We start from the raw sequence: 55,714 nt of genomic DNA, 5'->3' as shown, positions 1-55,714 counted from the left end.
GGCCGGTGGCGCTGGTCGGCTTCGACGACTTCGAGCTGGCCGACCTGCTGCGCCCGGGCGTCACGGTGGTGGCGCAGGACGCGGCGGCCCTGGGGCGGGTGGCCACGGACCGCCTCTTCCAGCGCCTGGCCGGCGCCGCCCTCCCCCCGTCCCGCATCGAGCTCCCCACCCGCCTCGTCCCCCGCGGCTCCGGTGAACTCCCGCCGGTCAGCGGATGAGCGACCGCAGCACGGGCACGGCCCCGCCGGCCGCCGTCAACCCGGCCAGCAGCGCCAGCGCGGGCGGCACGCCGCCGAGGTAGCCCAGCCCGGCGGCGACGAAGCCGGCGAACAGAGCGCCGAGCAGCACGACGGCGGCGTGCAGGGTCAGCAGGGGCGGATCGGCATCCGGGGGTGTGGTCATGCCCCGATTCCAGCGCGCCGCGCATCGGGGGCCGGTCTCCGCCGGACGAACCCGGAACCGGCACCGGACACGGCTGTGTTCGGCACTGTCCGGGATTGTCCGGCGGACCCGTCCGTACCCTCATAGCCTGGCCCGTAATGAAAAGCGTGCCTACGTTCAATGAAGAACTCGCCTCGCTCGCGGCCGACTTGCGGCAGCTGCGGATCGAGCGCGGCAAGCCTTCGTACCGTGACCTCGCTGCGCGCGCGGCGAGGTCCGCGACCGGGATCCGTCTGCCGGTGGCCACCCAGAGCGAGGCGTTCCGGGGCGAACGGCTGCTGGGTCTGGACCGGCTGATGGGCCTGGTCCGCATCCTTTACGCATACGACGCGTTCGGAGCGGAGCGGCCCGTGCCGCCCCACAACTCCCCCGAGCTGGAGCCCTGGCGGCGCCGCTGGCGGGAACTGGCCGCCCTGGAGCCGGCCCGGCGCTCCCCGGCGGCCGCACCCCCCGTTCCCGGCGGCGGGACCGGCTTCGCCGTGGCCCACGTACTCAGCAGATGGGTGGACAACAACTACTGCGCGGCTTTCTCCCCCGACGGCCGGATCCTCGCCGTGTCCGGTGTGAGGGAGGACAACGAAGGAGTGGTGCACCTGTGGGACCCGGTCCGCGGAGCCTCGCTCGGCACGATCGAGGGAGAGGTCGCCGCCCTTTCGCTGGCGTTCTCCCCGAGCAGCGGGGTGCTGGCCGTCGGGGACATGCACGGCACGGTGCACCTGTGGGACACCGCCACCCTCGAGCCGGCGCGGCCGCCCCTGCTCGGCCACGACGGCTCCGTCGACGCCGTCGCCTTCACGCCGGACGGCCGGATACTGGCCGCGGCCGACGACGTCAACGTGATCATCCGCTGGGACGTGGCCACCGGAGAACCGGTCGGCCGGCCACTGACCGGGCACAGCGGTGAGATCAAAGCCTTGTCCTGCCTCCCCGACGGCCGGGTCCGGGCCGCGTTCCGCGACGGGCAGGCGCTGTCGCTCTGGGAATTCAGGGCCGGTTCGAGTGTCGGTACGCACCTCACCGAGAACCCTCGTCTCCCTCTCGGAGCCGCGTTCTCCGCCGACGGAGCCCTGCTGGCCATGACCGGCCACGAGGAGACGTCGCTGTGGGACACCGCCACCCACGCCCTCGTGCGCAGTCTTCCGGCGACCGGCGAAGGGGGTAGCGAGGTGGCCTTCTCCGCGGACGGCCGACGGCTGGCCACCGTGGACAGCGGTGGCACCGTACGCCTGTGGGACCCTTCGACCGGTGACCTCCTGGGCAGGCCGCTGACCACGCACAAGGGTCCGTTCAGCTCGGCGGCGCTGTCCCCCGACGGCCGTATGCTCGCCGTCTGCGGCGAGAGCAACAGCCTGGTCGTCTACCACGACACGCCGCACACGGAACACACGCCGCCGCCCGGACCGCTGTCCACACGGGCCCTCGGCGCGGCCTTGCGCCAGCGTCAGGCGGTGGCCCTGCCTCCCCTCGCGGCGGACAGTGGAGTCGCCCTGCGCCGGCTCGCCTTCTCGCCGGACGGCGGCCGCCTCGTGGTCCGGGCGAAGGACGGCCAGATCCTCTCCTGGGACCCGGCGGCACGCGTCCAGCTGCCCGAGAGCTTGTTCACGCCTCCCGGCACGGCTCCTTGGGGTGTGGACTTCCTCCGCGGGGGCGGGCCGGCCAGGCTGTGGACGCGGGGCGGACCGCACGGCCACCCCGTTTCGCTGGTGTCGCACGTCTCCTTCTGCGGCGGCCGGAAGGTGGCCGTCATCGGCGCGGAGGGGCGGGTGTCCGTCCTGGACGCGGCCGACGACCGGAAGGCCGGACACGTACCGGATGACGTGTCGGACGTATTCGCCCTCGCCGCCGCAGCGGACGGGAGCAGACTGGCCGCCGCGATGGGCGAGCGGGTGGTGCTGTGGGATCCCTCCACACCGGAAGAGGCCGCCCTGGAGCTCGTGTCCCACCTGAGCAGCGTCGGCGCCCTGGCCTTCTCCCCGGACGGCGACCTGCTGGCGACCGGCGACTCCGACGGGCACGTCCTGCTGTGGGACGTCCGCGCCCCCGCCGCCCCCGCCCACCGCCTCTCCGGGCACGCCGGTCCTGTCCACGACCTGGCCTTCTCCTCGCGGGGAGACCGGCTGGCCAGCGCGAGCGGAGACGGGACCGTGCGGCTCTGGGACACCGCCACGGGCGAGGCCGCCGGCAGCCTGCCGCTGACCGGCCACACCGGCGCCGTCCGGGGTGTCGCCTTCTCCCCCGACGCGAGCCTGCTGGCCTCCGCCGGGGACGACGGCACGCTCCGCTGCTGGCTGCTGCCGGGCATGCCGACGGCCCGGCTCGGGTGATTCCGGGCCGGGCCGTGCGGGGACGTGCGGGTCAGGCGGTCGCCGTCAGGGTCGCCGAGCGGCGCGGGATGGCGAAGGCGTCCAGTTCCGCGCGGGTCAGGCCGGTGAGGGCGGTGACCTCGTCGGCGCCGACGGCGCCGCAGTCGAGGCCGCGGACCAGGTAGCCGGCCAGGGCCTTGGCGGTGGCCGGCTCGTCCATGACGTCGCCCTCGATCTTCGCGACGTACGCCTTCAGGCGCGCGGCCGCGGCTTCGAGGCCCTCGCGGTAGAAGGTGAAGACGGCCGCGTAGCGGGTCGGCAGGTGCGCCGGGTGCATATCCCAGCCCTGGTAGTAGGCGCGGGCCAGCGCACGGCGGGTGAGGCCGTAGTGCAGCCTCCAGCCCTCGTGGACCTTCTCGGTGGTGCCGATGGGCAGCACGTTCGTCGAGCCGTCGGAGACGCGTACGCCGGTGCCGGCGGCCGCGACCTGCATGATCGCCTTCGCGTGGTCGGCGGCGGGGTGGTCGCTGGCCTGGTAGGCGGCGGAGACGCCGACGCAGGCGCTGTAGTCGAAGGTGCCGTAGTGCAGGCCGGTGGCGCGGCCCTTGGAGGCCTCGATCATCCGGGCCACGGTGGCGGTGCCGTCGGAGGCGAGGATGGACTGGCTGGTCTCGATCTGGATCTCGAAGCCGATCCGGCCCGCGCGCAGGCCGCGGGTGGTCTCGAAGGCCTCCAGCAGCTTGACGAAAGCGCTGACCTGCTCGGCGTAGGTGACCTTGGGCAGGGTGAGGACGAGGCCCTCCGGCAGGCCGCCGTGCTCCAGCAGGCCGGAGAGGAAGATGTCGGTGGTGCGGATGCCGCGGTCGCGGACGTTGGACTCCATGCACTTCATGCGGATGCCCATGTACGGGGCGTTGGTGCCGTTGGAGAAGGCCTCCGAGACGAGGCGGGCGGCGCGGGCCGCGGCCTGGTCCTCCTCCTCGTCGGAGCGGACGCCGAAGCCGTCCTCGAAGTCGACGCGCAGGTCCTCGACGGGCTCGGTGGCGAGCTTGGCGCGGACGCGGTCGTAGACGGGTACCGCGAGCTCGTCGGAGATGCCGAGCACCTTGGCGAAGGTGGCGGCGTCCGGGGCGTGCTCGTCGAGGGCCGCGAGGGCCTGGTCGCCCCAGGAGCGGATGGTGTCGGCGGCGAACACGTCACCGGGGACGTAGACGGTGTGGATGGGCTGGCGGGTGCCGGGGTCGCCCGGGTAGTGGCGCGCGAGTTCCGCGTCCACCGGCGCCAGGGAGGCGCTGATGCCCTCGCTGACCGCGCCTGCGAGGCTCGTCGCCACCTTCTCCTGCTGACCCATCGTGCACTCTCCTCTTTTCCGCTTCACGGAAGCTTAGATCCGCATAGCAGAACTTAGCCACGGGGTTCCGCTCAGTCAATGGTCCCTCCGGCGCCTGGGACAAACGACTCGGGGCCGTGCGGTGACAATCACCACACGGCCCCGTAGGCCACAGATGCGCAGGTCAGTGACCAGCGTCGGGCTTTCAGCCCTTGCGCGCCTTGATCTCGCCCGTCAGCTGGGGGACGACCTCGAAGAGGTCGCCGACCACGCCGTAGTCGACCAGGTCGAAGATCGGGGCCTCGGCGTCCTTGTTGATGGCCACGATGGTCTTCGACGTCTGCATGCCGGCGCGGTGCTGGATCGCGCCCGAGATGCCGGAGGCGATGTACAGCTGCGGGGAGACCGACTTGCCGGTCTGGCCGACCTGGTTCGAGTGCGGGTACCAGCCGGCGTCGACGGCGGCGCGCGAGGCGCCGACCGCCGCACCGAGGGAGTCCGCGAGGTCCTCGATGAGGTGGAAGTTCTCCGCGCCGTTGACGCCGCGGCCGCCGGAGACGACGATCGCGGCCTCGGTCAGCTCCGGGCGGCCGGTGGACTCGCGCGGGGTGCGGGAGACGACCTTGGTACCGGTGGCCAGGGCGCCGAAGGTGACGGCGAGCGCCTCGACGGCGCCGGCGGCCGGGGCGGCCTCGACCGGGGCCGAGTTCGGCTTCACGGTGATGACCGGGGTGCCCTTGGAGACGCGGGACTTGGTGGTGAACGACGCGGCAAAGGCGGACTGCGTCGCGACCGGGCCCTCGTCACCGGCCTCCAGGTCGATGGCGTCGGTGATGATGCCGGAACCGATGCGCACGGCGAGGCGCGCGGCGATCTCCTTGCCCTCGGCGGAGGAGGGGACGAGCACGGCGGCCGGGGACACGGCCTTGTACGCGGCCTCCAGCGCGTCCACCTTCGGGACGACGAGGTAGTCGGCGAACTCGGGGGCGTCGGCGGTGAGGACCTTGACGGCACCGTGCTCGGCGAGCACGGCGGCGGTGGCCTCGGCACCGGCGCCCAGGGCGACGGCGACGGGCTCGCCGACGCGGCGGGCCAGCGTCAGCAGCTCGAGGGTGGGCTTGCGGACGGCACCGTCCACGTGGTCGACGTAGACGAGAACTTCAGCCATGGGACTGCTCTCCTGCTATTGCGAAGTGTCTGGGGGCTTGAGAGGGGTGACCGAAGTTCTTAGATGAACTTCTGGCCGGCCAGGAACTCGGCCAGCTGCTTGCCGCCCTCGCCCTCGTCCTTGACGATCGTGCCGGCGGTGCGGGCCGGACGCTGCGCCGCGGAGTCGACCACGGTGTAGGCGCCCTCGAGGCCGACCTCTTCGGCCTCCAGGTCCAGGTCGGACAGGTCCCAGGACTCCACCGGCTTCTTCTTGGCGGCCATGATGCCCTTGAAGGACGGGTAGCGGGCCTCGCCCGACTGGTCCGTCACCGAGACGAGCGCGGGGAGGGAGGCCTCCAGCTGCTCGCTCGCGGAGTCGCCGTCGCGGCGGCCCGTGACGGTGCCGTCCTCGACCTTGACCTCGGAGAGCAGGGTGACCTGCGGGACGCCCAGGCGCTCGGCCAGGATCGCCGGGAGGACACCCATGGTGCCGTCGGTCGAGGCCATGCCGGTGATGACCAGGTCGTAGCCGGCCTTCTCGATGGCCTTGGCCAGGACCAGCGAGGTACCGATGACGTCAGTGCCGTGCAGGTCGTCGTCCTCGACGTGGATGGCCTTGTCGGCACCCATGGACAGCGCCTTGCGCAGCGCGTCCTTGGCGTCCTCGGGGCCCACCGTCAGGACGGTGATCTCGGCCTCGTCCGCCTCGTCGGCGATCTGCAGCGCCTGCTCGACGGCGTACTCGTCGAGCTCCGACAGCAGACCGTCCACGTCGTCGCGGTCGACGGTCAGGTCATCGGCGAAGTGCCGGTCACCGGTGGCGTCGGGCACGTACTTCACACAGACAACGATCCTCAGGCTCACGCCGGCTCTCCTACCGCATCGTCTTTTTCTGATACCGCCTTGTGCAGGCAGCATAGGCGCCTTGTGGGGCGGATCCCGGTCGGGGCGGCCCGCGCTCCGAAGGGAATGTTACTCGTCAGTACACATTGGGTCTTCCCCGGTTGCAAGGCCGCCGAACTGTGATCTGTCCAACGCCACCCGAACCCGCCCCAGCAGGGACGATTCAGTCCCGCAACGCGTTGAAGCGCCCCTGGTGGTACAGCAGGGGCCGGCCCTCACCCGCCGGGTCCCCCATCACCACCTCCGCGATGACCACCCGGTGCGCTCCGGCCGGCACCCGCGCCACCACCCGGCACACCGTCCACGCCAGCACCCCGTCCAGCAGCGGCACGCCGTGCGGGCCCGGCGCCCAGCGGGTGTCCGGCCCGAAGCGGTCGGCGCCGCTGCGCGCGAAGAGGCCGGCCAGCTCCCGCTGGTGCTCGCCGAGTATGTGGACCCCGAGGTACTCGCTGTCGCGTACGGCGGGCCAGCTGGAGGCACCGGTGCCGATGGTGAACGAGAGCAGCGGCGGCTCCGCGGAGACGGAGTTGAGGGAGGTCGCGGTGAACCCGGCGGGCCGGCCCCCGCTCTCCGCGGTGATCACCGCGACGCCCGCGGCGTGCCGCCGGAAGACCGAGCGGAGCAGCTCCGGCGAGCCGGGCTGGGCGGCGGGGCGGTCGCCGTCGAAGGGGTCGAAGGAGCCGAGGGACGCGGGCGGGGCCGTCGGGGCCGTCATGGGAGTGCTTCCTTCCGCCGCGGGGGTCGCGGGCGCGGTCGGGGGTCTGGGGCCGGGAGCGTTCAGTGGTCCCGACAGCGCGCGCTCGCGTGGCGGACGAGGTCCACGTGGACCCGCCCGTAAAGCAGGAGTTCATACCGCATGCGGTCAGCCTGGCGATCTCACGCGTACACAGTCAAGCCGCAGCAGGCAAGTGTCAGGCGCGTCACGCTCCGTGCGGGCGCACGTACCGGCGCATCCGTCACAGCGCGGCCCCCAGTGCGGCGATCACGTCGGCCTTGCGGGGCATCCCGGCGGCGCGCCGGACGATGCGCCCGCGGGCGTCCAGGACGAGCACGGTCGGGGTCTTCTCGATGCCGAGGGCGCGCACGAGTGCGAGGTTGCGCTCGGCGTCGATCTCGATGTGCGCCACCCCGTCCACCAGGCCGGCGACTTCGGCGAGGATCCTGCGGGTGGCCCGGCAGGGCTGGCAGAAGGCGCTGGAGAACTGGACCAGGCTGGCCCGCTCCCCCGGCGCCCGGCCCAGCTCGGCGGCGCCGAGGGGCCCTTGACCGCCCGCCTGCCCGCCCGACCGACCGCCCGGCAGCCCGCCCGCCCCCCGCGCCCCTTCTCCGTGCCCGCCCACGCCCGCTCCCGTCCGCCCGTCCGCCTGTACGTACTGCGAGCGCCCGTCCGGCGCGCGGCATTCCCCGCGTGACGAGAATCTCCCCCGGCGCGGGCGTCTGGGCTGGCCAGCGGGCCGCGTTTGGGGCACGATCCCCAATGGCCGCGTACCTACGCTGCCGTAACTTCCGGCCGGGATTACCTCCCCAGGCAGAAAGCGGGGTCTTCCCACGATGGGTGAGCTCGTCTACCCCCCGGTGATCGGTGCCGCGCACACCCTCTTCCGTGCGCTGGACATCCGGATCGACATGAAGGGCACCGAGAACATCCCGCGCAAGGGCGGGGCGGTCCTGGTGTCGAACCACATCGGTTACCTCGACTTCATCTTCGCCGGCCTGACCGCGCGGCCGCAGAAGCGCCTGGTCCGCTTCATGGCCAAGGAGTCGGTGTTCCGGCACAAGGTCTCGGGCCCGCTGATGCGCGCGATGAAGCACATCCCGGTGGACCGCACGCAGGGCGAGACCGCCTACCAGCACGCCCTGGACTCGCTGCGCTCCGGCGAGATCATCGGGGTGTTCCCGGAGGCGACGATCTCCCAGTCCTTCACCCTCAAGAGCTTCAAGTCGGGTGCGGCGCGCATGGCCCAGGAGGCCGGGGTCCCGCTGATCCCGGTGGCCCTGTGGGGCACGCAGCGGCTGTGGACCAAGGGCCGCCCGAAGAACCTCAAGCGCAGCCACATCCCGGTGACCATGCGGGTCGGCGAGCCCCTGGAGGCTCCGGCCGACCAGTACGCGGGCGCGATCACCCGCCGCCTGCGCGAGCGCGTGCAGGAGCTGCTGGACGCGGCGCAGAGCGCCTACCCGGCCACGCCGCAGGGCCCCGGGGACTCCTGGTGGCTCCCGGCCCACCTGGGCGGCACCGCGCCCACGGCGGCGCAGGTCAAGGAGCGCGAAGCGGGCTGATCCCGCCGGAGGACGGCGCGTTCCCGCCGCCCGCCCCGCACCCCTGCGGCGTAACGTCGTGTCCGTTCGGCAGGTCACTCAGGGGGAGGGTTCGCCGATGGGCGGGTTCGGGCGGTACCTGGCCGCGGCGCTCGCCGCGCGCTTCGCGTCCGAGGGCATGGGCATGGCGGTGGTGCTGCTGGCGCTGGAGCGCACCGGCAGCGCCGCGCACGGGGCGTTCGTCCTGACCGCCTGGCTGGCGCCGCACGTGCTGGCCGCGCCGCTGGCGGGTGCCGCAGCGGCCCGGGCCCGGCGGCCCCGGCTGTTCTACGCGGGCGCCCTGGCGGGGTTCACGGCCGCGGTGGCGGCACTGTCCCTGCTGCTGGGCCGGGCTCCGGTGCCGGTGGTGCTCGCGGTGGCGTTGCTCGGCGGGAGCTGCGGGCCGGTGGTGACGGGCGGGCTCTCCAGCCTGGTCGCGGGGCTGTTGCCGGCGGGCCCCGCACGGGACCGTGCCTACGGCTGGGACGCCTCCACCTACAACGCGGCGTCGGTCACGGCCCCGGCGGCTGTCGGCCTGGTGGGGGCGGCGGCCTCGGCGGGCCCGGCGATGGCCGTACTGGCGGTTTCGGCGGCGCTGGCGGCGCTGCTGGCCGCGTCCCTCCCGTACGAGGACCAGGGCGCGGGCCGCTCCCCGGACGGGCCCCGCGCCGGGCTGGGCGCGGGGCTGACCGCCCTGTGGCGGGTCCGGGAGCTGAGGGCCATCACCTCGGCGACGACCCTGGCGTTCGTCGGCATCGGGTCGCTGACCACCACCTCGGTGCTGCTCGCGGCCGGCCTGGACCGTCCGGGCGCGGGCGGCGTGCTGATGACGGCCTTCGCGGTGGGTGCGCTGGCCGGGTCCCTGACGCTGGGCCGGATGACCGGCGTGGCGCCGGGCCGGCTGGCCCGCTGGGGCATGGCGGGGACCGGGGCCGCTCTCGGGGTGGCGGCGTTCACGCCGTCCGTGGCGCTGACGGCGGTGGCGTTCGCGGTGGCGGGGGTGTGCGACGGGCCGCTGCTGACGGCGACGCTGCGGATCCGCTCGGAGCACGCCCCGGCGGGGGTCCGGGCCCAGGTCTTCACGCTGGGGGCGGGGCTGAAGGTGACGGCGGCCTCGGCCGGCGCGGCCCTGGTGGGGCTGGCCGCCGCCGCGCCGCCGTGGACGCTGCTGCTCGGGATCGCCGTGCTGCAGCTGGCGGCGGGCGCGCTGCACGCGCTGGTGTCGGCAGGTGCGGGCGTACCGCCGGAGGGGGCTACAGAGCGGTCGGCAGGTTCCGCCACAGCTCCGGCCGGTCCGCGGAGTCCCGCAGGGCCTTGAGCACGGCGGGGTGCGGGGCGGCGTACAGCTCGGGGTAGTCGATCTCGCCGAGTTCGGGGCGGACGGGGAAGGCGAGCCGCTCCCGGTCGAGGCTGAACTGCGCGTCCACGCCCGGCTTGTTGCCGCGCGGGTCGATCCGGGCCCAGGTCTCGGAGCCGGGCAGCCGGACGGCGACGAGCCCGTGGACGAGGAGGCCGGTCCCGTCGTCGTCGCCGAGGAGCTGGTAGCACAGGGCCGCCGGGATCCCCTGGGCGCGCAGCAGGGCGGCGAGCGCGTGGGACTTGGCGTGGCAGATGCCGTTGCGGGTGCCGAGTACGCCGGAGGCGCGCCAGGAGACCCGCGTGTCGCCGGAGTCCGCCGAGTGCGGGATGGTGTCCCGGACGAATTCGAAGGCGGCTTTGGCGTATGAGTATGCATCACCGGTGGCGGACCAGAGGGCGTCGGCGGTTTCCTGCACCAGCGGATGCCAGTGGTCTACGGCCTCATCCGAGGCCAAGTATGCGTGTATGTCAGGGTTCTGTTGGAGGAGCTGCATGGGCGGGAGCATAGGCATGCCTCCGACCGTAGATCAATAGATTTACGGTCGGAGGCATATCTATTCACTTCTGCGCGGGGCCGCGCTAGCGCGCCAGCTCCTCCTTGAGGGCCTGGAGGAAGCCGTCCACGTCCTCCTCCTGGGTGTCGTAGCCGCACATCCAGCGGACGTGGCCGGCGGCCTCGTCCCAGAAGTAGAAGCGGTAGCGCTGCTGGAGCCGGCGCGACACCTCGTGCGGCAGCTTCGCGAAGACGGCGTTGGCCTGCACCGGGTAGAGGATCTCCACCCCGTCCGTCTCGCGCACGCCCGCCGCGAGACGCTGCGCCATCGCGTTGGCCTGGCGGGCGTTGCGCAGCCACAGGTCCTTGGCCAGCAGGGCCTCCAGCTGCACCGACACGAAGCGCATCTTGGAGGCGAGCTGCATCGACATCTTGCGGACGTGCTTCATCTGCCGGACCGCGTCCGGGTTCACCACGACCACGGCCTCGCCGAACATCATGCCGTTCTTGGTGCCGCCGTAGGACAGCACGTCGACGCCCGCCGCGTTGGTGAAGGTCCGCATCGGCACGTCGAGCGAGGCCGCGGCGTTGGCTATCCGGGCACCGTCGAGGTGCACCTTCATGCCGAGGCCGTGCGCGTGCTCGCAGATGGCCCTGATCTCGTCCGGCGTGTAGACCGTGCCGAGCTCGGTGTTCTGGGTGATCGAGACGACCTGGGGCATCGCCCGGTGCTCGTCGTCGAAGCCCCAGGCCTCCTGGTCGATCAGCTCGGGGGTGAGCTTGCCGTCCGGGGTGGGGACGGCGAGCAGCTTGATGCCGGCCATCCGCTCCGGGGCGCCGCCCTCGTCCACGTTGATGTGGGCGGACTTGGCGCAGATCACGGCGCCCCAGCGGTCGGTCATCGCCTGGAGGGCGGTGACGTTCGCGCCGGTGCCGTTGAAGACCGGGAAGGCCTGCGCGTACGGGCCGAAGTGGCTGCGGATGACCTTCTGCAGGTGTTCGGTGTACTCGTCCTCGCCGTAGGCGACCTGGTGGCCGCCGTTGGCCAGCGCGACGGCCTCCAGGATCTCCGGATGCACCCCCGCGTAGTTGTCGCTCGCGAAGCCGCGGACCGCCGGATCGTGGTGGCGGCGGGCATCGGTCTTCACGGTTGCGGAGTGAGCCACAGACGCTGTCCGTTCACTTCGGAGGCGGGCCGCTCCCAGACGCCGGCGATGGCCTCGGCCAGCTCCTTGACGTCGGTGAAGCCCGCGAACTTCGCTTGGGGGCGCTCGGCGCGCATCGCGTCGTGCACCAGTGCCTTGATCACCACGATCGCGGCGGCGGTGGTCGGCTCGCCCTCGCCCCCCGCCTTGCGGAAGGAGTCCGCCATGGCCAGGGTCCAGGCCTCGGCGGCCGCCTTGCCCGCGTTGTACGCGGCGTTGTTGGCGACCGGCTTGTGCGCGCCGGACTGGCTGATCAGCACGTAGCGTCCGCGGTCGCTGCGCAGCAGCGCGTCGTGGAAGGCGAGCGAGGTGTGCTGGACGGTGCGGATCAGGAGCTTCTCCAGGAAGCCCCAGTCCGCGAGGTCCACGTCGGTGAAGGTCTTGCTGCCGCGCCAGCCGCCGACCAGGTGGACGAGCCCGTCGACCCGGCCGAACTCCTTCTCGGTGCGCTCGGCCCAGGCCTTGGTGGCCTCCAGGTCGAGCAGGTCGACGGTGTCGCCGGTGACGGTGGCGCCGCCGTGGGCGTACCGGGCCGCGTCGACGGCCTCGGCCAGGCGCGCCGCGTCGGCGTCGGAGGCCACGACGGTGGCGCCCGCCTCGGCGAGGCGCATCAGCGCGGCGCGGCCGGCGGGGCCGCCGGCTCCGGCCACCGCGACCACCGCTCCGTGGAGCTTTCCGTTGCCGTTCATCTGTGCAGCCTCCTGTGCGCGGTCGCTCACGCGGCGGCCCGCTCGGCGTCGTCCGCGTTCGCGGGGGTGATGCCCTTCGTGGAGGCGATCACACCCTTGAGCTTCTTGGCGAGGGCCTCGTAGAACATGCTGAGGGGAAACTCGTCCGGAAGCACGTCGTCCACCAGCTTGCGCGGCGGCTGCGTCAGGTCGAGGGCGTCGGGGCCCTTGGCCCACTTGGAGCCCGGGTGCGGGGCGAGGTAGGTGGAGACCAGCTCGTAGGCCTTGAACCAGTGGACCAGCTTCGGACGGTCGATGCCCGCGCGGTAGAGGTCCTCGATCTCGGCGCACAGCTGGTTGGTGACCTGCGGGGCACGCATCCAGTCGATCTTCAGCTTGTTGTCCGTCCAGCGCACGACGTCGTGCTTGTGGAGGTAGGCGAAGAGCAGCTGGCCGCCGAGGCCGTCGTAGTTGCGGTTGCGGTCGCCGGAGACGGGGAAGCGGAACATCCGGTCGAAGAGGACGGCGTACTGCACGTCACGGCCGTGCTCGTTGCCCTCGGACTCCAGCTTCACGGCCTCCTTGAAGGCGGTGAGGTCGCAGCGCAGCTCCTCCAGGCCGTACATCCAGAACGGCTGGCGCTGCTTGATCATGAAGGGGTCGAAGGGCAGGTCGCCGTGGCTGTGGGTGCGGTCGTGGACCATGTCCCACAGGACGAAGGCCTTCTCGCAGCGCTCCTGGTCCTCGACCATGCGGGCGATGTCCTCGGGCAGCTCGATGCCGAGGATGTCCACGGCCGCCGCGGTGACCTTGCGGTAGCGGGCCGCTTCGCGGTCGCAGAAGATGCCGCCCCAGGTGAAGCGCTCGGGGGCCTCGCGCACGGCGATGGTCTCCGGGAAGAGCACGGCGGAGTTGGTGTCGTAGCCCGGCGTGAAGTCCTCGAAGGTGATGCCGAGGAAGAGCGGGTTGTCGTACCGGGTGCGCTCCAGCTCGGAGAGCCACTCGGGCCAGACCATCTTCAGGACGACGGCCTCGAAGTTGCGGTCCGGGTTGCCGTTCTGCGTGTACATCGGGAAGACGACGAGGTGCTGGAGGCCGTCGGCGCGCTGGGCGGCCGGGTGGAAGGCCAGCAGAGAGTCGAGGAAGTCCGGGACGCCGAAGCCCTCGGCGACCCACTTGCGCAGGTCGGCGACGAGCGCGGCGTGGTACGCGGTGGCGTGCGGCAGCAGCGGCGACAGGGTCTCGACGGCCCCGGCGACCCGCTCCACGGCGGCCTCGACCTGGGCGCGGGCGGGGGCGCCCTCGGCCTCGAAGTCGATCGAACCGTCCTTGGCCTGCCAGGGGCGGATCTCCTCCACGGCGGCCTTGAGCTCGGGCCACGCCGGGTGGTCGACCACCCGCGCGCCAGCGGTTATCACGGCACCGCGGGAGCCCGGCACAAGAGTTTCCGTCATGTCACTTCCTCCACAGGAGAACCTCACGTCGGCACAGGGTAAGCATGCGAGGCTCTCCCACTCAAGAGGAAACTCAGGAAATTATCCCGTGACACCCCCCACTCCACCGCAAGTCTTCCCGTACCGTGCGCTGGAATCCACCACTCCGCCTACCAGTTGACGCGTTCGGCCCGCTTGCGGCCGTCGCGGCGGCACTCAGGGGAGGAGCCCGGCACTCCGGCGGAAGTGCGGGATGACCTTCTCCCCCCACTGCCGCAGGGTCTCCAGGCAGGCCTCCTGCGGCACCGTGCCCATCTGGACCAGGCACATCACCTCGTCCGCGCCGGCCGCCCGCAGCCGCTCCACGTACGCGACGGCCCCCTCCGCGCTCCCGTAGGCGTGGTCGGCGTGGAAGGTGGCCGTGGAGGTCGGCCGCACCGGGACGTCCAGCTCGTGCAGCCGGGCCACCACCTGCTCGGCGGCCCGGCGCATCTCGGCCCCCTCGTCCGCGCCGGCCACCACCGCCTCGTCCGGGACGCCGGCGCCGCCGTACCAGTGCCCGATGGACTGCGCGAAGAACCGCTGGCCCCTGACGCCGATCCGGCGGGCCTCCTCCGGGTCGTCGAGCACGATGGTCGGGCAGAGGACCGAGAAGTGGTCGTTGACGGCCGTGGACACGAAGCGGCTGCCGTCGCGGCGCTCGCGCGCCGCGTCGTACACGGCCCGCATCCCCGCGACGGCCTCCGGCCCGGCGAAGCCCATCACCAGCGCTCCGACGCCCAGCTCGGCGGCCTGCACCAGCGTCTCGCCCCGGCTGCACGCCAGGAACAGCGGCGGGTGCGGCCGCTGCGCCGGACGCGGCAGGATCGGGTGCGGCCCGATGTCGAGCAGCTCGCCGTGGTACTCCAGCTCCTCCTCCCGCCACGCCTTCCCGATCACCCGCAGCGCCTCCTCCACCTCGGCGGTGGTGCGGTCCCGGTCCACCCCGAACAGCGAGGTCTCCTGCTCGGTGCCCCCGCGCCCGGCCCCGAGGTCGAGGCGCCCGCCCGAGAGGAGGTCGAGCATCGCGGCCCGTTCGGCCACCCGTACCGGATGGTTGAAGCGGAAGGGCATGCACACGACTCCGTGCCCGATGCGTATGGTGTCGGTCCGGGCCGCGACGAAGCTCAGGAAGACCTCCGGAGCGCTCAGGTGCGCGTACCACTTCAACGAGTGGTGTTCGACGGCCCAGATCCGGTCGAATCCCATGCGTTCGGCGAGGACCGCCTGCTCGACGCAGTCGCGGATGACCTGGTGCTCCCGCTCCACGGTCGGGTCGGCCAGCTGAGCCTCGAAGATCACGGAGAATTTCACGATGCCTCCAGAGTTGAGTCCCGTGCCCGGTCTTACTTCGATTAGAAATATGACTAGTAGTCAGACGTCGAAGAAGCAAGAGCTTCCGCCGACCGCGTGGGCGGTGCTCGGCCTGCTGTCGTTCCCCGGCGAGCGCACCGGATACGAGCTGAAGAAGTGGGCGGACTCCTCCCTGCGCTTCTTCTACTGGTCGCCCGCGATCAGCCAGATCTACGCGGAACTGCGCCGGCTGGAGGAGCTGGGGTACGCGGTCTCCGTGCGCTCGGGGCCCGAGGAGGCCCGCGCCAAGCGCCGCTACGCCATCACCGACGCCGGGCGCGAGGCCCTCACCGGCTGGGCCTCGGACACCGCGGACGCCGGGCCACCGGTGCTCAAGCACGGGCTGCTGCTGCGGATCTGGCTCGGGCACCTGGCCGATCCCGAGCGGCTGCGGGCGATGGTCGAGGACCACGTGGAGCGGACCCGGGGCGAGCTGGACGCCGTACGGGAGGCGAGGGAGCGGGCGGCGGACGTACCGGAGTGGGCCTTCCCGGTGCTGGCCCTGCGCTGGAGCGAGCGCCGGCACCTGGCCGAGCTGGAGCTGGCCGGGGCCCTGCTGGCCGACCTCCGGGAGGCCGGGGCGCGGGCGGCCGACGCCGAGGCCGGAGCCGGGTCCGGGGCCGCCGGGGCGGCCGGGCGTCAAGCCGGCGGGGACGCGCCCACGCCCGGGTGACGCGGCACGGCGCCCCCGGCCCGCCGACCGGCGCACGGCCCTGGCGGGAAGCGGCCGGAGGGCTTCCGCAGGCCCCTGCACGACCGGTCCCATCGCGCCCGGGGCGCACTAGCATGCGTCCTCACCGCGCGCGGCCGGTCGGGACACCGCGAGCGCGCGGGGAGCCGCCGTCGACGGAAGCGAGAGAACCTTGACTTTCCTCACCATCGGTCACCGCGGGGTCATGGGTGTCGAGCCGGAGAACACCCTGCGGTCGTTCGTCCGCGCCGAACGCTGCGGGATGGACGTCATCGCGCTGGACGTCCGCCTGAGCAAGGACGGCGCCCTCGTCGTGCTGCACGACGCCGAGGTGGACCGCACCACGAACGGCGCGGGCGCCGTCGCCGACCTGACCCTCGCCGAGCTGCGCGAACTGGACGCCGGCCAGGGCGAACGCGTGCCGGTCCTGGAGGAGGTGCTGGACGCCGTCCGGATCCCGCTCCAGGTGTCGGTCCAGGACCGGGCCGCCGCCACGGTGCTCGCGGACCTGATCGTGCGCCACGACCTGACCTCCCGCGTGGAGGTCGCCTCCGGTGACGGCGAGGTGCTCGCGGCGGTCGCCCGGCACGCCCCGGGCGTGCGGACGACCCTCCATCCGCGGCGGCCGGGCGCGGCCGCCGAGGACCTCGTGGACCTGGCCCTGGCGGCCGGGGCCCGGACCGTGGCCCTGGACATCCGACGGCTCACCCTGGAGACGGTGGAGGCGGCCCACGCGGCGGGGCTGCGGGTGACGGGCTGGACGGTCAACACCCTGGATCAGCTGCGGCTGGCACGGGCCCTGCAACTGGACGGCGCCGCCACCGACTTCCCCGAGATCCGCAGCACCGGCCGGTTCACCGCCTGACGGGGGATCTCACAGCGGCTTGACCAGCAGTTCGAGGGTCAGGTCGTCGCGGAGCGGGATGCCGTGGCGCGGGTCGCCGTAGAAGAAGGGGCTCAGCTCGCCGGTGCGCCGGTAACCGCGGCGCAGGTAGAAGGCGATGAGCTCCTCGCGGACGGTCAGCACCGTCATCCGCATCTCCTTCGCACCCCACACCTCACGGGCACGGCGCTCGGCCTCGGCGAGGATCTCCTTGCCGAGGCCGGCGCCCTGGAGCTCCGGACGCACGGCGAACATCCCGAAGTAGACGTGGTCCTCCCGGTGTTCGAGCTGGCAGCAGGCGACGAGGGCGCCGGCGCGCTCGACCACGACGAGAGCGCCGTCGGGAGCGTCCACGACCTGCTGGACCATGTCGGCGTCGGTGCGCTGGCCCGTCAGGAAGTCCGCCTCGGTGGTCCAGCCACCCCGGCTGGCGTCGCCGCGGTAGGCCTCGTCGAGGAGTGCCACCAGCGCGGGCACGTCGGCTGCCACCGCGGTGCGGAAACTCAGGGCGGCGGAGGGGGCGGTCGACATCGGGGCTCCGATCTGCTCATCGGCATATGACATGCCTGGTCGTGCACCCAGAGCCTAGCGCGGGTCGGCGTGAGGGCGGTGTGGGCAGGGAATCCCTTCTGCTGACGCCGACGAACCGGGAGGTTCCGCCGTGCACGGATCCGCGATGCCCCTCACCCTGGCCTGGATGCTCGTGGCGCTGTGCGCCGCGAGCGGTGCGTACTGCCTGCTGCGGGCGCGCAGAGCGGACCGGCGCGGGCGGGGCGCGGCGGCCGGCGAGGCGGTGATGGGCTTCGGGATGGCGGCGATGGCCGTCCCGGCGGGTACGGGGCCGTGGGGGCCGCAGGTGCTGCTGGCCGTCTTCTGCGGGGCGGCGGTGCACGCGCTGTGGCTGCTGCGCGGCGGGGTGCACCACGCGCACCACCTGGTGGGCTCGCTGGCGATGGCGTACATGGCGCTGGTGATGGCCGCGGGGCACGGGCACGGCCGGGCGGGGCTGCCGGCGGTGACGGCGGCGCTGCTCGTCTACTACGCGGGCTACGTCCTGCTCGGCGGGGCCCGGCTGGTGGCGGCGGGGCCGGCCGGGCCGGCCGGCGGGGCGGAGGGGCGGGCGGCGGCGGCTTCCGGCGGCACCGGGGACCTGACGTCGGCCTGCCGACTGGCCATGGGGACGGGGATGTTGGCGATGCTGCTGGCCATGTGAGCGCGGCCGGGGCGGGGCGGACGTGTCCTGCGTCACCAATGCCCCGGGCCCGTACCCGTGGGAGCGCCGCGCTCATAGGCTGGCGGACATGATGGTCTCCGCCGTTCTCCTGATGCTCGGCGCACTGACCGCGGTGCTCGCGCCCCGCCTGCTCGCCCGGGCGCAGTGGCCCGAGCGCGAACCGGTGGTCGCGCTGTGGGTGTGGCAGTGCGTGGTGGCCGCGACCCTGCTGTGCCTGGCCCTGTCGATGCTGCTGAGCGCGGCCGCCGCCTGGCAGGCGGTACGGGGCCGGCTGTTCGCCGTGGCCCCGCACGGGGTGGTCGACGCGTACGCGCTGGGGGCGGAGGGCGGCCCCTGGGCGACCGGTACGGCCCTGGTGCTGGCCTGCGGAGGGCTGTGGACCGGGGCGATGCTGGCCCGGGAGGTGCTGCGGGCGCGGGCGCGGCGGCGGGCCCGGGGAGCCGAACTCCTGGTCCGGGCCCCGCTGCTGCCCGGTGAGGACCCGGCCGCCGCGCGGCTGGTGGTGCTGGAGGGTCCGCGTCCGGACGCCTGGTGGCAGCCCGGCGCGGCCCCGCGGCTGGTGGTGACCACGGCCGCGCTGGGCCGGCTCAAGGGCAGCCAGCTCGACGCGGTGCTGGCGCACGAGCAGGGGCACGTGGCGGCCCGGCACGACTGGCTGCTGCACTGTTCGCGGGCGCTGGCGCGGGGGTTCCCGCAGGTGCCGGTCTTCGCGGCGTTCGAGGCGGAGATGCACCGGCTGGTGGAACTGGCCGCCGACGACGTGGCGTCGCGGCGCTACGGGCGCCTCACGATCGCCCTGGCCCTGGTCGGGCTGAACGAGGACCGGGGCGTCTTCGGCCCGTGCGGGCCCGAACAGGCGCACGTACCGCAGCGGGTGCGGCGGCTGCTGTCGGCCGCGCCCCGGCTGTCGCCGGGCCGCCGGGTGCGGCTGGCTGCGCTGGCCGCGCTGGTCCCGGCGGTTCCGCTGGTCGTGGCCTTCGTACCGGGTCTCAGCGCGCTGACCTGAGGGGCGCGCTCCGTTTGCTGCGAGGATCGGCGGCATGCGGAGCACGTGGCTGACGAGGACCGGGCTGGGCTGCGCGTCGGCCGCTGCGGTCCTGACCGCCCTCGTCATGGGCCGGTGGGGGCCCCTGGCCCGCTGCGACGACTGGGTCGCGCGGGGCCTGCACCCGTACGCCGTCGGCCACCGGGGCGTCACCCACGTGGTGCGGGTGCTCTCCGACTGGCTCTGGGACCCGTGGACCATGCGCGCGCTGGCCGCCCTGGCCGGCCTGTGGCTCTGGCGGCGCGGGGACCGCTCCCGCGCGGTGCGGGTCGTGGGGGTGACGGTGCTGTCCGTGGTGGTGCAGCAGGGGATGAAGGCGCTGACCGGGCGGGCCCGTCCCCAGTGGCCGGATCCGGTCGCGACGGCGCACTTCTCCGCGTACCCCTCGGGGCACGCGATGACGGCGGCGGTGGTCTGCGGGGTGCTGCTGTGGCTGCTGCCCCGGGACGCGCCGCGGGCGGTGGCGGCCGCGGCCTGGACGGTGGCCGCCGTCTCGGTGCTCGGGGTCGGCTTCACCCGGCTCTACCTGGGCGTCCACTGGTTCTCGGACGTGCTCGCGGGCTGGCTCCTGGGGGCGGCACTGGTGTCGCTCGCGGCGTTCCGGCATGCCTGCCCGGGGCGATCCCCCGCGTCGCCCCGAGCAGACGGTCCCGTGCGCTGAGTATATTGGCTCCGAGCCAGTCAACGCAGGAGTAAGCATGTCCCCGCGCAGCGCATCGGTCAATGAAGAATTGCGCAGACGTTCCCGGGAGCGGCTGCTCCGGGCGACGGTCGAACTGGTCGCCGAACGCGGGTACGAGGCCACGAAGCTCGCCGACATCGCCGACCGGGCGGGCGCGGCCCGCGGCCTGATCTCGTACTACTTCCCCGGCAAGCGCGAGCTGCTCCAGTCGGCGGTGCACCGGCTGATGCACCTGACGCTGGAAGCGGCCCTGGAGCGCGAGCCGCGCAGCGACGACGGCCGGGAGCGGCTGGCCCGGGCGATCGACGCGATCCTGGGGCTGGCCCGGGACCAGCCCCGGCTGATGCGCACGCACATGGCGGGCATCCTCCAGGCGGAGGGGTTCATCCGGTGCCCGGAGCAGCAGCGCCTGGCGGAGCTGCTGCGGGACACCGTCACCCGGTACGGCTCGGCGGACGTGGACACGGACTACCCGCTGCTGCGCGCCCTGCTGATGGGCGCGGTGGTCGCGGTCCTGCTGCCGGGGGCGCCGATGCCGGCCGCCCGGCTACGGGCGGAGCTGTTCCAGCGGTACGGGCTGGACTGGGAGCTGGGGGTCCCGCCGGACGGAGGACCGCCCGGCGGAACGTTTCCCCGCTGACCGGGGCGATCAGGTGCCGCTTCAGTGGTACGCGGGCTGGCTCTGGACGTTGAGCCGGTCCATCCACACCCACTTGGCGCTCTCGGTGCGCCAGTCGTCGAGCCGCAGCACGTCGAGGCCCTTGACGATGTCGTTCGAGTAGATGTGCCCGTTGTAGTAGTACGCCGACCACGAACCGCCGAGGCCCAGCTTGTCGGTGGTCAGCGGGCCGCGCTCGAAGTAGCCGATCTCCTTGGGGGCCGCGGAGTCGGTGAAGTCCCACACGGAGACGCCGCCCTGGTACCAGGCCTGGACCATGATGTCGCGGCCGCCGCCGACCGGGATCAGCGAGCCGTTGTGGGCGACGCAGTTCTCGGTGTCGGCCTGGTGGCGCGGGATCTTGAAGTAGCCCTTGAAGACCAGCTTGCGCTGGTCGCCGCGGCCGGTGATGTCGTAGATCCCGTCGGCGCCCCGGTCGGGGCCGGTGGCCTCGTTGCAGGTGGCGCCGCCACCGCCGCCGAGCTCGTCGGTGAACACCACCTTGTTCGCCCGCTCGTTGAAGGTCGCCGAGTGCCAGAACGCGAAGTTGACGTTGTCCTGCACGCGGTCGATGACCCTCGGCTGCTCCGGCGCGCTGATGTCGAAGAGGATGCCGTCGCCCATGCAGGCGCCGGCGGCCAGGTTCTTGGACGGCAGCACGGTGATGTCGTGGCAGCCGGTGGTCTTGGAGACCCCGGGGTTGGCCGGCGCGCCCGGGTTGCCGCCGTCCGGGAAGAGCACCGGGAAGGCGACGACGGCGGCCTGGGTCGGGGCCTTCTTGGGGACCTTGACCACGGAGATGCCGTCGTGCGGCGGCTTGCAGTCCGGGAAGGCCTCGTTGGGCGAGTACGAGGAGACGTAGAGGTAGATGTCGCGGCCGCCGGGGACGAGGGTGTGGGTGTGGGACCCGCAGGCGGTCTCGACGGACTTGATGTACTTCGGGTTCCGCTTGTCCTTGATGTCGAAGATCTTGATGCCCTCCCACGAGGACTTCTCCGTCGCGGGCTGCGAGACGCTGTTGCAGGAGTCGTCGCTGCGGGAGGAGTCGGTGGAGAGGAAGAGCAGGTCGCCGGAGACCGAGACGTCGTTCTGGCCGCCCGGGCACAGGACCTGGGTGACGACCTTCGGCGACCGGGGGTTGGCGATGTCGTAGATCGTGAAGCCGTCGTAGTTGCCGGCGTAGGCGTAGTCGCCCTGGAACGCCAGGTCGGAGTTGATCCCGGCCGGGTTGGCGCTGGGGACGTTGGCCAGGGGCTTGATGTTGGCGCTGTGCACGACCTCGTCCTGGCCGGGGATCTCCCCGGGGGCAAGTACGCGGTCCTGCGCGGGGCCGGCGCTCTGCCGGGAGCCCGCGCCCGGTGTCAGGTCGCCCGGGTCTGGGGTGGCGGCCGCCGGTGTGGCGGCGGCCAGGAGGGTGGTGAGGAGTCCGGCGGCGGCCAGGGCCGCCCCCGTACTCCGGCGGCGCACTCCGACGCTGTGGGGCAAGGTCACTGTGCCTCCCGTGGGGGCCCGTACGTTCCGCTCCTCGTGGGAACGGAACCTGGACCCCGGCAGTATCGTGCTTTCCATGGACATGGCAAACGCGTTACTCGGCCGATTCCTGGGGGCGGCGCTGGCCGCCGGCCTCCTCCTCGCACTCACCGGCTGCCAGGACGACGACGGCGGCGCACGGGCCGCGGGCGACGGCGCGCCGGTGGTGGTGGCGCCGGGCAAACCGGGCGGCCCGGCCCGCACCCTCTCCCCCGAACAGGCCGCGCGGGAACGCCCCGACGACACCCCCAACGCGGCCGACCACGCCTACGTGCGGCGGATGGTCGAACACCACCGGCAGGCCCTCACGATGAGCGCCCTCGCCCCCGACCGGGCCTCCGCGGAGGGGGTCCGGCGGCTCGCCGAGCGGATAGCGGCCGCGCAGGGGCCCGAGATCGGGGCGATGGAGAAGTGGCTCTCCCGGTACCCGGCGCCGGGCGCGGGCGGAGGGGCCCACGAACACGGCGCGATGCCCGGCATGGCGACGGAGCAGCAGCTGGCGGAGCTAGCCGCCGCCAAGGGGGCGGACTTCGACCGGCTCTTCCTCAGGCTGATGACCGCCCACCACGAAGGGGCCCTCACGATGGCCGGGGAGGCGCTGGCCCAGGGCAACAACGTCGCCGTGGAGGAGATGGCGAACGAGGTGGTGGCCACCCAGAGCGCCGAGGTACAGCGGATGCGCGCCCTGGGCTGACGGGTCCGGGGCCCGGTGGCATGCTGGGAGACACCTGCGGGAGGAGTACCGCCGTGCTTCGTGTCGCCGTCGTCGGTTCGGGCCCCAGCGGGGTCTACGCCGCCCAGTCCCTGGTGCAGCAGCGGGAGGTCCCGGGCGTGCGGGTCGACGTTCTGGACCGGCTGCCGGCGCCGTACGGCCTCGTGCGGTACGGGGTGGCCCCCGACCACGAGAAGATCAAGTCGCTGACCGGAAACCTGCGCTCGGTGCTGGAGGACGACCGGATCCGCTTCCTGGGGAACCTGGAGGTCGGCGGTGAGGGGCTGACGACCGCGCGGCTGCTGGAGCTGTACCACGCGGTGGTGTACTGCGTCGGCGCCGCCCGCGACCGGATGCTCGGCATCCCCGGCGAGGAACTCGCCGGGGTGCACTCCGCGACGGCCTTCGTGTCCTGGTACAGCGGCCACCCGGACGCCGGCGCCTTCGACCTGGGCGGCGTGCGCTCGGCGGTGGTGGTCGGCGCGGGCAACGTCGCGGTCGACGTGACGCGGATGCTGGCGCGGGGCGTTCCCGAGCTGGAACCGACCGACATGCCCCAGCCGGCCCTCGGCGCGCTGGCGGCCAGCGGGGTGCGGGCGGTGCGGATGGTGGCCCGCCGCGGGCCGTCGCAGGCCAAGTTCACCACCAAGGAACTGCGCGAACTGGGCACGCTGCCCGGGGTCGCCACCCGTGTGGAGCCCGCCGAGCTGGCCCTCGACCCGGCGTACGCCGACCAGGACGCGGCGGCGGCCCTGCCGGCCGTGGCCCGGCGCAACCTCGAGGTGCTGCGCGGCTGGGCCGGGTCCCGCCCGGACACGGCCGGCGGGGCCCGGGAGATCCTGCTGCGCTTCTACCTGAGGCCGGTGGAGGTGCTGGGCGGGCCCGACGGCCGGGTGCGGGGGATGCGCTTCGAGCGGACCGCCCCGGACGGCCGGGGCGGGGTGACCGGAACCGGTGCGTATGAGGACGTCGAGGCGCAGCTCGTGCTGCGCTCGGTGGGGTACCTGGGCGTGCCGCTGCCGGGGCTGCCCTTCGACGCGGCCACCGGAACCGTGCCGCACGCGGCGGGCCGGGTGGTGCGCGAGGGCCGGGCGTCGGTGGGCGAGTACGTGGCGGGCTGGATCAAGCGCGGGCCGACCGGCGTGATCGGCACCAACCGGCCGTGCGCCAAGGAGACGGTGTCCTCGCTGCTCCAGGACGCGGGCGCACTGGCCCGGCGCGAGCTGCCCGACGACCCCCTGGAGGCGCTGCGCGCGGCCGGCCTGCGCCCGGTGGAATGGCCGGGCTGGCTGTCCATCGAGGCCGCCGAGGCGGACCTGGGCCGCTCCCTGGGCCGTCGCTCGGTGAAGATCCCCGACTGGGCGGGCCTCCGCGCGGCGGCGGGCCTCGCGTAGGCCGGTCGGGAGCCGGCCTCAGGCCGTCGTCCCGGGCCGGCCCTCCTCGGCGGTGGCGGCCGTCAGGATGCTGTCCAGGAGGCCGGGGAAGCGGGACTGGAGGTCCTCGCGGCGCAGGCCGTTCATCTTGGCCGTGCCGCGGTAGGTCTGGCGTACGACGCCGCTCTCGCGCAGGACGCGGAAGTGGTGGGTGGTCGTGGACTTGGTGACGGGCAGGTCGAAGTCGGAGCAGGCCAGTTCGGCTTCCGTGGCGGCGAGGTCGCGGACGATGGACAGCCGCACCGGGTCGGAGAGCGCGTGCAGCACGCCCTCCAGCCGGATCTCGTCCGGCCCCGGGTGGGCGAGGACACGGGCCGTGTCGCGTTCCGTCATGTCCTGCTCCGCTCGGTCGTCGGCTCGCCCCGGCTGGGCTGCGGCTCCCATCGTACGAGGAGCGTCGTAGGAAGGGCCGGGGGTGCGGCGCGGAGCCGGGGGCCGGGCCGCGCCGCCCCCGGGATCACCAGGCGCGGTGGTACGGGTCGGGCATCCGGACCTCCGCGCCCAGCTCGGCGGCCGCGCGGCGGGCCCAGTACGGGTCGCGCAGCAGCTCGCGGCCGAGGACGACGGCGTCCGCCTCGCCGTTGGCCAGGATCTTCTCGGCCTGCTCCGGCTCGGTGATCAGGCCCACCACGGAGACCGGCAGGGTGGTCTCCGCCTTGACGCGGGCGGCGAAGGGCACCTGGTAGCCGGGGCCGGCCGGGATCTTCACGTGCGGGGCGAGGCCGCCGGTGGAGACGTCCAGGACGTCCACTCCGTGCTCCTGGAGCAGTCCGGCCAGCCGGACGGTGTCGTCGGCGGTCCAGCCGCCCTCCTCCAGCCAGTCGGTGGCGGAGATCCGGAAGAGCAGCGGGAGTTCCTCGGGCCAGGCGGCCCGTACGGCGTCGACGACCTCGAGGGCGAAGCGGGTGCGGTTCTCGAAGGAACCGCCGTAGGAGTCGGTGCGCTTGTTGCTGTGCGGGGAGAGGAACTCCCCGATGAGGTAGCCGTGGGCGCCGTGGATCTCGAGGACCTCGTAGCCGGCCGCGGCGGCGCGCCCGGCGGCGGCCGCGAACTGGCCGGTGATCTCGCGGATCCGCTCGGCCGTCAGCTCGTGCGGCACCGGGTGCCCCTCGTCGAACGGCACGGCGCTCGGGGCGACGGTCTGCCAGCCGTGCGCCTCGGGGCCGACGGGCCCCCCGCCCTTCCAGGGGCGGTCGGTGGAGGCCTTGCGCCCGGCATGACCGATCTGGATGCCGGGGACGGCGCCCTGGGACTTGACGAAGGCGGTGATCCTGCGGAGGGCCTCGACCTGCGTGTCGTTCCAGATGCCGAGGTCGTAGGGGGTGATCCGGCCCTCCGGCGAGACGGCGGTGACCTCCTGGATGATCAGCCCGGTGCCGCCGGTGGCGCGGGCCGCGTAGTGCGCGAAGTGCCAGTCCAGGGCCACTCCGGCGTAGGGGCCGGAGGCCTCGGCGCTGTACTGGCACATCGGCGCCATCCAGACGCGGTTCGGGATGGTGACCGAACGCAGGGTGTAGGGCTGGAAAAGGGCGGTGAAGGCGGCGGGGGCAGCACTCATGGGTCTCTCCAGATGTCACCGGGGCACGCACCGGGGGCGGCGCTAAGTACGAGAAACACCGTACTACGAAAATCCCCGTACTACGAGGCCTCTCGTACTACCGATCGGTATCGAACGGGTGTCCGGCGGCCCGGCCTGCGGGACCGCCGTCGGCGGACGGGTGCAGACTGGCTGGAACGCTGCCGTGATGGACAACGACGTCCGGAGGTGTCGGCCATGACCGACGTGGTACTGCTCGCGGGGACCCGCAAGGGCCTCTTCATCGGCCGCCGCCGGGCCGGCGGCCCCTGGGAGTTCGACGGGCCGCACTTCAACGCCCAGGCCGTCTCGGCGGTGGCCATCGACGTCCGGGGGCCGGCGCCCCGGCTGCTGGTCGGCGGGGACAGCTCGCACTGGGGGCCGTCCGTCTTCAGCTCCGACGACCTCGGCGCGACCTGGCGCGAGCCCGCCGCGCCCGCCGTGAAGTTCCCCCAGGACACCGGCGCCTCGCTGGAGCGGGTCTGGCAGCTGCACCCGGCCGGCCCGGAGGCCCCGGACGTGGTCTACGCGGGGACGGAGCCGGCCGCGCTGTTCCGCTCGGCCGACCGGGGCGAGTCCTTCGAGCTGGTCCGGCCGCTGTGGGAGCACCCGACCCGCTCGCAGTGGGTCCCGGGCGGCGGCGGGGAGGGCCTGCACACCGTGATCACCGACCCGGCCGACCCCGCCGCCGTGACGGTGGCGGTCTCCACCGCCGGGGTGTTCCGCACCCGGGACGGCGGGGCGAGCTGGGAGCCGTCCAACCGCGGGGTCTCGGCGGTGTTCCTGCCGGATCCGGACCCGGAGTTCGGCCAGTGCGTCCACAAGATCGCCCAGGACGCCGGAGACCCCGCCCGGCTCTACCTCCAGAACCACTGGGGGGTCTACCGCAGCGACGACGCGGGCGCCGAGTGGACCGACATCGGCACCGGACTGCCCTCCGACTTCGGCTTCGCGGTGGCCGCCCACCCGCACCGACCGGACACCGCCTACGTCTTCCCGCTCAACGCCGACTCCGACCGCGTCCCGGCGCAGCACCGCTGCCGGGTCTTCCGCACCCGGGACGCGGGCGCCACCTGGGAGCCCCTCGCGAAGGGACTGCCGGCCGGCGACCACTACGGCACGGTCCTGCGCGACGCCCTGTGCACGGACGACGCCGACCCGGCGGGCATCTACTTCGGCAACCGCAACGGCGAGCTGTACGCCAGCCACGACGACGGCGACAGCTGGCAGCTGCTGGCGGAGCACCTGCCGGACGTCCTGTGCGTCCGGGCGGCCGTTCTGCGCTGAGCGGGGACCCGCTGTCGGTGTGGGCCAGTAGAGTGATCACCCATGGCAGCACGACCGTTGAACGAGATCGTCGAGCCGGGCTGGGCCCGGGCTCTGGAGCCGGTGGCGGGGCAGATCGCCGCGATGGGGGACTTCCTGCGCGCCGAGATCGCGGCCGGGAGGACGTACGTCCCCGCGGGGGCGAACGTCCTGCGCGCGTTCCAGCAGCCCTTCGACGAGGTGAAGGTACTGATCGTCGGACAGGACCCCTATCCGACCCCGGGGCACGCGATGGGCCTGTCCTTCTCGGTGGCTCCCGAGGTGAGCCCCTGGCCGCCCAGCCTGGACAACATCTTCCGCGAGATGCACGCGGACATGGGGACGGGCCGGCCGGTGAACGGGGACCTGACCCCGTGGACCCGGCAGGGTGTGCTGCTGCTCAACCGCTCGCTCACCACGGCTCCGCGCAAGCCCAACGCCCACCGGGGCAAGGGCTGGGAGGCGGTCACCGAGCAGGCGATCCGCGCCCTCGCCGCGCGCGGCAAGCCGCTGGTGTCCGTCCTGTGGGGCAGCGACGCCCGCCGCCTGCGGCCGCTGCTGGGCGACCTGCCCGCCGTGGAGTCCGTCCACCCCTCCCCCATGTCCGCCGACCGCGGCTTCTTCGGCTCCAGGCCGTTCAGCCGGACCAACGAGCTGCTGGTCAGCCAGGGAGCGCAGCCCGTCGACTGGCGCCTGCCCACAGTCAGTTGAAACATATATGACATTCAGCTACGACATTCACTGGATAAATACGGACAGATGCCACCCGAGCGGGCCCTGCCCGAACACGTGGTTCCGATAAGCCAGTAGCATGCGGCGCCATGAGCTCCCCCACTGGGCCCGCGAATGGCCTGCCCGTACGAATGCCGCGACCCCGCCAGACCGGGCGGCACCGCCGACCCGAGCCCGCGGTGGCGCCCGAGGGCGCTCCCGCGCTGGTGCTCGCCGTGCCCGGTGCCCCCTCGGCCGCCTCGCGGGGGCTCGCCGAAGAGGTCATCAGCATCGGCCGCTCCGAGCTGCCGGGCCTGGACGCCCGCATCGGCTACCTCGAGGGTGCGGACGGCGGGGACAGCGAGTTCCCCTCGCTCTCCGGTGTGCTGACCGCCGTCGCCCAGGAGCGCACCGCGCGTACGGAGTTCGCCCGCGCCGCCGGGCTCGACGTGCCCGCGCCGATCGGCCCCGACGCCGTGGTCGTGCCCCTGCTGGCCGGTCCCGACGGCGACCTGCTGCGCCGGGTGCGCCAGGCCCTGATGGACTCCTCGGCCGCCGCCGAGCTGGCCGACGTGCTCGGCCCGCACCCGCTGCTCGCCGAGGGCCTGCACGTGCGGCTGTCGGAGGCCGGCCTGGCCCGCGCCGACCGGGCGCGGCTGTTCACCGTGGCCACCGCCGCCGACGGCATCATCCTGGCCACCACCGGCGGCGAGGAGGCCGTCCAGGCGGCCGGGATCACCGGCATGCTGCTGGCCGCCCGGCTCGCGGTGCCGGTCATCGCCGCCGCGCTGGACCAGGAGGGCTCCGTGGCGGCGGTCGCCGCCGAGCTGCGCGGTTCCGGGTCGGTCCAGCTCGCGCTGGCCCCGTACCTGATCGGGCCGGAAGCGGCCGACGGCCTGCTGGACACCGCCTGCAAGGAGGCCGACTGCACCGCGGCCGAGGTGCTCGGGGCCTACCCGGCGCTCGGCAAGCTGGCCGTCGCGCAGTACAGCGCCGCCCTGGGGATCCAGCTGGGCGCCGCCGCCCAGTAGGCGCGCGGACATGATGGCGGGGGCCCGCCCGGAATCCGTTCCGGGCGGGCCCCCGCCGTGTCACCGGGTGGTTTCCCGGGCGAACACCACGCAGGCGGCGGCGGGTACGGCCACCGAGCCGGCCCGGCGCGGGTGCCCGGTCCGCCGGTCCACCTCGAACCAGGTGACGTCCCCGGACCACTCGTTGGCCACGTACAGGCGGCGTCCCGAGGGGTCGGCGACGAGATCGCGCGGCCAGCTGCCCCCGCACTCCGTCACGTCAGCGGCCTGCGGCTTCTCGGCTCCGTCGGCGAGCGAGAAGGTGGCCAGGGTGTCGGTGCCGCGGACCGCGGCCCAGACGAAGCGCCCGTCGGCCGACACGGCGACCACCGAGGGATAGGCCCGCGGAGCGCCCGGAGCGCCCTCCGGGGCGACCGGAACCTCGGACACCGGCTCCAGCTCCCCGGCGGCCGCGTTCCAGCGGCAGACGGTCATCTGCGGCTCCAGCTCGTGCAGGACGTACGCCACGTCGCCGTCGGGGTGGAAGGCGAGGTGGCGGGGCCCGGAGCCGGCCCGGAGCACGGTCTCAGCGTGCACGCGCAGTTCCCCGGTGTCCGGGTCGGCGGCGCAGACCCGGACGGAGTCGGTTCCCAGGTCGACGCTCAGCACCCAGCGGCCGCTCGGGTCGGGCCGGACCTGGTGGGCGTGCGGGCCCTCCTGCCGCTCGGGGTCCGGGCCGCCGCCCCGGTGGACGAGGACGGCAGCGGGCCCGAGGAGGCCCCCGCCGTCGACGAGCGGCAGGCTGCTGACGCTGCCCGAGGTGTAGTTGGCGGTCAGCAGCCTGCCGCCGGCCGTGCTGAGGTGGGTGGGACCGCAGGCCCCGACCGGAACGGGGCTCCCGAGCGGTTCCAGCTCCCCGGGTCCGGTGCGGAAGGCGAGCGCGGCGCCCCGTTCGGTCTCGCTCACCGCGTAGAGCACGCGGCCGTCCGGGCCGAGCGCGAGGCACGAGGGGTTCTCGGGGGTGGCGGTCACCGCGAGCGGGGTCAGCGCCCCGGTGGCGGGGTCCACGGCGGCGGTGGTGATGCCGCGGCCGCCCCCCGAGGTGAAGGAGCCGATGTAGGCCAGGTACCGGTCGTCGCGCGCCGCATCCTCCGTACCGGTCCCGCCGCGTGCGCCGTTCACGTCGTCCACAGGTCGCCCTTCCGCCGTTGCGCTCCGTCGGGGCGACCGTAACAGAAGGTCTAGACCAAGTCCCGTCCCTCGGCGCGTTCCCGCGCGCCGTCGTGGTGGACGTAGGCCGTGGAGCTCGGACGGTCGTCGTAGGTGCGGTGGAAGACCGGGGTGGCGGACCCCGAGATCGGGGGGACGATCCAGGACCAGTCCGCGCCCACCTCGCGGCCCTTGCGCTCTTCGCGCTCCAGGTGCGAGAGGAACCGGCGGGACTCGGTGTGGTGGTCGGCGATGGTGACCCCGGCGCGGTCGAAGGAGTCCAGCACCGCCCGGTTGAGCTCCACCAGTGCCCGGTCCTTCCACAGCGAGCGGTCGCTGGAGGTGTCCAGGCCGAGTCTGCGGGCGACGGCCGGCAGGAGGTTGTAGCGGTCGGTGTCGGCGAGGTTGCGGGCGCCGATCTCGGTGCCCATGTACCAGCCGTTGAAGGGCGCGGCCGGGTAGTGGAGGCCGCCGATCTCCAGGCACATGTTGGAGATGGCGGGCACCGCGTGCCAGCGCAGGCCCCAGTCGCTCCAGTCGTCGCGCCCGTCGGGGTGCCGGATGGGGACCTCCAGCACGGCGTCGGCGGGGGTCTCGAACCAGCGGGGCTTGTCGTCGACGCCCTGCACGACCAGCGGCAGCAGGTCGAAGGGGGTACCCGCCCCGCCCGGCCAGCCCAGGCCGAGCAGGGCCTCGGTGAGCGGCGCGTTGCGGGCGTCGCCCACCGTTATGGAGTGGTGGTCCCCGTAGCCGGCGTAGCGCACCAGCTGCTCGCTCCAGATCAGCGGGCCCGGCCGGCCGGGCGCGTCGGGGGCGAAGACCGTGATGGTGGGCCGGATCCGTCCGCCGTTGGTCGCCTCGCGCAGGTGCTCGAAGCACTCGGCCGCGATGTCCTCGCCCGCGGTCAGCCCGCGCCGGTCGCGGACCCGCAGCGAGTTCCAGTAGAGCCGGCCTATGCAGCGGTTGCTGTTGCGCCAGGCCACGCGGGCCCCGTGGGCCAGCTCCTGCGGCGTGTGGCGGTAGGTGCCGGTCTCCGCCAGCTCGGCCCGCACGGCGGCGAGCCGCGGCCGCGGATCACCGGCCTGCGGGTTCTCGCGGTGGAAGAGCCGGACGAACTCCTCGGCTTCCTCACCCACCTGAGCGGTGCTCGCGTGCTTCTGCTGGATTTCCATCCCGGGCCGTTACCCCCTGTCCGACCAGATCCACCCTGTACGTGCCGGATGAATGTGCAATGAGCGCTCACCCGTTGTACACGGGGCAGGTCAACCCGGAGCCGCTGGAGCGCCCGGAACACTCCTCCGAGTGATCTTGACGCATCGGCCTGCGGTGAGAGCCCGCACGGGCGTACCATCCGCGGCATTCCCGGGGGTTGAGGCCGGGCCGGCGGCGGGGCCGCCCGCGCGGGATCAGGCGGTGATCACCAGCGGGGACCTCGGGTCCGTGCGCAGCGGGGTGGCCAGGGCGACGAGGGCCTGCTCCAGGCCGTGCAGGTGGGCCAGGGCGGGTTCGGCGCCCGGGAGCTGGGGCGGGGTGTGCGGCGCGGCGGGCTCCGGGGCCTCCCCGGGGGCGGTCAGCGCCTCGACGGCCGCCTCCACCCTCCAGCAGGCGGCGGCGAGCCGGGCGTCGTGGGAGGCCTGCGGGTCGGCGGCGACGGCCGCGAGCCCGCGCACCTGGCGGGCGCAGTCGTCGAGCAGCGCCATGACCTGCCGGGCCCGGGCCTTGCGGGCGCGCAGCGGGCTCAGCGGGTGGACGAGCGGCGCGAGGGCGATCCGCGCGCGGCCCAGCAGGAGTTCCAGTTCGGCGGCGTGCGGGGCGGGGTCGGCCCCGGGGTCTCCGGCGAGGCGGTCGAGGGAGGCGGCGGTCGCGGCCCGTACGCAGTGCAGGACGCGCTGGATCCAGGCGTCGTTGGCGCCGTGGGTGGTCACGGGGAGGATCAGCACCACGGCGAGGGCGGCGCCGAGCGCGCCGACCGCCGTCTCCTCGAAGCGCAGGAGCAGCAGCCCGGGGTGCAGCACGCCGAGGAGCCCGTAGAGCAGCCCGGCCATGACGGTGACGAAGAACATCATCCAGGAGTAGGAGGGGGCCGCCGTGTAGAAGATGCCGAAGACGCAGACGGCGACGAGGGCCGCGGTGGGCGCGGGCGCTCCGTGCAGCGGTACGGCGATCAGCAGCCCGGCGGCGATGCCGAGGACGGTGCCCAGGACCCGGCGGAAGCCGCGGACCAGGGTCTCCCCGCGCGAGGCGGTGTTGACGAAGATCCACCAGGCGGTGCCGACGGCCCAGTACCAGCGGTCCTCGGACAGCACCTGGCCGATGGCGAGGGCGAAGGCGCAGGCGGCGGTCGCCTGGAAGGCCTGGCGGGTGGTGGGCCGGGCCAGGCCGGTGCCGGGCAGCTGCGGCGGCGCGGGGGCGGGCGGGGTGCGGCGCTCGATGGGCCACAGCAGGAACCGCACCGTCCCGGCCGACAGCAGCGCGAGGCCGACGGCGGCGAACAGCTCGGGCAGCTGGGCGGGCACGGCGTGCAGGAACTGGGTGACGAAGAACATCATGAAGCCGAAGATGCCGAGGGCGTGCCCGCGCGGCCCCCAGCGGCGTGCGTACACCCCGGCGAAGACGACGGCGAGGAAGGCCGCGTCGCGGGCGGCCGGGATCCCGTGCAGTCCGGTGGCCAGCGCCAGGACGGGGAAGCCGGCGGCGGGCAGCAGGGCCGTGGTCGCCCGCTGGGCGCGGACGTCAGCGTCCAGGACGGTGAAGAGCGCGAGCAGCGCCGCGAGTCCGCCGGTGATGGAGGCGGTGAGCGAGAGTCCCGCCAGTTCGGCGACGGCGACGGCGAGTCCGGTGCCGATCACCGCGCGGAGCGAGTTCCGCAGTCTGGTGCGCCCCGGGTCCGGAGCCACGAACATCCTCTTCACGGCGGTGTGCCGCCCCCCTCGCGATGCTGCACGCCGGCCCGGCGCCCGCCCGGGGGTGGTGGGCGGCGGTCGCGCACGGCGAAGGCACCGCGCTCCGGACCGGCGTCGTTGCCGTCCGGCGCTGCGCGGCGCCGAAAGTACATGGATATGACACAGATAAGCATCTGCGGGGGCAATGGCTCAAGCGAGGTACGTCACGTTGGGCCGTTGGCCCAGTCGGGAGGCGTCCTTTCCGGCCACTGGAAGGCCAACGGACCGGGCCGGGCGGCGACCGCCGTTCCGGGCGGGAGCGGTACGGACGCGCCCGCCCGCCGCCGTGCGGGCGGGGGCCGCGGCGCCGACGATGGAAGGGTGCGGGACGAGATGGCTTCGCCCCGCCTCACGGCGTACGCGGTCCTCACCGAGGGCGGGACCGCGTCCGCCGGGGGCTGCTCGGCCGGTGTACCGCGACGCCCGGGGCGCGCTCGCCCGGCTGTGGGGGGCCGGGGGCGGCGGGAGTCAGGGGGTGTTTTCGGTCGGCACGCACAGGACGGGGACCCGCGAGAGGTGCAGGAGCTTGTGCGGGGTGGAGCCGAGCAGGGCGCCCCGGATCGGGCTGTCACCCCAGCTGCCCACGATGATGACCCGCGCGTGGTGGCGTTCGGCGGCGGCGAGCAGGGCCTGGGCGGGCTTGTCGTCCACCACCTCGACCGCCGAGGGGACCCCCGCCTCGTCGGCGGCGTCGACGGCCCGGGCGAGGGCGGTGCGGCCGGCCTGGAGGACGGCCTCCCGGTGGGCGCGGTACTCCTCCCCCGTGGGTCCGGGCGCGGCGGCCCCGTAGACGAGGATCAGCGGTTCCCCGAAGGCGGTGGCCACCTCCAGCGCCACCCGCAGCGCCCGCTCGGCGCCGGGGGACTCGTCGTACCCGAGGACCACGGACATCCGGACCTCCTAGCTCTTGCGGCCGCGTACGAGGGCCGGGTCTACCACGCCCCGGCGTTCCTGCCAGAACCTTCCGTCGCGGACCCGCCAGAAGCACATGAGGAGCACGCCGAGGGCCGCGATGCCGATGCCGATGACCAGCGGGGGGCCGAGTCCGAACCAGGAGACCCCGCCGGCGGAGTTGCCCGGGTCGGACATGTCGATGACGGACTCCACCAGCAGCCAGCTCAGCAGGCCGGCGCCGAGCAGCGGGCCCACGCCGATGAGCAGCAGGTTGTGCAGGTTCTCCAGGAGATGGCGGCGGTAGTAGACGGCGCAGGCCACGCCGGTGAGCGCGTAGTAGAAGGCGATGAGCAGGGAGAGCGCGGTGAGGGAGTCGAGGAGGGCGTTCTCGCTGATCTGGTTGACGACGAGGTACCAGGCGATGGCGATGCCGGCCACCCACCAGGTGCTCACCTCCGGAGTGCGGAAGCGGGGGTGGATGTGCGCGAGGCGCGGCGGCAGCGCGTGCCGGCGGGCCATGGACAGGGCGGTGCGGGAGGCCGGGATGATCGTCGTCTGGGTGGAGGCGAGGGCGGAGGTGCAGACGGCGAGGAGCACCACCCAGTCCCAGCCGCCCATCACCTCGTGCGCGAGGACCGCGAAGACGGCTTCCTCCTCGCCGGCGTTCTCGGCGAGGAACTTCGTCCCGGCGTAGCCGACGACGGCGAAGCCGACGGACAGGTAGGTCACGAGCAGCACGACGGTGGACCAGATGCCCGCCTTGCCGGGCGCGCTGGCGGAGTCCTCGACCTCCTCCGTGAGGTTCACTGCCGACTCCCAGCCCCAGTAGATGAACACGCCGAGCAGCAGTCCGCCGGTGAGGGCGGAGCCGCCCGCGCCGAAGGGGTTGAGCCAGCCGACGGAGGGTTCGATCCCGTCGAGGGTGCTGGTGCCGGCGTACACGCGGTAGATGGCCACGACGGCGAAGACGAGGAGGAAGAAGACCTGGGCGAGGATCAGGACGTCCTGGAGGTGGGCGGACAGTTCCGTGCCGATGACGCAGACGGCGGTCATGGCGAGGATGACCACGACCGTGAGCGTCTGGCGGACCACCTGGTTCGCGGCCCAGCCGTCGAGGCCCGCGGCGAGCAGGCCGAAGTGGACGGCCACGTCGGCGAGGGAGCCGATGACGAGCACGCCGGTCATGGTGATGGCCCAGCCGCCGAGCCACCCCGCCCAGGGGCCCATGGCCCGCGTCACCCAGGAGAAGGTGGTTCCGCAGTCCTGGTCGACCTTGTTGAGGTAGTAGAACGCGGCGGCGATGAGCAGCATGGGCACGAACGAGGCCAGCATCACGCCGGGCGCGTAGAGACCGGCCAGGGCCACGATCGGGCCGATGACGGCGGCCAGGGAGTAGGCGGGCGAGGTGGAGTTCAGGCCGATGACGAGCGCGTCGAGGAAGCCGATCGCGTTGGCCTTGAGGCCCTCCTCGGGACCGGCGTCCGGAGTGGTGCTGCCCGCCTCGGCGCGGTCGCCGTCGTTCATGTACGCATCGTCACGCACCCGGCGGCGGCGCGCGAGGCGGGCGCGGCGGGCCGGGTTACTCGGTGCCGGGGGTCTTGCGGGTGGTGACGTTCATCCGGTTCCACGTGTTCACGGTGAAGACGAGGGCGATCAGCTGGGCCAGCTCCTCCTCGCCGAAGTGCCGGGCGGCCTCGTCGTAGACGGCGTCGGAGACGCCGCCCGGCAGGAGGGTGACCTCCTCGGTCAGGGCGAGCGCGGCGCGCTCCTTCTCGGTGAACAGGCTCGAATCGTGCCAGGCGGAGAGCTGGTGCATCCGCTCCTCGGACTCGCCGCCCTTGCGGGCGTCGCCGGTGTGGTAGTCGATGCAGTAGGCGCACCGGTTGATCTGCGAGGCGCGGATCTGGACCAGTTCCAGCAGGACCGGGTCCAGGCCCTTGCGGGCGGCGGCGTCGAGGGCGAGGACGGCCTTGAAGACGTGCGGGACGACGGCGGAGAAGTTCATGCGTTCGGGAACCTGGAACGTTGTCATGTGAGGAACCTACGGGGGTGATCGACCGGGCGTAGGGTTCATTTCCATGCAGGGATCATGGGTCAATTCCTCGGCGGCGCCCGCTTCCGACGCGGGCAGCGATCTGCATCTGGACCTGAGCGGCCCGGGCAGTCTGCGCGGCCGGCTGATGCGCGCCCTGCGGGAGGCGGTCCATTCGGGCCGGCTGGCGCCGGGGACCCGGCTGCCGCCCTACCGGACGCTCGCCGCCGACCTCGGGATCGCCCGCAACACCGTCGCGGACGCCTACGCCGAGCTGGTGGAGGAGGGCTGGCTGTCGGCGCGTCAGGGGTCGGGCACCCGGGTCGCGGAGCGGGCCGTCCCGCTGGAGGGCGAGGGCCCGCGCGGACCGGCGCGGCCCACGCGGCGGCGTACCGTGCACGATCTGCTGCCCAGCTCACCGGACGCCTCCGCCTTCCCCCGTACGGCCTGGCTGAGCGCGGCCCGCCGGGCCCTGGCCGCCGCCCCGCACGATGCCTTCGGGGTGGGCGACCCGCGCGGCCGGATCGAGCTCCGCCGCGCCCTGACGGAGTACCTGGCGCGGGCGCGGGGCGTACGGACCGCGCCGGACCGGATCGTCGTGTGCTCCGGCTTCGCCCACGCGCTGGAACTGCTTGGCGGGGTCCTGCCGGGCCCGTTCGCCGTCGAGTCGTACGGGCTGCCCTTCCACCGGGAGGTCCTGGAGCGGGCCGGGACGGCGACGGTGCCGCTCACCGTCGACGGCCGGGGCGCCCGGGTCGGGGAGCTCGCGGGCACCGGGGCGCGGGCCGTGCTGCTCACGCCCGCGCACCAGTTCCCGACCGGCGGGCCGCTGCACCCGGACCGGCGGGCGGCGGTGGTGGACTGGGCGCGGGCCACGGGCGGGGTGGTGGTCGAGGACGACTACGACGGGGAGTTCCGCTACGACCGCCAGCCGGTCGGCGCCGTCCAGGGCCTCGACCCGGAGCGGATCGTCTACGTCGGCTCCGTCAGCAAGAGCCTGTCGCCGGCGCTGCGCCTGGGCTGGATGGTGCTGCCGGGCCGGCTCGTGGACGAGGTCCTGGCCGCGAAGGGGCCCCGCGAGATGTGGTCGGGGGTGACGGACCAGCTCACCCTGGCCGAGTTCGTCTCCTCGGGCGGGTACGACCGCCACCTGCGCCGCGTGCGGCAGGTGTACCGGCGCCGGCGGGACCTGCTGGCGGCGCGGCTCGCGGCGGGGGCGCCGCACGTGCGGGTCAGCGGTGTGGCGGCGGGGCTGCACGCGGTGCTGGAGCTGCCGCCGGGCACCGAGGAGGCCGCCCTGCGCGCGGCACGGCGGGCGGGCCTGGCCCTGGACGGGCTGCGGCCGTACCTGCACCCGGACAGCGCCATGGCCCCGCGGGACGGGCTGGTGCTCGGCTACGGCACCCCGCCCGACCACGCGTTCGCGGCGGCGCTGGACGCGCTGTGCCTGGCCCTGCCCGACCCGCCCCCGGGGCCCGCCGCGGGGTGAGAGTGGCGCCGGGTACGGGGTCAGGGGCGGGTGTTCCAGCCCGCCACGACCGGGAGCCCGTGCTCGGTGGACAGCACGCTGACGGTGCCGGTGAGCAGGAGGAAGAGCCGGCCCTCCTGCGGGGGCAGACCGAGGTAGCGGGCCGTCAGCACGCGCAGGAAGTGGCCGTGGGCGACGAGCACGACGTCGCCCCGGCCGGCGCGCAGCGTCTCGTGGACGCGGGCGAGGACCCGGTCCGCGCGGGCGCCGACCTGGGCGGCGTCCTCGCCGGGGTGGTCCGCGTCGCCCGCCGGCACCCCGTCGGTCCACAGCGACCAGTCGGGCCGGGTCCGCTGGATCTCGGCGGTGGTGACGCCCTCGTAGCCACCGTAGTCCCATTCGTGGAGACCGGGTTCGGGTACCCCGTCGGTCAGTCCCGCGAGTTGGGCCGTGGCGACGGCCCGGCTCAGCGGGCTGGTCAGCACCAGGGCGGGCTTGCGGTCGCGGAAGTAGGGGGCCAGTGAGAGGGCCTCCTCGACGCCCCGGGCGGTCAGCGGCACGTCGGTCAGCCCCGTGTGGCGCCCGCCCGCGCTCCACGCCGTCTCGCCGTGCCTCACCAGCAGCAGATCACTCATGGTCCGGACCCTACGGCGGTGGGCTGGTGCCCGGCATGTCGTGCCGCTGGAGCCCGGCGGGCGTGTCACTGTCGGGCCTCATGGACGTGGGTGGGCGCGGGCGGCTGACCGTCCTGCTGCTGGTGCTGACCTGGGTGACCGGGCTGATCGAGGCCGTGAGCCTGCTGGCGCTGGGGCCGGTGTTCACCGCCATGCAGACGGGCAACGTGCTGTTCCTGGCCTTCGGCACGGCCCACCAGGGGGGTCTGCCCGCGCTGGCGCCGGGGGTGTCGCTGGTGTCCTTCGCGGCCGGAGCGGTGTGCGCGGCCCGGCTGGAGGGGGCGGCGGAGGCCCGGGGGCGGCACTGGTTCGTGATGGGCCTGGCGGTGGAGGCGGCGCTGATCCTGGCGGCCGCCTGCGCCGGGTGGGGCTTGGCACCCCGGTACGGGAACCCGGCCGCGCGGCATCTGGTGACGGCGGCCGTCCTGGCGGTGGCGATGGGGTTCCGCAACGTCTCCAGCATGCGGGTCAACCTGCCGGGGGCGCCGACCACGCTGGTCACCCGGTCGATGACGGCCTTCCTCGGCGGCTCGGCGCTGGGCCACGACATTGCGTTCGGGTACGGCACGGGGGTCTGGGGGCGGCGCGCGTGGGCGATCGGGGCGATGTTCACCGGCGGGGTGACGGGGGGCCTGCTGGTGCGGGCGGGGTGCGCGGGGGAACTGGCTGCTGCTGCCGGCGGCCGTGGTGGTGCTGGGGGTCTCGCTGGCGGGCCGACGGCAGCAGCCGCTGCACGCCGGGACCGGCTGAGGCGCGGGTCCGGCCCGGCAGGAATCGATGCGGAAACGGTGCAAGTGGCCGTAGGGCAGCCGGGTCGGGAGGCTCGTGGCATGGACACCGCTGCTCCGCAGGAAGCCGCTCCCGACCGCGCCCTGGAGTCCGGGTTCGCCGCCGGTGACGAGGGGTGCGCGGAGGCCGTCTACCTACGGTGGCGGCCACTGGTGCAGGGCCTCGCCCGGCGCGCCCTGGGCGACGCGCGGGAGGCCGAGGACGTCACCCAGCAGGTGTTCCTCGCCGCCTGGCGGGGCCGGGCCGGGTACCGTCCGGGGCCCGGCGGGATGGGGGCGTGGCTGACCGGCATCACCCGCCACAAGGTCGCCGACGCGCTGGAGGCCCGCGGCAGGCAGGCCCGCGTGGCACGGGCCACCGCGCTGGGCGCCGGCGGACGGCCGGCCGGGGTGCAGGCACCCGCGGAGCACGCCCTGGACCGGGTGCTGGTCCTCGGGGAGCTGGCCCGGCTCCCCGTGGCACAGCGGCGGGTCCTGTGCCTGGCCTTCTACGCGGACCTGAGCCAGAGCCAGATCGCGGAGCGCACCGGGCTCCCGTTGGGCACCGTCAAGAGCCATATGCGGCGGGCCCTGTGCGCGCTGCGGCGGTCGCTGGATCCGCTGCGGCCACCAGTTCCGCGATGACGCCGAGGCCGGACCGCAGTCCGAACAGCCGCCCGGTCCGCGGCCCCTGGGCCTCCGGGCCCCAGCCGGGGCCGGCCAGCAGCAGCGCCGAGTGGCCGCGGGCGCCGCGCAGCCCCCATTCGATGCCGGCGACCGAGCGGGCCAGGGCCCGGTCCGCGGTGGTGCGGGACTGCGACCAGAGCACGGCGGCACGGGGACCCGTACGCCGTACCGCGTCACACAGCGCCCCGGCGGGCAGGGCGGCACCGAACATCCGTACCGGCACGCCCCGTTCCCCCAGGGCGGCGGCCAGGGCCTCGACCGGCAGGCTGTGCAGTTCCCCTGGCGCGCACGCGAGGAGCACCGGGGGCACCCGCGCCCGCTCCGGCGCGGGGACGATCCGGTGGAGGGCCGCGGAGACCTGCCACGACAGCAGGTGCTCCACCTCGATGTAGCGCTCCCCCGCCGAGGCCCATTTGCGGCCGACGGCGTGCAGGGTCGGCGCGATGACCTCCTCCCAGGCCGCGACCAGGCCGTGTTCCGCCAGGGCCGCCTCCAGCAGTTCGGCCACGGCCGGCGCGTCCAGTCGTACGGCGGCCCGCGCGAGCCCCCGGCCCTCCGGCCGCGCCTCCCCGAGGGGGAGGGCACCGGGCCCGCCCGGTGCCCCGGCCGCCGCCCTCCCCGCCGCGCGGGCGGCGGGTGCTGCGCCGAGCGCGGCCCGCGCCGCCTCGGACGGGGGCACGCCCCGCGCGGTGAGCCGGCACATCTCCTCCAGGCGGGCGATGTCCCGGGGCGTCCAGCGGCGGTGCCGGCCGTCCTCGCGGTGGGCGGGGCCGATGGCGTAGCGGCGCTCCCAGGAGCGCAGCGTGGTCGGGGAGACCCCGAGGCGGCGGGCGACGGCGCCGGTGCTCAGGGCGGGTTCGGGGTCCACCGGCCTACGGTACGCCGCCCGGTGCCGCCCCGGGCCGCGCCTGACGGAGGCGGCCGAGGGCGTCGGCGAGGTCCACCACCGGCGGCGGGTAGTCGTAGCGCGCCCGTTCGGTCTCGGGCAGCCGCCAGGGCTCGTGGACCCGGGGCGCGGGCAGGCCGGCCAGCTCGGGCACCCAGCGGTGGACGTAGCGGCCCTCGGGGTCGTAGCGCAGGCCCTGGCGGACGGGGTTGAGGACCCGGTTGGGGCGGGTGTCGGTGCCGGTGCCCGCAGCCCACTGCCAGTTGAGCTGGTTGTTGGCCAGATCGCCGTCCACGAGGAGCTCGAGGAAGTGCCGGGCGCCGACGCGCCAGTCCACGTAGAGGCTCTTGGTGAGGAAGCTCGCGGCCAGCAGGCGGGCGCGGCCCGGCATCCAGCCCTCCTGGCGCAGCTGGCGCATGGCGGCGTCGACCACGGGATAGCCGGTGCGGCCTTCCTTCCAGGCGCGGATCTCCGCCTGCGCGGCGGGGCCGGTGCGCCAGTGGTCGAGGCGCGGCCGGTAGTCCTCACGCGCGGCACCGGGCCGGGCGGCGAGGACCTGGTGGTGGAAGTCGCGCCAGCACAGCTGGCGGACGAAGGCCTCGGCTCCGGGGCCTCCCGCGGCGCGGCAGCGGTGGACGGCCTCGGTGGCCGACAGGGTGCCGAAGTGCAGGTGTGGGGAGAGCCGGGAGGTGGCGTCGGCGGCGAGGTCGTCGTGGGTGTCCTCGTAGCGGGTGACTCCGGAGCGCAGCCAGGAGGCCAGCAGCCGCCGGGCCTCGCGTTCGCCGCCGCGCGCGAGACCCGGGGAGGTCGCGCCGACGGCGTCGCGGCGGGGCAGCTCCTCGGAGCCGATGCCCTCGGGTACGCGGACGGCGCGCGGGGCGGCGGTCACCGGCCGCTGGTGCAGCTCCGTCCAGCGCCGCAGGTACGGGGTGAACACGGAGAAGTGGTCGGCACCCGAACCGGTGGGCAGTACCGCCCCCGGGGCCACCGCCGTGACGACCGTGTCGTGCGTGTACAGCCGGCGCCCCTGCGCTTCCAGGGCCTCTCGCAGCCGTTCCTCGCGGGCATGGGCGTAACCGCTGACCCCGGCGGCCATGTGCACCTCGTCGGCGTCGGCCTCCAGCACCAGGGCGCAGACCTCGGCGACGGCGTCCCCGGAGCGCAGCACGAGGCGGCCGCCGCGTTCGCGCAGCCCGGCGTCGAGGTCGGCGAGGCAGTCGGCGAGGAAGGCCAGCCGGTTGGGCGCCGCGAAGCCGGATGCCTCGATGGCCCGGTCCCGGACGAACAGCGGGACGACCCGGTCGCAGGAGGAGAGGGCCGCGCGCAGCGGCGGATGGTCGTGCAGGCGCAGGTCGGAGGTGTACAGGACCACGGCGGTGTTCATGGCTCTCGGCTCCGTGTCGGGGCTGTGGGCGGCGGCTGTCCCCCTGTTCTTCGGCACCGGGGCGTGATCGGATGCGGCTTCGCCGGAGCGGGACGATCCGGGCCATTGGTACAGTCCTGGCATGGCGGTGGACGAGCTCGACACCCGGATCCTGCGCCTGCTGATCGAGCAGCCGCGCACGAGCGTCCGCGAGTACGCCCGGATCCTCGGTGTGGCCCGCGGCACCCTCCAGGCCCGGCTGGACCGGCTGGAGCGCATCGGGGTGATCACCGGCAGCGGTCCGGTGCTCTCCCCCGCCGCTCTGGGGCATCCGGTGCTCGCCTTCGTGCACATCGAGGTCACGCAGGGGCGTCTGGACGAGGTCGGGGAGGCGCTGGCGACGGTTCCCGAGATCGTCGAGGCCTTCTCGATCACGGGCGGCGGGGACCTGCTGACCCGGGTGGTGGCCCGGGACGCGGGCCATCTGGAGGACGTGATCCAGCAGCTGATCCGGCTTCCGGGCGTGGTCCGCACCCGGACGGAGGTCGCCCTGCGCGAGCGGGTCGCGCACCGGCTGCTGCCGCTGGTGGAGTCCGTGGGGCGGGCGGCCCGCAAACCCTGACACGATGGCCGATACAGGCAGACCACCGGCAGGACGGGCAGAGCGGATGATCTCCGTCATATTCGATCTCGACGGCACCCTCGTGGACAGCGAGCCGAACTACTACGAGTCGGGGCGCCGCACCCTGGAGCGCCACGGCGTCCCCGACTTCACGTGGGAGCAGCACTCCCGCTTCATCGGAATCGGCACCCTGGAGACGCTGGAGGTCCTCAAGGACCGCTACGGCCTGCGGGCCCCGGTGGAGCAGCTGCTGGCGGAGCAGAACGCCGCCTACCTGGAGCTGGCCCGGACCCGCACGCGGACCTTCCCGCAGATGCGGGCGTTCGTGGAGCGGCTGCACGGGCGGGGGGTTCCGATGGCGGTGGCCTCCGGCTCCTCGCGGGAGGCGATCGACGCCGTACTGGAGGGCACCGGGCTGGCCGCGCTGCTGCCCACCGCGGTCTCCGCCGAGGAGGTCGGGCGGGGCAAGCCCGCCCCCGACGTGTTCCTGGAGGCGGCCCGCCGGCTCGGCGCCCCGCCCGGCGACTGCGTGGTCGTCGAGGACGCGGCGCCGGGGGCGCTGGCCGCGCACGCCGCCGGGATGCGGTGCGTGGCGGTCCCGTACGTGGCCGGCACCGCGGGCGACCCCGCCTTCGCCGCGGCCGGGCTGCTGTTCGCGGGCGGCCATCGGGAGTTCAGCGCGGACGCGGCCGAGGACTGGCTGTTCACCCGCCCGGCCACCCCCGCCTGAAGGCACCCGTCCGGACGCGCAGGCGGCGGGCCCGCCCTCAGCGCATCACGCGCGGCAGGCGCAGGCTGAGGGCCACCGTCAGGGCGATCAGGGCGAGCTGGACGAGCAGGGTCACCGCGAGGGCGGCGCGCATCCCGAGCGAGTCGGCCAGCGCGAGGAAGAGGGTGCCCACGGTCGCCACACCCAGGGCCAGCGAGGACTGCTGGGTGGTGACCATGACCCCGCTGCCCACCCCGGCCCGGTCCGCCGGGACGTCGGAGAGCATCATCCGCATCAGCACCGGCAGCTGGAGGCCCTGGCCGAGGCCCGCGACCGCGACCCCCGGAGCCAGTCCGGCGAGACCGAGGTCCGGCCAGCCGTACCAGACGGCCGCCAGCACCAGGGCGATGCCGAGGCCCTGGATCAGCCCGCCGGCGGTGACGACCCGGCTGCCGAACCTGCCGACCAGCCGGGGTCCCGCGAGCGAGGCGCCGAAGAAGGCCAGGGCCATCGGCACCAGCGCGAGCCCCGCGGCCACCGGGCCCATGCGCAGGCCCTGCTGGAGGGCGACGGCGACCACGAACATGAAACCGCTGAAGCCCATCGAGAACGGCAGCATCATCACCAGCCCGCGGCGCAGGGACACCAGCCGCAGCAGGCTCGGCGGCACCAGCGGGGTGCGCCCCAGCCGGTCGGCGCGGCGCTCCGTCAGGTAGAAGGCCAGGGCAGCGAAGGGCGACACGGCCAGCGCCACCCAGGTCCACAGCGGCCAGCCGGCCGCCCGCCCCTCGGTCAGCGGCAGCAGCAGGGACACCAGGGTGAGGCCGAGCAGCAGCGTCCCGGGGACGTCCACCGACGCCGGACGGTCCGAGCGGGTCTCCGGGACGGCCCGGACGGCGAGCACCAGCCCGGCCACCACCACGGGCACGTTGACGAGGAACACCGAGCGCCAGCCGGACCCGGCCACGTCGGCGGCGACCAGCACCCCGCCCAGGATCTGCCCGGCGACCATGGACAGGCCGGCGGTGGCCCCGTAGAGGCTCATCGCGCGGGCGCGGCGCGGGCCCTGGGTGGTGGCCTGGATGGTGGCCAGCACCTGCGGCAGCATCAGCGCCGCCGCGGCGCCCTGCGCCACCCGCGCCCCGACCAGGGTCCAGGCGGTGGGCGCCAGCCCGCAGGCCAGGGAGGTCAGCCCGAAGGCGGCCATCCCGATGACGAAGAGGCGCCGCCGGCCGACCGTGTCACCGATCCGCCCGCCCAGCACCAGCAGCACCGAATACGCGACCCCGTAGCCGCCGACGACCAGTTCCAGCATGGCCGGACCGGCGGCGAGGTCGGCGTCGATGGCGGGCAGCGCCACGTTGACGATGAAGAAGTCGATGAGGGGGAGGGCGGCGCCCAGCAGGACGGTGAACAGCCCGAGCGGCGTGAGGACGGCGGGCCCCGCGACCGCGGACGCGGCGGTGGCCGGGGCGGTCGGGGCCGTGGGAACGGACGGGGACGGGTGGGTCGTGCGTACGGTTGTTTCGCTCACGCAGGAGACGATCCACCGCCGCTCAGCCTGGTACCAGAGTCTCCTCATCCTGGTACCAGGAGTACCTGGCAACGGGATGAGCGGTGCGGCACCCTGGTGCCATGACCACCGTTGCCCCGGAGAGCGACCTGCGCCGCCACGAGCTCGCCGACTTCCTGCGCAGCCGCCGCGAGCGGATCACACCCGAGCAGGTCGGGCTGGTCCGGGGCCGGCGCCGGCGCACCCCCGGGCTGCGCCGCGAGGAGGTCGCGCAGCTCTCCGCCGTCGGTGTCACCTGGTACACCTGGCTGGAGCAGGCCCGCGAGATCCAGGTGTCCCCGCAGGTGCTGGACGCGCTGGCGCGGGCCCTGCTGCTGGACTCCAGCGAGCGCGCGCACCTGTTCGCGCTGGCGGGCAGCTCCGATCCGGCGCCGAACACCCCCTGCCCGAGCGTGACCCCGGCCCTGCGGGCCATGCTCGACCAGCTCGACCCGATCCCGGCGTGCGTGCAGAACAGCCGGTACGACATCCGCGCCTACAACAGCACGTACGGGCGGCTGCTGTGCGACCTGGACGCGCTGCCCCCCGAGGACCGCAACTGCGTGTGGCTGGCGTTCACCAACGCGGAATGGCGGGCCTCCCTGGTGGACGTGCCGGGTGTGAACAGGCTGCTGGCGGCCAAGTTCCGGGCCTCCATGGCCGGGCACCTGGCGGAGCCCGCCTGGAAGACCCTGCTGGCCCGGCTGGAGGCGGCCTCGCCGGAGTTCCGGGAGATCTGGGCCCGGCACGAGGTGGTGGGGGCGGGCGGCAACACCAAGTACATCCGCAACGCCCATGTGGGGCTGCTGCGCCTGGAACACACCAGCCTGTGGCTGGGTCCGGCGTCGGGCGCACGGCTGACGACGTTCGTCCCGCTGGACGAGGAGAGCCGCCTCGGCCTGGAGCGCCTGCACGACCTGTGCCGGACCACGGCCTGAGGGCCGGCGTCGGAGACGCCACCCGGGAAGATCTCGCGCACCCCGCAAGTTAGTAGAACCGTGAACGACATGCTGAGGGACGCCGCGGACGTGGACGTGGTGGTCGTCGGCGCCGGGCAGGCGGGCCTGTCCAGCGCCTACCACCTGGCCCGGGCCGGGATCGACCACCTGGTGCTGGACCATTCGCCCCGGCCGGGCGGGGCCTGGCAGTTCCGCTGGCCCTCGCTGACCTACGGCAGGGTGCACGGGATGCACGCGCTGCCCGGCATGGAGCTGACCGGCGCCGATCCGCTGCGGCCGTCGTCCGAGGTGATCGGGGAGTACTTCGCGGCGTACGAGGAGCGCTTCGGCCTGCGCGTACGCCGCCCCGTGGACGTCACCGCCGTGCGCGACGACGGCGGGGGCGCCGGCGGGCGGCTGCTGGTGGAGTCCGCGTCCGGCAGCTGGTCGGCGCGGGCGCTGGTCAACGCCACCGGTACCTGGGACCGCCCGTTCTGGCCGCGCTACCCGGGCCAGGAGCTGTTCCGGGGCCGCCAGCTGCACACCGCGAACTACCCCGGGCCGGGGGAGTTCGCCGGGGCCCGGGTGGTCGTGGTGGGCGGCGGCACCTCGGCGGTGCAGCACCTGCTGGAGATCTCCGAGGTGGCGGCCCGGACCACCTGGGTCACCCGCAGGCCGCCCGTGTTCCGCGAAGGGGGCTTCGGCGAGGCGGAGGGCCGGGCGGCGGTGGCGCTGGTGGAGGAGCGGGTCCGGCGGGGCCTGCCGCCGCAGAGCGTGGTCAGCGTGACCGGGCTGGCCCTGACCGACGCCGTGCGGGCGGGGCTGGACGCGGGGGTACTGGCGCGGCGGCCCGTCTTCGAACGGATCACCCCGTCCGGGGTGGCGTGGGCGGACGGGCGGAGCGAGGACGCGGACGTCATCCTGTGGGCCACCGGCTTCCGGCCGGCCGTCGACCACCTGGCGCCGCTGCGGTTGCGCGAGCCGGGCGGCGGGATCCGGGTCGAGGGCACCAGAGCGGTGCGCGACGAGCGCGTCCACCTGGTCGGCTACGGCCCGTCGGCCTCCACCATCGGCGCGAACCGGGCGGGCGCCGCCGCGGTCCGCGAGGTCCGCCGCCTGCTGGCCCGGGGCCGGGCGGTACCGGCGGCCTGATCACCCCTACCGGCCGGCTTCGGGGACCACCTTCCCGGTGTCGCAGTCCGGCGCGGCCGTACGATCACACGTTCACCGGTGTCGGCACGGGCTCCCCCGCGCCTCCCCTGCCGGGCTCACCCGGCCCTGCGGCGGAGTCTCCCCGTTCCCCGGCCGGCACTGCCTGCGCGGCATCGCGGTCCCGGCGGACGAGTGCGGCGTAGCGGCCGCCGGCTCCCAGCAGTTCCTCGTGCGTCCCCCGCTCGGCGATGCGGCCGGCGTCCAGGACCACGATCTGGTCGGCGTCGCGGATGGTGGAGAGGCGGTGGGCGATGGTGATGGTGGTGCGGCCCCTCGAGAGGTTGTCTATGGCCCGCTGCACGGCGTGCTCGGTACGGGTGTCGAGGGCGCTGGTCGCCTCGTCGAGGATGAGCACCGGCGGATCCCGCAGGACCGTGCGCGCGATGGCGAGCCGCTGCTTCTCGCCGCCCGAGAAGCGGTAGCCGCGCTCCCCGACCAGGGTGTCGTAGCCGTCGGGCAGGGATGCGATGTGGTCGTGGATCTGTGCCGCGCGGGCCGCCGCGACGAGTTCCTCGTCGGTGGCGTCCGGCTTGGCGAAGCGCAGGTTGTCGGCGACCGAGGCGTGGAAGAGGTAGGTCTCCTGCGAGACCACGCCTATGGAGCGGGCCAGCGAGTCGAAGTCCAGATCGCGTACGTCCACCCCGTCGAGGGTGACCCGTCCGCCGGTCACGTCGTAGAGCCTCGGCACCAGATAGCTGAGCGTGCTCTTGCCGGAGCCGGTCGGGCCGACCACGGCCAGGGAGCCGCCGGCCGGGACGGTGATGTCGATGCCGGTGAGGGTGGGGCCGGCCTCGGCCTCGTAGGCGAAGTGCACGTCCTCCAGGCGGACCTCGCCCTTCGCGCGGTCCAGCCGCACGGGCTCGTCCCGCTCGGTGATGTCGACCGGCAGGTCGAGGTACTCGAAGATGCGGGCGAACAGCGCGAGGGAGGTCTGTATCTGCACGCCGGTCGACAGCAGGCTCACGGCGGGCCGGAACAGGCCCTGCTGGAGGGTGACGAAGGCGACGAGGGTGCCGACGGAGAGCGAAGGGGCACCGGTCTGCAGGGTTATGCCCGCGGCCCAGTAGATCAGCGCGGGCATGGCGGCCATGACGATGCCGATGGTGGACATCCGCCAGCGCCCGGCCATGCTGGAGCGCACTTCCAGGCCGACGAGCTTCTCGGACTCCTCGGAGAACGCGGCGGTGAGGGACTGCGAGCGGCCCATGGTGCGGCCGAGCAGGATCCCGCTGACCGAGAGGGACTCGGTGACGGTCGCCGCCATGGCGGCCATCTGCTTCTGCCGCTGCGTGGTGATCTTCTTGCGCTCGCGGCCGACCCGCCGGCTGATCCACACGAACACGGGCAGCAGCAGGAGGGAGACGACGGTCAGCCGCCAGTCGAGCGCGAGCATCGCGACGACGGAGGCGATCACGGCGGTCAGGTTCGACACGAGCGAGGTCGCGGTCGAGGTGACCGTGGCCTGCATGCCGCCGATGTCGTTCGCTATGCGGGACTGCACCTCGCCGGTGCGGGTGCGGGTGAAGAAGGCCAGGGGCATCCGCTGGAGCTGGGCGTAGACGGCGGTGCGCAGGTCGTGCATGACGCGCTGGCCGACCGTGGTGGAGATCAGCGTCTGGAGGACGCCGAAGACGCTGGTCACGACCGCCGTGAGGATCATGCCGAGCGCGAGCAGGCTGAGCAGCCCGGTGCGGCCCTGGGGGATCGCGACGTCCAGGATCTCCTTGAGCAGGAACGGCGAGGCCACGCCGACCAGCGAGGACGCCCCGACCAGCGCTCCGACGACGGCGAGCCGGCCGCGGTAGGGGCGGAACAGGCCGAGGATGCGGCGCAGTTCGCGCGGGCGGTCCGCCGGGGCCGGGAGGGTGGGGTCGAGTGCTTCGTTCGATGGTGTCCACTTCGGTTCGTCGTGGCGCATGGGCCTCCTTCTGACGGGACTCCGCTGAGCATAGCTCATTGTTACCTATGCTCACAATGAATCCGGTCCTGGTACTGTTCCCAGTATGAGCACCGGTTCCGAGACCGACACCCGCGATTCCACCGACGGCGTCCTCGCCGAGCAGCTGCTGCGCCTCACGCGCCGGCTCCACCGCATCCAGAAGCGCCACATGGAGCCGCTCGGAATCACCCCCGCCCAGGGGCGGCTGCTGCGCCTCGTCTCGCACTACGGCGGTGACCAGCCGCCCCGAATGGCCGATCTGGCCACGCGGCTCGAGGTCGTGCCGCGCGCCGTGACCACCCTCGTGGACGGGCTCGAGGCCGCCGACTGCGTACGCCGCGTGCCCGACCCGGCGAACCGGCGCGTCATCCGGATCGAGCTCACCGAAACCGGCCGCGCCACGCTGCGCCGTCTGCGCAACGCGCGAACCGACGCGGCGGAGGAGATCCTGGCTCCGTTGACCGCCGGGCAGCGCGAGGTGCTCGGCGGGCTGCTGAACGCGCTGGCGGACTTTCCCGCGGAGCGCCGCTGCTGAGACGGGCGGGCGGACGCCGGCGCCGCCGCGCCGGACCGCGAGACACAAGGGGCTGCTCATGCCGCTGCACGGACCGAAGCCCGGGGCCCTGCGCCCGCACGGCCTGCGCGCCCCCGCCCCCGACCGGGTCCCCGACCGGCTGGCCGCCGGGACCCCGCCGGCCCTGCGCGCCGAGCTGACCGAACTGCTCGGCGCCGAGAAGGTGCTGTGGAAGGTCTCCGACCTGGTCCGCTACGCCTCCGACGCCTCGCCCTACCGGTTCGTGCCGCAGGTCGTGGTCGTCGCCGAGGACCTCGACGACATCTCCGCGGTCCTCTCCTACGCCCACGGCCGGCAGCGCGAGGTCGTCTTCCGCGCCGCCGGGACCTCGCTGAACGGGCAGGCGCAGGGCGAGGACATCCTGGTCGACGTACGCCGCCACTGGGCCGGGATCGAGGTCCTGGACGGCGGCCGCCGGGCCCGGATCCGGCCCGGCACCACCGTGTTCCGGGCCAATGCCGCCCTGGCCCGGCACGGCCGGATCCTGGGGCCCGATCCGGCCAGCGCCGTCGCCTGCACCCTGGGCGGGGTCGTCGCGAACAACTCCTCCGGCATGACCGCGGGGACCACGAGGAACTCCTACCGCACCCTGTCCTCGCTGACCCTGGTCCTGCCGACCGGCACCGTCGTGGACACCGCCGACCCGCTCGCCGACGAGGAGCTGGCGCGCGCCGAACCGGCCCTCTGCCGCAGGCTGATGGAGATCAAGGGGGAGATCGAGGCGGACCCGGCCCTCGTCGCCCGGATCCGCGCCAAATACGAGATCAAGAACACCACCGGGTACCGCCTCGACGCGTACCTGGACGGCACCACCCCCGTCGAGATCCTGCGCGGCCTGATGGTCGGCTCGGAGGGCACGCTCGGCTTCATCGCCGAGGTCGTCCTCGACACCCTCCCCCTGGACCGCGAGCTCACCAGCGCGCTGCTCTTCTTCCCCTCCCTGCCGGCCGCGGCCGCCGCCGTACCGCTGTTCAACGAGGCCGGCGCCGTCGCCGTCGAGCTGATGGACGGCAACACCCTGCGCGCCTCGGTCAGGGTCGCGGGCGTGCCCGGCGACTGGGCGGAGCTGCCGAAGGAGACGGCGGCGCTGCTGGTGGAGTTCCGGGCGCCGGACGCGGCGGGGCGCGCCGCGTGCGAGCGGCGTGCGGCCGCGGTGCTGCCCGCGCTGGAACTGGTCGCGCCGGTTCCGTCCGTCACCAACGCCTTCACCGGTGATCCGGCCGCCATCGCCGGCTACTGGAAGGCGCGCAAGGCCTTCGTCACCGCCGTCGGCGGGGCCCGTCCCCCGGGCACCACGCTGATCACCGAGGACTTCGCCGTGCCGCCCTCCCGGCTGGCCGAAGCGTGCGAGGCCCTGCTCGCGCTCCAGGCGGAGCACGGTTTCGACGCGGCCGTCGCCGGGCACGCCGCCCACGGCAACCTGCACTTCCTGCTCGCCTTCGACGCGTCCGAGCCGGCCGACGTGGCGCGGTACGCGGCCTTCATGGACGCCTTCTGCCACCTCACGGTGGAACGGTTCGACGGCTCCCTGAAGGCCGAGCACTCGACCGGCCGCAACATGGCCCCCTTCCTGGAACTGGAGTGGGGGTCGAAGGCGGCCGAACTCATGTGGCGCACCAAGCGGATCGTCGACCCGGACGCGGTCCTCGCCCCGCGCGTCCTCCTCGACCGCGACCCGCGGGCCCATCTGCGGGGCCTGAAGACGATCCCGCGGGTGGAGGCAGTGGCCGACCCGTGCATCGAGTGCGGGTTCTGCGAACCGACCTGCCCGAGCGGCGACCTGACGACCACTCCGCGCCAGCGGATCGTCCTGCGGCGCGAGATGACGCGGCAACCGCCGGGCTCCCCCGTGCTCGCCGGGCTGCTCGACGCCTACGGCTACGATGCCGTCGACACCTGCGCGTCCGACTCCACCTGCAAGCTCGCCTGTCCCGTCGGGATCGACACCGGTGCGCTGATGAGGGATTTCCGCCACCGCCGGCACGGCCCGCGCGGGGAGCGGGCCGCCGAACTGGCCGCCCGGCGGTTCCGTACCGTCGAGGCCGCCGCCCGGCTGGCCGTGGCCGCGTCCGAGAAGATCACCGGCCTGCTCGGGGACCGGGTGCCGGGCGCCGCGACGGCAGCCGCGCGCAGGGCCCTGCGCCCCGGCCTGGTGCCCCAGTGGCTGCCGCAGCTTCCCGGGGCCGCGGCGCGCCGGCTGCCGGTGACCGGGCGGGCGGGCGCGGCCGCCGTGTACTACCCGGCCTGCGTGAACCGCATCTTCGGCGGCCCCGGGGGCCTGCTGCCGTCGCTGCCGGAGGCGGTGGTGGCCGTGTCGGAACGGGCCGGGAAGCCGGTGTGGATCCCGCATGACGTGGCCGGCACCTGCTGTGCGACGATCTGGCACTCCAAGGGCTACGAGGCCGGCAACCGGCTGATGGCCAACCGGGTCGTCGAGGCCGCCTGGGGGTGGACGGCCGGGGGCCGGCTCCCGCTGGTGGTCGACGCCTCGTCCTGCGCCCTGGGGCTCGCGCGGGAGGTCGTCCCGTACCTGACGCGGGACAACCGCGCCCTGCACGCCGGGCTGCGGATCCTCGACTCCGTCGTCTGGGCGGCGGAGGAACTGCTACCGCACCTGGAGGTTCGGCGCACGGCCGGCTCGGCGGTGCTGCACCCGACCTGCGCAACGCGCCACCTGGGCGACGAGGCGCAGCTGCGCGCGGTGGCCGAGGCCTGCGCCGGGGAGGTGGTGGTTCCGGACGAGGCGGGCTGCTGCGCGTTCGCGGGCGACCGGGGGATGCTGCACCCGGAGCTGACGGCGTCGGCGACGGCGCGGGAGGCCGCGGAGGTGACGGCACGCCCGTTCGACGCACACCTGTCCTCGAACCGGATGTGCGAGGTGGGCATGGACCGGGCCACCGGGCGCGGCTACCACTCGGTGCTGATCGAACTGGAGCGGGCGACGCGGCCCTGAGCGCGCGCCGGGGCAGGAGGAGGCAGCCAGGGGCGCGTGCGCCGGAACACGCGCCGCGCGCACGCCCCCGGGCCGGAAATTCGATTGCCGGGGCCGGGTCGGGAAGACGAACCTTGCGCGGGTCGCAGTCCTCGACCAGTCATGGGGCGTCATGCAGATCAGCGATCTTCCCTATCCGGACCCCGGGGTACCCGACGCCCGCTCCGGCCCCCGTTTCCTCTGGTGGCTGGGCAGGGGGCAGCTCGGCGGTCAGGCCCGCAGCCTGGCCTGGGGGCTCCTGCACTTCTGCGGGGTCGCCGGACTTCCGTACGTGGTGGGCCAGGGCGTCGAGGCCGTCGTGGACCGCGACGGCGCGGGGCTGCTGTCGGCGGGCGGGCTGCTCCTGCTCGTCGGCGCGGCCATGGCGGTGGGTGACGCCATGCTCCACCGCACCGCCGTCACCAACTGGATCACCGCCGCCGCGCGGGTGCAGCAGCTGCTCGCCCGCAAGACCGCCGAGCTGGGCTCCGCGCTGACCCGCCGGGTCGCGGCGGGAGAAGTGACGGCGGTTTCGACGGGCGACGTGGAGAAGATCGGATGGTTCGTGGAGGCGGTCTCCCGCTTCCTCGCCGCCGCCTTCGCGGTCGGCGCCATCTGCGTGGGCCTGCTGTTCTACGCGCCTTCCATCGGGGTGGTCGTCGCGGCGGGCGTGCCGGTGCTGGCCCTGTCGGTGCTGCCGCTGCTGCCGCGCGCCACCCGGCGCGCGGACCTCCAGCGCGACAAGGCCGGCAAGGCCACCGAGCTGGCCTCCGACACGGTCGCGGGGCTGCGGGTCCTGCGCGGCATCGGAGGTGAGGAGCTGTTCCTGGGCCGCTACCGCGAGGCCTCGCAGGAGGTCCGCGAGGCCGCCGTGCGCAGCGCCCGGATGTGGGCCCTGATCGCGGCGGTCCAGGTGCTGCTGCCGGGCGCGCTGATGGTGGCCGTCGTCTGGTACGGCGCGCTGCTCGTCCGGGACGGCCGGCTGGCGGTCGGCGAACTCGTGGCGGCCTTCAGCGCGGTGGCCACCATGCTCTACCCCCTGGGCCTCTTCCAGGAGATCGCGATGGCGTACTCCTTCTCGCGGCCCTCCGCCGCGCGGGCCGCCCGGGTGCTGTCGCTGACGCGTACGCAGGACGGGGCCGCTGTTCCCGCCGCCGGGCACGCGGCCGTTCCGGCGCCGGGCGGGGACCTGTACGACCCGGCGACGGGGCTGCTGGCTCCGGCCGGGCGGTTCACCGCGGTCGTGTGCGGGGACCCGGACCTAGCGGGGCGGCTCGCGGAGCGCCTGGGCGGGCACCCGGTGCACACCGGAGCCGGGGCGCCCTCGGCGCTGCTCGGCGGGGTCGCGCTGGACGAACTCGCGCTGGACGCGGCGCGTGCGCTGGTCCTCGTACAGGACAAGGATCCTGTGCTGCTGTCCGGGACGCTGCGCGAGCTGCTCGACGTACCGGCTTCGGGGGCGGTCGCGGCCGGGGACGCGCTGGCCGCGGCGCAGTGCGGGGACGTCCTCGCGGCGCTGCTGGAGTCGGCTCCCGAGGGGGTGGACGACGCGATGGACGCGCGGATCACCGAGCGCGGCCGGTCCCTGTCGGGCGGGCAGCGCCAGCGGCTCGCGCTGGCCAGGTCGCTGGTCACCGATCCCGAGGTGCTGGTGCTGGACGAGCCGACGTCCGCGGTGGACTCGCACACCGAGGCGCGGATCGCGGACGGCATCGCCGCCCTGCGCGCCGGGCGCACCACGGTGGTGCTGGCTTCCTCGCCGTTGCTGCTGGACCGCGCGGACCGGGTCGTCCTGGTCCACGAGGGCCGGGCGCTGGCGTCGGGCACCCACCGGGAGCTGCTGCACGGCGACCCGCGCTACCGGGCGGTCGTCACCCGGGAGACGGAAGAGGAACAGGGTGCGGCCGACCCCGGCACGGCCGGGCCGGCAGAGGAACTCACAGGAATCGAGGAATCCGCATGATCGGCGTCGCTCCGCCGCACTACGATCCGGCGGCCCCCGAGACGGCCGCGACCCTGCCCGTGGGCACGTCGGCGACCGTACGGGGCTACGTGCGCGGGCTGCTGCGGCGGCAGCGGCGCGCCTTCGTGGTGCTCGTGGCGGTCAACGCCGTCGCGGTGGTCGCCTCCATGGTCGGCCCCTACCTGCTGGGGCGGGTCGTGGACGACCTCGCGTCGGGGGTGCCCGAGGTGCACCTGGGGCGGGTGACGCTGCTGTTCGCGCTGGCGGTGGCCGCGCAGACCTGCTTCGTGCGGCTGGTGCGGCTGCGCGGGGCGATGCTCGGCGAGGAGATGCTGGCCGACCTGCGCGAGGACTTCCTCGTGCGCTCGGTCGGCCTGCCGCCGGGGGTCCTGGAGCGGGCCGGCACCGGTGACCTGCTGTCGCGGATCACCACCGACATCGACCGGCTGGGCAACGCCATGCGCGAGGCCGTGCCGCAGCTGACGATCGGCGTGGTGTGGGCGGGGCTGCTCTTCGGCGCGCTCGCGGTCACCGCGCCGCCGCTGGCGCTGGCCGCGCTGGTGGCGCTGCCCGTGCTGGTCGCCGGGTGCCGCTGGTACTTCCGGCGGGCGCCCTCGGCCTACCGTTCGGAGGCGGCCGGGTACGCGGCGGTGGCAGCGGCGCTGACCGAGACGGTCGACGCGGGCCGCACGGTCGAGGCGCACCGCCTGGGCGGGCGCCGGACCGAGCTGTCGGAGCGGCGGATCGTGGAGTGGACGGCCTGGGAGCGGTACACGCTGTTCCTGCGGACGGTCCTGTTCTCCGTCGTGAACGTCACCTTCGTCACCATCCTCGGCGCGGTGCTGATGATCGGCGGCTACTTCGTGCTGCGGGGCTGGATGTCGGTGGGCCGGCTGATCACGGGGGCGCTGCTGGCGCAGATGATGATCGACCCGATCGGGCTGATCCTGCGCTGGTACGACGAGTTGCAGATCGCGCAGGTGTCGCTGGCGCGGCTGGTGGGGGTGCGGGAGATCGAGCCGGACGCGGGTGACCGGGCGCTCGCCCCGCAGGGGCGTGACGTGCGGGCGCGGGAGGTGCGCTTCGGCTACCGGGAGGGCGTGGACGTCCTGCACCGGGTGTCGCTGTCCGTGCCGCCCGGTACCCGGATGGCGCTGGTGGGCCCTTCGGGAGCGGGCAAGTCCACGCTGGGCCGGCTGCTGGCGGGCATCTACGCGCCCCGGACCGGTGAGGTCACCCTCGGTGGGGCCCGGCTGTCGCGGATGCCCGCCGAGCGGGTCCGCGAGCACGTGGCGCTGGTCAACCAGGAGCACCACGTGTTCGTCGGCAGCCTGCGGGACAACCTGCGCCTGGCCCGGACGGATGCTGCGGACGCCGAGCTGTGGGCGGCGCTGGGCGCGGTGGACGCGGACGGGTGGGCGCGGGCCCTGGAGTCGGGCCTGGACACCGAGGTCGGTTCGGGCGGGAGCGCGCTGACCCCGGCGCAGGCGCAGCAGGTCGCGCTGGCCCGGCTGGTGCTGGCGGATCCGCACACGCTGGTGCTGGACGAGGCGACCTCGCTGCTGGATCCGCGGGCGGCCCGGCATCTGGAGCGTTCGCTGGCGCGGGTGCTGGAGGGCCGGACGGTCATCGCGATCGCGCACCGGCTGCACACGGCGCACGACGCGGACGTGATCGCGGTGGTCGAGGCCGGGCGGATCAGCGAGCTGGGTTCGCACGAGGAGCTGGTGGCGGCGGACGGGGCCTACGCGGCCCTGTGGCGGTCCTGGCACGGATGACGGCCACCGCCCCAGCGGCGCCCCGCCCGGGGCGGACCGGCCCGGCCGGGCGGCGGACGCTCGCGCGGACGGCCCGGGACGCGGCGGTCT

At 74.2% G+C, this 55,714-nt stretch carries 51 protein-coding genes (1 of these 51 cut by a window edge); 25 read left to right on the top strand and 26 right to left on the bottom strand.

Going from position 1 to position 55,714, the window contains the following annotated elements; genetic code table 11:
- Window positions 1–218: the 3' end of a LacI family DNA-binding transcriptional regulator gene (locus AB0D45_RS22580; protein ID WP_362461833.1), read on the top strand. The gene continues 772 nt to the left of window position 1, outside the view; only the last 218 of its 990 coding nucleotides appear in the window; its start codon lies off the left edge, out of view; the stop codon is at window positions 216–218.
- Here AB0D45_RS22580 and AB0D45_RS22575 read toward each other — a convergent pair.
- On the bottom strand, window positions 208–402 hold the full coding sequence (locus tag AB0D45_RS22575) for a hypothetical protein (protein ID WP_362461817.1): 195 nt from the start codon (window positions 400–402) through the stop codon (window positions 208–210). The two genes, AB0D45_RS22580 and AB0D45_RS22575, sit on opposite strands and share 11 nt — an antisense overlap.
- Window positions 403–548: 146 nt before the next feature.
- Between AB0D45_RS22575 and AB0D45_RS22570 the strand changes: the two genes are divergently transcribed.
- Entirely contained in the window at window positions 549–2,765 is a 2,217-nt protein-coding gene (locus AB0D45_RS22570) for a WD40 repeat domain-containing protein (RefSeq protein ID WP_362461814.1), read from the top strand.
- A 31-nt stretch (window positions 2,766–2,796) separates the two neighbouring features.
- Here AB0D45_RS22570 and AB0D45_RS22565 read toward each other — a convergent pair whose 3' ends face one another.
- From AB0D45_RS22565 to AB0D45_RS22545, 5 genes are all read right to left on the bottom strand, one after another.
- The gene (locus tag AB0D45_RS22565; protein ID WP_362461811.1) at window positions 2,797–4,095 is read right to left on the bottom strand and encodes an aldolase; all 1,299 of its coding nucleotides are present in this window, start codon (window positions 4,093–4,095) and stop codon (window positions 2,797–2,799) included.
- A 184-nt stretch (window positions 4,096–4,279) separates the two neighbouring features.
- A complete protein-coding gene (locus tag AB0D45_RS22560) occupies window positions 4,280–5,242 on the bottom strand; it encodes an electron transfer flavoprotein subunit alpha/FixB family protein (protein ID WP_361607145.1) in 963 nt (320 codons plus the stop codon).
- 59 nt (window positions 5,243–5,301) lie between these two features.
- Entirely contained in the window at window positions 5,302–6,087 is a 786-nt protein-coding gene (locus AB0D45_RS22555; RefSeq protein ID WP_361607142.1) for an electron transfer flavoprotein subunit beta/FixA family protein, read from the bottom strand.
- A 202-nt stretch (window positions 6,088–6,289) separates the two neighbouring features.
- Entirely contained in the window at window positions 6,290–6,841 is a 552-nt protein-coding gene (locus AB0D45_RS22550; RefSeq protein ID WP_362461807.1) for a flavin reductase family protein, read from the bottom strand.
- A gap of 241 nt (window positions 6,842–7,082) precedes the next feature.
- Window positions 7,083–7,427 (bottom strand): thioredoxin family protein, encoded by a 345-nt coding sequence (locus AB0D45_RS22545; protein WP_361607163.1) that lies wholly within the window; start codon window positions 7,425–7,427, stop codon window positions 7,083–7,085.
- 250 nt (window positions 7,428–7,677) lie between these two features.
- On the opposite strand from AB0D45_RS22545, the gene AB0D45_RS22540 reads away from it, so the two are divergent.
- Both AB0D45_RS22540 and AB0D45_RS22535 read left to right on the top strand, forming a co-directional pair.
- Window positions 7,678–8,406: a lysophospholipid acyltransferase family protein gene (locus tag AB0D45_RS22540; RefSeq protein ID WP_361607136.1), complete on the top strand. Its 729-nt coding sequence runs from the start codon at window positions 7,678–7,680 to the stop codon at window positions 8,404–8,406.
- Between the two features lie 97 nt (window positions 8,407–8,503).
- Window positions 8,504–9,742, top strand: a complete 1,239-nt coding sequence (locus AB0D45_RS22535; RefSeq protein WP_362461804.1) for an MFS transporter — start codon at window positions 8,504–8,506, stop codon at window positions 9,740–9,742.
- Here the strand turns inward: AB0D45_RS22535 and AB0D45_RS22530 are convergent.
- The 5 genes from AB0D45_RS22530 to AB0D45_RS22510 form a co-directional block, all read right to left on the bottom strand.
- Entirely contained in the window at window positions 9,678–10,277 is a 600-nt protein-coding gene (locus AB0D45_RS22530; RefSeq protein ID WP_362461801.1) for a transglutaminase family protein, read from the bottom strand. The genes AB0D45_RS22535 and AB0D45_RS22530 overlap by 65 nt on opposite strands.
- An 85-nt stretch (window positions 10,278–10,362) precedes the next feature.
- Window positions 10,363–11,424: a low specificity L-threonine aldolase gene (locus tag AB0D45_RS22525; protein ID WP_362461798.1), complete on the bottom strand. Its 1,062-nt coding sequence runs from the start codon at window positions 11,422–11,424 to the stop codon at window positions 10,363–10,365.
- Window positions 11,421–12,170 carry an SDR family oxidoreductase gene (locus AB0D45_RS22520; RefSeq protein WP_361604628.1) on the bottom strand — a complete coding sequence of 250 codons (750 nt, stop codon included), beginning with the start codon at window positions 12,168–12,170 and terminating at the stop codon, window positions 11,421–11,423. Before AB0D45_RS22520 ends, AB0D45_RS22525 begins: the two co-directional genes overlap by 4 nt.
- Window positions 12,171–12,196: 26 nt before the next feature.
- Window positions 12,197–13,603, bottom strand: a complete 1,407-nt coding sequence (locus AB0D45_RS22515) for a DUF6421 family protein (RefSeq protein WP_362461793.1) — start codon at window positions 13,601–13,603, stop codon at window positions 12,197–12,199.
- Between the two features lie 195 nt (window positions 13,604–13,798).
- The gene (locus AB0D45_RS22510; RefSeq protein ID WP_362461790.1) at window positions 13,799–14,935 is read right to left on the bottom strand and encodes an LLM class flavin-dependent oxidoreductase; all 1,137 of its coding nucleotides are present in this window, start codon (window positions 14,933–14,935) and stop codon (window positions 13,799–13,801) included.
- A 49-nt stretch (window positions 14,936–14,984) separates the two neighbouring features.
- On the opposite strand from AB0D45_RS22510, the gene AB0D45_RS22505 reads away from it, so the two are divergent.
- On the top strand, window positions 14,985–15,647 hold the full coding sequence (locus AB0D45_RS22505; RefSeq protein WP_362461787.1) for a PadR family transcriptional regulator: 663 nt from the start codon (window positions 14,985–14,987) through the stop codon (window positions 15,645–15,647).
- 190 nt (window positions 15,648–15,837) lie between these two features.
- The gene (locus AB0D45_RS22500) at window positions 15,838–16,530 is read left to right on the top strand and encodes a glycerophosphodiester phosphodiesterase family protein (RefSeq protein WP_362461784.1); all 693 of its coding nucleotides are present in this window, start codon (window positions 15,838–15,840) and stop codon (window positions 16,528–16,530) included.
- Between the two features lie 9 nt (window positions 16,531–16,539).
- Here AB0D45_RS22500 and AB0D45_RS22495 read toward each other — a convergent pair whose 3' ends face one another.
- Window positions 16,540–17,079 carry a GNAT family N-acetyltransferase gene (locus AB0D45_RS22495; RefSeq protein WP_362461829.1) on the bottom strand — a complete coding sequence of 180 codons (540 nt, stop codon included), beginning with the start codon at window positions 17,077–17,079 and terminating at the stop codon, window positions 16,540–16,542.
- Window positions 17,080–17,224: 145 nt separating this feature from the next.
- Between AB0D45_RS22495 and AB0D45_RS22490 the strand changes: the two genes are divergently transcribed.
- The 4 genes from AB0D45_RS22490 (at window position 17,225) to AB0D45_RS22475 (ending at window position 20,149) form a co-directional block, all read left to right on the top strand.
- The gene (locus AB0D45_RS22490) at window positions 17,225–17,761 is read left to right on the top strand and encodes a DUF5134 domain-containing protein (protein ID WP_362461781.1); all 537 of its coding nucleotides are present in this window, start codon (window positions 17,225–17,227) and stop codon (window positions 17,759–17,761) included.
- An 88-nt stretch (window positions 17,762–17,849) separates the two neighbouring features.
- The gene (locus tag AB0D45_RS22485; protein WP_362461778.1) at window positions 17,850–18,788 is read left to right on the top strand and encodes a M56 family metallopeptidase; all 939 of its coding nucleotides are present in this window, start codon (window positions 17,850–17,852) and stop codon (window positions 18,786–18,788) included.
- 34 nt (window positions 18,789–18,822) lie between these two features.
- Window positions 18,823–19,488 (top strand): phosphatase PAP2 family protein, encoded by a 666-nt coding sequence (locus tag AB0D45_RS22480; protein WP_362461775.1) that lies wholly within the window; start codon window positions 18,823–18,825, stop codon window positions 19,486–19,488.
- A gap of 37 nt (window positions 19,489–19,525) precedes the next feature.
- Window positions 19,526–20,149 (top strand): helix-turn-helix domain-containing protein, encoded by a 624-nt coding sequence (locus AB0D45_RS22475; protein ID WP_361604603.1) that lies wholly within the window; start codon window positions 19,526–19,528, stop codon window positions 20,147–20,149.
- A 21-nt stretch (window positions 20,150–20,170) separates the two neighbouring features.
- On the opposite strand, the gene AB0D45_RS22470 is transcribed toward AB0D45_RS22475, so the two are convergent.
- A complete protein-coding gene (locus AB0D45_RS22470) occupies window positions 20,171–21,658 on the bottom strand; it encodes a hypothetical protein (protein WP_362461772.1) in 1,488 nt (495 codons plus the stop codon).
- Window positions 21,659–21,734: 76 nt separating this feature from the next.
- Here AB0D45_RS22470 and AB0D45_RS22465 point away from each other — a divergent pair, with 76 nt between their 5' ends.
- Window positions 21,735–22,391, top strand: a complete 657-nt coding sequence (locus AB0D45_RS22465; RefSeq protein ID WP_362461769.1) for a DUF305 domain-containing protein — start codon at window positions 21,735–21,737, stop codon at window positions 22,389–22,391.
- Window positions 22,392–22,444: 53 nt separating this feature from the next.
- Window positions 22,445–23,803, top strand: a complete 1,359-nt coding sequence (locus tag AB0D45_RS22460) for an FAD-dependent oxidoreductase (RefSeq protein WP_362461767.1) — start codon at window positions 22,445–22,447, stop codon at window positions 23,801–23,803.
- Between the two features lie 18 nt (window positions 23,804–23,821).
- On the opposite strand, the gene AB0D45_RS22455 is transcribed toward AB0D45_RS22460, so the two are convergent.
- Entirely contained in the window at window positions 23,822–24,175 is a 354-nt protein-coding gene (locus tag AB0D45_RS22455) for a helix-turn-helix domain-containing protein (protein ID WP_362461764.1), read from the bottom strand.
- A 124-nt stretch (window positions 24,176–24,299) separates the two neighbouring features.
- Window positions 24,300–25,400 (bottom strand): NADH:flavin oxidoreductase/NADH oxidase, encoded by a 1,101-nt coding sequence (locus AB0D45_RS22450; protein WP_362461761.1) that lies wholly within the window; start codon window positions 25,398–25,400, stop codon window positions 24,300–24,302.
- A gap of 216 nt (window positions 25,401–25,616) precedes the next feature.
- On the opposite strand from AB0D45_RS22450, the gene AB0D45_RS22445 reads away from it, so the two are divergent.
- The 3 genes from AB0D45_RS22445 (at window position 25,617) to AB0D45_RS22435 (ending at window position 28,465) form a co-directional block, all read left to right on the top strand.
- Window positions 25,617–26,705 carry an exo-alpha-sialidase gene (locus AB0D45_RS22445; RefSeq protein ID WP_362461758.1) on the top strand — a complete coding sequence of 363 codons (1,089 nt, stop codon included), beginning with the start codon at window positions 25,617–25,619 and terminating at the stop codon, window positions 26,703–26,705.
- 42 nt (window positions 26,706–26,747) lie between these two features.
- The gene (locus tag AB0D45_RS22440) at window positions 26,748–27,434 is read left to right on the top strand and encodes a uracil-DNA glycosylase (protein ID WP_362461755.1); all 687 of its coding nucleotides are present in this window, start codon (window positions 26,748–26,750) and stop codon (window positions 27,432–27,434) included.
- A gap of 110 nt (window positions 27,435–27,544) precedes the next feature.
- The gene (locus AB0D45_RS22435) at window positions 27,545–28,465 is read left to right on the top strand and encodes a hypothetical protein (protein ID WP_362461752.1); all 921 of its coding nucleotides are present in this window, start codon (window positions 27,545–27,547) and stop codon (window positions 28,463–28,465) included.
- Between the two features lie 60 nt (window positions 28,466–28,525).
- Here the strand turns inward: AB0D45_RS22435 and AB0D45_RS22430 are convergent, their stop codons facing one another.
- The 6 genes from AB0D45_RS22430 to AB0D45_RS22405 all read right to left on the bottom strand — a co-directional run bounded on the left by AB0D45_RS22430 (window position 28,526) and on the right by AB0D45_RS22405 (window position 35,521).
- Window positions 28,526–29,626: a lactonase family protein gene (locus AB0D45_RS22430; RefSeq protein WP_362461826.1), complete on the bottom strand. Its 1,101-nt coding sequence runs from the start codon at window positions 29,624–29,626 to the stop codon at window positions 28,526–28,528.
- A gap of 59 nt (window positions 29,627–29,685) precedes the next feature.
- Entirely contained in the window at window positions 29,686–30,825 is a 1,140-nt protein-coding gene (locus AB0D45_RS22425) for a nitric oxide synthase oxygenase (protein WP_361604576.1), read from the bottom strand.
- A gap of 234 nt (window positions 30,826–31,059) precedes the next feature.
- Window positions 31,060–32,556: an FUSC family protein gene (locus AB0D45_RS22420; RefSeq protein WP_362461823.1), complete on the bottom strand. Its 1,497-nt coding sequence runs from the start codon at window positions 32,554–32,556 to the stop codon at window positions 31,060–31,062.
- Between the two features lie 507 nt (window positions 32,557–33,063).
- Entirely contained in the window at window positions 33,064–33,486 is a 423-nt protein-coding gene (locus tag AB0D45_RS22415) for a universal stress protein (protein ID WP_362461749.1), read from the bottom strand.
- A 9-nt stretch (window positions 33,487–33,495) separates the two neighbouring features.
- Complete coding sequence (locus tag AB0D45_RS22410; protein ID WP_362461746.1) at window positions 33,496–35,013, bottom strand: APC family permease; 1,518 nt, start codon at window positions 35,011–35,013, stop codon at window positions 33,496–33,498.
- A gap of 55 nt (window positions 35,014–35,068) precedes the next feature.
- Window positions 35,069–35,521: a carboxymuconolactone decarboxylase family protein gene (locus AB0D45_RS22405; protein WP_362461743.1), complete on the bottom strand. Its 453-nt coding sequence runs from the start codon at window positions 35,519–35,521 to the stop codon at window positions 35,069–35,071.
- Between the two features lie 46 nt (window positions 35,522–35,567).
- On the opposite strand from AB0D45_RS22405, the gene AB0D45_RS22400 reads away from it, so the two are divergent.
- Complete coding sequence (locus AB0D45_RS22400) at window positions 35,568–37,010, top strand: PLP-dependent aminotransferase family protein (protein WP_362461741.1); 1,443 nt, start codon at window positions 35,568–35,570, stop codon at window positions 37,008–37,010.
- 20 nt (window positions 37,011–37,030) lie between these two features.
- Here the strand turns inward: AB0D45_RS22400 and AB0D45_RS22395 are convergent, their stop codons facing one another.
- Entirely contained in the window at window positions 37,031–37,624 is a 594-nt protein-coding gene (locus tag AB0D45_RS22395) for a histidine phosphatase family protein (protein WP_362461738.1), read from the bottom strand.
- Between the two features lie 80 nt (window positions 37,625–37,704).
- Between AB0D45_RS22395 and AB0D45_RS22390 the strand changes: the two genes are divergently transcribed.
- Window positions 37,705–39,075, top strand: a complete 1,371-nt coding sequence (locus AB0D45_RS22390; RefSeq protein WP_362461735.1) for a sigma-70 family RNA polymerase sigma factor — start codon at window positions 37,705–37,707, stop codon at window positions 39,073–39,075.
- Here AB0D45_RS22390 and AB0D45_RS22385 read toward each other — a convergent pair.
- Window positions 38,999–39,985, bottom strand: a complete 987-nt coding sequence (locus AB0D45_RS22385; RefSeq protein ID WP_362461732.1) for a MerR family transcriptional regulator — start codon at window positions 39,983–39,985, stop codon at window positions 38,999–39,001. The two genes, AB0D45_RS22390 and AB0D45_RS22385, sit on opposite strands and share 77 nt — an antisense overlap.
- Window positions 39,986–39,989: 4 nt before the next feature.
- Complete coding sequence (locus AB0D45_RS22380) at window positions 39,990–41,387, bottom strand: deoxyribodipyrimidine photo-lyase (protein WP_362461729.1); 1,398 nt, start codon at window positions 41,385–41,387, stop codon at window positions 39,990–39,992.
- 121 nt (window positions 41,388–41,508) lie between these two features.
- Between AB0D45_RS22380 and AB0D45_RS22375 the strand changes: the two genes are divergently transcribed.
- Window positions 41,509–41,988 carry an Lrp/AsnC family transcriptional regulator gene (locus AB0D45_RS22375; RefSeq protein ID WP_362461726.1) on the top strand — a complete coding sequence of 160 codons (480 nt, stop codon included), beginning with the start codon at window positions 41,509–41,511 and terminating at the stop codon, window positions 41,986–41,988.
- Window positions 41,989–42,034: 46 nt separating this feature from the next.
- Complete coding sequence (locus AB0D45_RS22370) at window positions 42,035–42,718, top strand: HAD family phosphatase (RefSeq protein ID WP_362461724.1); 684 nt, start codon at window positions 42,035–42,037, stop codon at window positions 42,716–42,718.
- A 37-nt stretch (window positions 42,719–42,755) separates the two neighbouring features.
- Here the strand turns inward: AB0D45_RS22370 and AB0D45_RS22365 are convergent, their stop codons facing one another.
- Complete coding sequence (locus AB0D45_RS22365) at window positions 42,756–44,279, bottom strand: MFS transporter (RefSeq protein WP_362461721.1); 1,524 nt, start codon at window positions 44,277–44,279, stop codon at window positions 42,756–42,758.
- A gap of 53 nt (window positions 44,280–44,332) precedes the next feature.
- Between AB0D45_RS22365 and AB0D45_RS22360 the strand changes: the two genes are divergently transcribed.
- On the top strand, window positions 44,333–45,187 hold the full coding sequence (locus tag AB0D45_RS22360; RefSeq protein ID WP_361606783.1) for a helix-turn-helix domain-containing protein: 855 nt from the start codon (window positions 44,333–44,335) through the stop codon (window positions 45,185–45,187).
- A 60-nt stretch (window positions 45,188–45,247) separates the two neighbouring features.
- The gene (locus AB0D45_RS22355) at window positions 45,248–46,339 is read left to right on the top strand and encodes an FAD-dependent oxidoreductase (RefSeq protein WP_362461718.1); all 1,092 of its coding nucleotides are present in this window, start codon (window positions 45,248–45,250) and stop codon (window positions 46,337–46,339) included.
- 64 nt (window positions 46,340–46,403) lie between these two features.
- Here AB0D45_RS22355 and AB0D45_RS22350 read toward each other — a convergent pair whose 3' ends face one another.
- Complete coding sequence (locus tag AB0D45_RS22350; protein ID WP_362461715.1) at window positions 46,404–48,317, bottom strand: ABC transporter ATP-binding protein; 1,914 nt, start codon at window positions 48,315–48,317, stop codon at window positions 46,404–46,406.
- An 85-nt stretch (window positions 48,318–48,402) separates the two neighbouring features.
- Here AB0D45_RS22350 and AB0D45_RS22345 point away from each other — a divergent pair, with 85 nt between their 5' ends.
- The 4 genes from AB0D45_RS22345 (at window position 48,403) to AB0D45_RS22330 (ending at window position 55,624) form a co-directional block, all read left to right on the top strand.
- Window positions 48,403–48,873, top strand: a complete 471-nt coding sequence (locus AB0D45_RS22345; RefSeq protein WP_362461712.1) for a MarR family transcriptional regulator — start codon at window positions 48,403–48,405, stop codon at window positions 48,871–48,873.
- 58 nt (window positions 48,874–48,931) lie between these two features.
- Window positions 48,932–51,865 (top strand): FAD-binding and (Fe-S)-binding domain-containing protein, encoded by a 2,934-nt coding sequence (locus tag AB0D45_RS22340; RefSeq protein WP_362461708.1) that lies wholly within the window; start codon window positions 48,932–48,934, stop codon window positions 51,863–51,865.
- 151 nt (window positions 51,866–52,016) lie between these two features.
- Window positions 52,017–53,846 carry an ABC transporter ATP-binding protein gene (locus tag AB0D45_RS22335; RefSeq protein ID WP_362461705.1) on the top strand — a complete coding sequence of 610 codons (1,830 nt, stop codon included), beginning with the start codon at window positions 52,017–52,019 and terminating at the stop codon, window positions 53,844–53,846.
- Complete coding sequence (locus AB0D45_RS22330; protein WP_362461702.1) at window positions 53,843–55,624, top strand: ABC transporter ATP-binding protein; 1,782 nt, start codon at window positions 53,843–53,845, stop codon at window positions 55,622–55,624. Before AB0D45_RS22335 ends, AB0D45_RS22330 begins: the two co-directional genes overlap by 4 nt.
- Window positions 55,625–55,714: the final 90 nt, after the last annotated feature.

It is taken from the genome of Streptomyces sp. NPDC048352 (assembly GCF_040651895.1).
GTDB lineage: Bacteria > Actinomycetota > Actinomycetes > Streptomycetales > Streptomycetaceae > Streptomyces.
This window is presented reverse-complemented; position numbering and strand designations above follow the sequence as displayed.

Coding starts and splice junctions, on each gene's coding strand:
- AB0D45_RS22575 (WP_362461817.1), bottom strand. CDS start 402: ATGACCACACCCCCGGATGCCGATCCGCCCCTGCTGACCCTGCACGCC.
- AB0D45_RS22565 (WP_362461811.1), bottom strand. CDS start 4,095: ATGGGTCAGCAGGAGAAGGTGGCGACGAGCCTCGCAGGCGCGGTCAGC.
- AB0D45_RS22560 (WP_361607145.1), bottom strand. CDS start 5,242: ATGGCTGAAGTTCTCGTCTACGTCGACCACGTGGACGGTGCCGTCCGC.
- AB0D45_RS22550 (WP_362461807.1), bottom strand. CDS start 6,841: ATGACGGCCCCGACGGCCCCGCCCGCGTCCCTCGGCTCCTTCGACCCC.
- AB0D45_RS22540 (WP_361607136.1), top strand. CDS start 7,678: ATGGGTGAGCTCGTCTACCCCCCGGTGATCGGTGCCGCGCACACCCTC.
- AB0D45_RS22535 (WP_362461804.1), top strand. CDS start 8,504: ATGGGCGGGTTCGGGCGGTACCTGGCCGCGGCGCTCGCCGCGCGCTTC.
- AB0D45_RS22530 (WP_362461801.1), bottom strand. CDS start 10,277: ATGCAGCTCCTCCAACAGAACCCTGACATACACGCATACTTGGCCTCG.
- AB0D45_RS22520 (WP_361604628.1), bottom strand. CDS start 12,170: ATGAACGGCAACGGAAAGCTCCACGGAGCGGTGGTCGCGGTGGCCGGA.
- AB0D45_RS22515 (WP_362461793.1), bottom strand. CDS start 13,603: ATGACGGAAACTCTTGTGCCGGGCTCCCGCGGTGCCGTGATAACCGCT.
- AB0D45_RS22505 (WP_362461787.1), top strand. CDS start 14,985: ATGACTAGTAGTCAGACGTCGAAGAAGCAAGAGCTTCCGCCGACCGCG.
- AB0D45_RS22495 (WP_362461829.1), bottom strand. CDS start 17,079: ATGTCGACCGCCCCCTCCGCCGCCCTGAGTTTCCGCACCGCGGTGGCA.
- AB0D45_RS22490 (WP_362461781.1), top strand. CDS start 17,225: ATGCCCCTCACCCTGGCCTGGATGCTCGTGGCGCTGTGCGCCGCGAGC.
- AB0D45_RS22485 (WP_362461778.1), top strand. CDS start 17,850: ATGATGGTCTCCGCCGTTCTCCTGATGCTCGGCGCACTGACCGCGGTG.
- AB0D45_RS22480 (WP_362461775.1), top strand. CDS start 18,823: ATGCGGAGCACGTGGCTGACGAGGACCGGGCTGGGCTGCGCGTCGGCC.
- AB0D45_RS22475 (WP_361604603.1), top strand. CDS start 19,526: ATGTCCCCGCGCAGCGCATCGGTCAATGAAGAATTGCGCAGACGTTCC.
- AB0D45_RS22465 (WP_362461769.1), top strand. CDS start 21,735: ATGGACATGGCAAACGCGTTACTCGGCCGATTCCTGGGGGCGGCGCTG.
- AB0D45_RS22455 (WP_362461764.1), bottom strand. CDS start 24,175: ATGACGGAACGCGACACGGCCCGTGTCCTCGCCCACCCGGGGCCGGAC.
- AB0D45_RS22450 (WP_362461761.1), bottom strand. CDS start 25,400: ATGAGTGCTGCCCCCGCCGCCTTCACCGCCCTTTTCCAGCCCTACACC.
- AB0D45_RS22445 (WP_362461758.1), top strand. CDS start 25,617: ATGACCGACGTGGTACTGCTCGCGGGGACCCGCAAGGGCCTCTTCATC.
- AB0D45_RS22440 (WP_362461755.1), top strand. CDS start 26,748: ATGGCAGCACGACCGTTGAACGAGATCGTCGAGCCGGGCTGGGCCCGG.
- AB0D45_RS22435 (WP_362461752.1), top strand. CDS start 27,545: ATGAGCTCCCCCACTGGGCCCGCGAATGGCCTGCCCGTACGAATGCCG.
- AB0D45_RS22425 (WP_361604576.1), bottom strand. CDS start 30,825: ATGGAAATCCAGCAGAAGCACGCGAGCACCGCTCAGGTGGGTGAGGAA.
- AB0D45_RS22420 (WP_362461823.1), bottom strand. CDS start 32,556: ATGTTCGTGGCTCCGGACCCGGGGCGCACCAGACTGCGGAACTCGCTC.
- AB0D45_RS22415 (WP_362461749.1), bottom strand. CDS start 33,486: ATGTCCGTGGTCCTCGGGTACGACGAGTCCCCCGGCGCCGAGCGGGCG.
- AB0D45_RS22410 (WP_362461746.1), bottom strand. CDS start 35,013: ATGAACGACGGCGACCGCGCCGAGGCGGGCAGCACCACTCCGGACGCC.
- AB0D45_RS22405 (WP_362461743.1), bottom strand. CDS start 35,521: ATGACAACGTTCCAGGTTCCCGAACGCATGAACTTCTCCGCCGTCGTC.
- AB0D45_RS22400 (WP_362461741.1), top strand. CDS start 35,568: ATGCAGGGATCATGGGTCAATTCCTCGGCGGCGCCCGCTTCCGACGCG.
- AB0D45_RS22395 (WP_362461738.1), bottom strand. CDS start 37,624: ATGAGTGATCTGCTGCTGGTGAGGCACGGCGAGACGGCGTGGAGCGCG.
- AB0D45_RS22390 (WP_362461735.1), top strand. CDS start 37,705: ATGGACGTGGGTGGGCGCGGGCGGCTGACCGTCCTGCTGCTGGTGCTG.
- AB0D45_RS22380 (WP_362461729.1), bottom strand. CDS start 41,387: ATGAACACCGCCGTGGTCCTGTACACCTCCGACCTGCGCCTGCACGAC.
- AB0D45_RS22375 (WP_362461726.1), top strand. CDS start 41,509: ATGGCGGTGGACGAGCTCGACACCCGGATCCTGCGCCTGCTGATCGAG.
- AB0D45_RS22370 (WP_362461724.1), top strand. CDS start 42,035: ATGATCTCCGTCATATTCGATCTCGACGGCACCCTCGTGGACAGCGAG.
- AB0D45_RS22365 (WP_362461721.1), bottom strand. CDS start 44,279: ATGAGGAGACTCTGGTACCAGGCTGAGCGGCGGTGGATCGTCTCCTGC.
- AB0D45_RS22360 (WP_361606783.1), top strand. CDS start 44,333: ATGACCACCGTTGCCCCGGAGAGCGACCTGCGCCGCCACGAGCTCGCC.
- AB0D45_RS22350 (WP_362461715.1), bottom strand. CDS start 48,317: ATGCGCCACGACGAACCGAAGTGGACACCATCGAACGAAGCACTCGAC.
- AB0D45_RS22345 (WP_362461712.1), top strand. CDS start 48,403: ATGAGCACCGGTTCCGAGACCGACACCCGCGATTCCACCGACGGCGTC.
- AB0D45_RS22340 (WP_362461708.1), top strand. CDS start 48,932: ATGCCGCTGCACGGACCGAAGCCCGGGGCCCTGCGCCCGCACGGCCTG.
- AB0D45_RS22335 (WP_362461705.1), top strand. CDS start 52,017: ATGCAGATCAGCGATCTTCCCTATCCGGACCCCGGGGTACCCGACGCC.
- AB0D45_RS22330 (WP_362461702.1), top strand. CDS start 53,843: ATGATCGGCGTCGCTCCGCCGCACTACGATCCGGCGGCCCCCGAGACG.